Origin of the sequence: Amycolatopsis sp. SB7-3, assembly GCF_041021335.1 — a bacterium.
GTDB lineage: Bacteria > Actinomycetota > Actinomycetes > Mycobacteriales > Pseudonocardiaceae > Amycolatopsis > Amycolatopsis japonica.
Map to the genome: position 1 here is coordinate 285,773 of NZ_JBFPJQ010000004.1, position 55,625 is coordinate 341,397.

At 69.8% G+C, this 55,625-nt stretch carries 56 protein-coding genes (2 of these 56 running past the window's edge); 21 read left to right on the forward strand and 35 right to left on the reverse strand.

The window, feature by feature from the left end:
• From alaS to AB8M46_RS28905, 5 genes are all read right to left on the reverse strand, one after another.
• On the reverse strand, positions 1–267 hold the 5' portion of the coding sequence (gene alaS / locus AB8M46_RS28885) for an alanine--tRNA ligase (protein WP_037343896.1). It extends 2,397 nt beyond the left edge of the window; only the first 267 of its 2,664 coding nucleotides appear in the window; the start codon lies at positions 265–267; its stop codon lies off the left edge, out of view.
• Between the two features lie 100 nt (positions 268–367).
• The gene (locus AB8M46_RS28890; protein WP_037343894.1) at positions 368–676 is read right to left on the reverse strand and encodes a hypothetical protein; all 309 of its coding nucleotides are present in this window, start codon (positions 674–676) and stop codon (positions 368–370) included.
• Positions 673–1,071 carry a DUF948 domain-containing protein gene (locus AB8M46_RS28895; protein WP_037343892.1) on the reverse strand — a complete coding sequence of 133 codons (399 nt, stop codon included), beginning with the start codon at positions 1,069–1,071 and terminating at the stop codon, positions 673–675. The genes AB8M46_RS28890 and AB8M46_RS28895 overlap by 4 nt, the downstream gene beginning before the upstream one ends.
• An 84-nt stretch (positions 1,072–1,155) precedes the next feature.
• Entirely contained in the window at positions 1,156–3,255 is a 2,100-nt protein-coding gene (locus AB8M46_RS28900; RefSeq protein WP_394362273.1) for a bifunctional polysaccharide deacetylase/glycosyltransferase family 2 protein, read from the reverse strand.
• Positions 3,256–3,288: 33 nt separating this feature from the next.
• On the reverse strand, positions 3,289–3,711 hold the full coding sequence (locus tag AB8M46_RS28905; RefSeq protein WP_394362274.1) for a hypothetical protein: 423 nt from the start codon (positions 3,709–3,711) through the stop codon (positions 3,289–3,291).
• A 214-nt stretch (positions 3,712–3,925) separates the two neighbouring features.
• Between AB8M46_RS28905 and AB8M46_RS28910 the strand changes: the two genes are divergently transcribed.
• Positions 3,926–6,004, forward strand: coding sequence for a phosphocholine-specific phospholipase C (locus tag AB8M46_RS28910; RefSeq protein ID WP_394362275.1), 2,079 nt, complete (start codon positions 3,926–3,928; stop codon positions 6,002–6,004).
• A 102-nt stretch (positions 6,005–6,106) separates the two neighbouring features.
• On the forward strand, positions 6,107–6,772 hold the full coding sequence (locus tag AB8M46_RS28915; protein WP_394362276.1) for a VOC family protein: 666 nt from the start codon (positions 6,107–6,109) through the stop codon (positions 6,770–6,772).
• Here AB8M46_RS28915 and AB8M46_RS28920 read toward each other — a convergent pair.
• Positions 6,767–8,014, reverse strand: coding sequence for an MFS transporter (locus tag AB8M46_RS28920; protein WP_394362277.1), 1,248 nt, complete (start codon positions 8,012–8,014; stop codon positions 6,767–6,769). The genes AB8M46_RS28915 and AB8M46_RS28920 overlap by 6 nt on opposite strands.
• A gap of 503 nt (positions 8,015–8,517) precedes the next feature.
• Between AB8M46_RS28920 and AB8M46_RS28925 the strand changes: the two genes are divergently transcribed.
• Positions 8,518–10,896 (forward strand): chitinase C-terminal domain-containing protein, encoded by a 2,379-nt coding sequence (locus AB8M46_RS28925; protein ID WP_394362278.1) that lies wholly within the window; start codon positions 8,518–8,520, stop codon positions 10,894–10,896.
• Positions 10,897–11,041: 145 nt separating this feature from the next.
• Here AB8M46_RS28925 and AB8M46_RS28930 read toward each other — a convergent pair whose 3' ends face one another.
• The 11 genes from AB8M46_RS28930 to AB8M46_RS28980 all read right to left on the reverse strand — a co-directional run bounded on the left by AB8M46_RS28930 (position 11,042) and on the right by AB8M46_RS28980 (position 21,848).
• Positions 11,042–11,620, reverse strand: coding sequence for an acireductone dioxygenase (locus AB8M46_RS28930; protein ID WP_037343885.1), 579 nt, complete (start codon positions 11,618–11,620; stop codon positions 11,042–11,044).
• Positions 11,617–12,249 (reverse strand): methylthioribulose 1-phosphate dehydratase, encoded by a 633-nt coding sequence (gene mtnB / locus AB8M46_RS28935; RefSeq protein WP_394362279.1) that lies wholly within the window; start codon positions 12,247–12,249, stop codon positions 11,617–11,619. The genes AB8M46_RS28930 and mtnB overlap by 4 nt, the downstream gene beginning before the upstream one ends.
• Positions 12,246–12,962: an acireductone synthase gene (gene mtnC / locus AB8M46_RS28940; protein WP_038515647.1), complete on the reverse strand. Its 717-nt coding sequence runs from the start codon at positions 12,960–12,962 to the stop codon at positions 12,246–12,248. Before mtnC ends, mtnB begins: the two co-directional genes overlap by 4 nt.
• Positions 12,959–13,969, reverse strand: coding sequence for a methylthioribose-1-phosphate isomerase (locus AB8M46_RS28945; RefSeq protein WP_378426522.1), 1,011 nt, complete (start codon positions 13,967–13,969; stop codon positions 12,959–12,961). Before AB8M46_RS28945 ends, mtnC begins: the two co-directional genes overlap by 4 nt.
• On the reverse strand, positions 13,969–15,099 hold the full coding sequence (locus AB8M46_RS28950) for an acyl-CoA dehydrogenase family protein (protein ID WP_394362280.1): 1,131 nt from the start codon (positions 15,097–15,099) through the stop codon (positions 13,969–13,971). Before AB8M46_RS28950 ends, AB8M46_RS28945 begins: the two co-directional genes overlap by 1 nt.
• Positions 15,096–15,824: a nucleoside phosphorylase gene (locus AB8M46_RS28955; RefSeq protein WP_394362281.1), complete on the reverse strand. Its 729-nt coding sequence runs from the start codon at positions 15,822–15,824 to the stop codon at positions 15,096–15,098. The genes AB8M46_RS28950 and AB8M46_RS28955 overlap by 4 nt, the downstream gene beginning before the upstream one ends.
• Positions 15,821–16,678 carry an ABC transporter permease gene (locus AB8M46_RS28960; RefSeq protein ID WP_394362282.1) on the reverse strand — a complete coding sequence of 286 codons (858 nt, stop codon included), beginning with the start codon at positions 16,676–16,678 and terminating at the stop codon, positions 15,821–15,823. The genes AB8M46_RS28955 and AB8M46_RS28960 overlap by 4 nt, the downstream gene beginning before the upstream one ends.
• Positions 16,675–17,679, reverse strand: coding sequence for an ABC transporter permease (locus AB8M46_RS28965; RefSeq protein WP_394362283.1), 1,005 nt, complete (start codon positions 17,677–17,679; stop codon positions 16,675–16,677). Before AB8M46_RS28965 ends, AB8M46_RS28960 begins: the two co-directional genes overlap by 4 nt.
• A complete protein-coding gene (locus AB8M46_RS28970) occupies positions 17,676–19,193 on the reverse strand; it encodes an ABC transporter ATP-binding protein (protein ID WP_394362284.1) in 1,518 nt (505 codons plus the stop codon). The genes AB8M46_RS28965 and AB8M46_RS28970 overlap by 4 nt, the downstream gene beginning before the upstream one ends.
• On the reverse strand, positions 19,174–20,211 hold the full coding sequence (locus tag AB8M46_RS28975) for a BMP family ABC transporter substrate-binding protein (protein WP_394362285.1): 1,038 nt from the start codon (positions 20,209–20,211) through the stop codon (positions 19,174–19,176). Before AB8M46_RS28975 ends, AB8M46_RS28970 begins: the two co-directional genes overlap by 20 nt.
• A gap of 68 nt (positions 20,212–20,279) precedes the next feature.
• A complete protein-coding gene (locus AB8M46_RS28980; protein WP_394362286.1) occupies positions 20,280–21,848 on the reverse strand; it encodes a purple acid phosphatase family protein in 1,569 nt (522 codons plus the stop codon).
• Between the two features lie 284 nt (positions 21,849–22,132).
• On the opposite strand from AB8M46_RS28980, the gene AB8M46_RS28985 reads away from it, so the two are divergent.
• On the forward strand, positions 22,133–23,386 hold the full coding sequence (locus AB8M46_RS28985) for a DUF222 domain-containing protein (RefSeq protein WP_394362287.1): 1,254 nt from the start codon (positions 22,133–22,135) through the stop codon (positions 23,384–23,386).
• A gap of 293 nt (positions 23,387–23,679) precedes the next feature.
• Here AB8M46_RS28985 and AB8M46_RS28990 read toward each other — a convergent pair whose 3' ends face one another.
• The 10 genes from AB8M46_RS28990 to AB8M46_RS29035 all read right to left on the reverse strand — a co-directional run bounded on the left by AB8M46_RS28990 (position 23,680) and on the right by AB8M46_RS29035 (position 35,196).
• A complete protein-coding gene (locus AB8M46_RS28990; protein ID WP_394362288.1) occupies positions 23,680–25,047 on the reverse strand; it encodes a replication-associated recombination protein A in 1,368 nt (455 codons plus the stop codon).
• Positions 25,048–25,090: 43 nt separating this feature from the next.
• Entirely contained in the window at positions 25,091–25,939 is an 849-nt protein-coding gene (locus tag AB8M46_RS28995; protein WP_394362289.1) for an SGNH/GDSL hydrolase family protein, read from the reverse strand.
• A gap of 75 nt (positions 25,940–26,014) precedes the next feature.
• Positions 26,015–27,202, reverse strand: a complete 1,188-nt coding sequence (locus tag AB8M46_RS29000; RefSeq protein WP_037343865.1) for a phosphotransferase — start codon at positions 27,200–27,202, stop codon at positions 26,015–26,017.
• A gap of 79 nt (positions 27,203–27,281) precedes the next feature.
• The gene (locus AB8M46_RS29005; protein ID WP_394362290.1) at positions 27,282–28,223 is read right to left on the reverse strand and encodes a DUF389 domain-containing protein; all 942 of its coding nucleotides are present in this window, start codon (positions 28,221–28,223) and stop codon (positions 27,282–27,284) included.
• Positions 28,223–29,995, reverse strand: coding sequence for an aspartate--tRNA ligase (aspS, locus tag AB8M46_RS29010; protein WP_037343862.1), 1,773 nt, complete (start codon positions 29,993–29,995; stop codon positions 28,223–28,225). The genes AB8M46_RS29005 and aspS overlap by 1 nt, the downstream gene beginning before the upstream one ends.
• A 115-nt stretch (positions 29,996–30,110) precedes the next feature.
• Positions 30,111–30,686, reverse strand: a complete 576-nt coding sequence (gene merB, locus AB8M46_RS29015; RefSeq protein WP_125736425.1) for an organomercurial lyase — start codon at positions 30,684–30,686, stop codon at positions 30,111–30,113.
• A 124-nt stretch (positions 30,687–30,810) separates the two neighbouring features.
• Entirely contained in the window at positions 30,811–32,718 is a 1,908-nt protein-coding gene (locus AB8M46_RS29020; RefSeq protein ID WP_394362291.1) for an intein-containing Rv2578c family radical SAM protein, read from the reverse strand.
• Between the two features lie 131 nt (positions 32,719–32,849).
• A complete protein-coding gene (locus tag AB8M46_RS29025; RefSeq protein WP_350593546.1) occupies positions 32,850–33,797 on the reverse strand; it encodes a sucrase ferredoxin in 948 nt (315 codons plus the stop codon).
• 85 nt (positions 33,798–33,882) lie between these two features.
• The gene (locus AB8M46_RS29030) at positions 33,883–35,064 is read right to left on the reverse strand and encodes a cupin domain-containing protein (RefSeq protein ID WP_394362292.1); all 1,182 of its coding nucleotides are present in this window, start codon (positions 35,062–35,064) and stop codon (positions 33,883–33,885) included.
• Positions 35,065–35,196: a hypothetical protein gene (locus AB8M46_RS29035; RefSeq protein WP_005157133.1), complete on the reverse strand. Its 132-nt coding sequence runs from the start codon at positions 35,194–35,196 to the stop codon at positions 35,065–35,067.
• A 172-nt stretch (positions 35,197–35,368) separates the two neighbouring features.
• On the opposite strand from AB8M46_RS29035, the gene crcB (AB8M46_RS29040) reads away from it, so the two are divergent.
• Together crcB (AB8M46_RS29040) and crcB (AB8M46_RS29045) are read left to right on the forward strand one after the other, a co-directional pair.
• Positions 35,369–35,779 carry a fluoride efflux transporter CrcB gene (crcB, locus tag AB8M46_RS29040; RefSeq protein WP_394362293.1) on the forward strand — a complete coding sequence of 137 codons (411 nt, stop codon included), beginning with the start codon at positions 35,369–35,371 and terminating at the stop codon, positions 35,777–35,779.
• Complete coding sequence (crcB, locus tag AB8M46_RS29045) at positions 35,776–36,150, forward strand: fluoride efflux transporter CrcB (protein ID WP_394362294.1); 375 nt, start codon at positions 35,776–35,778, stop codon at positions 36,148–36,150. Before crcB (AB8M46_RS29040) ends, crcB (AB8M46_RS29045) begins: the two co-directional genes overlap by 4 nt.
• 1 nt (position 36,151) lies before the next feature.
• Here the strand turns inward: crcB (AB8M46_RS29045) and AB8M46_RS29050 are convergent, their stop codons facing one another.
• On the reverse strand, positions 36,152–36,577 hold the full coding sequence (locus tag AB8M46_RS29050) for a MarR family winged helix-turn-helix transcriptional regulator (RefSeq protein ID WP_037343853.1): 426 nt from the start codon (positions 36,575–36,577) through the stop codon (positions 36,152–36,154).
• An 86-nt stretch (positions 36,578–36,663) separates the two neighbouring features.
• Here AB8M46_RS29050 and AB8M46_RS29055 point away from each other — a divergent pair, with 86 nt between their 5' ends.
• Entirely contained in the window at positions 36,664–37,740 is a 1,077-nt protein-coding gene (locus AB8M46_RS29055; protein WP_394362295.1) for an NAD(P)/FAD-dependent oxidoreductase, read from the forward strand.
• A 71-nt stretch (positions 37,741–37,811) separates the two neighbouring features.
• On the opposite strand, the gene AB8M46_RS29060 is transcribed toward AB8M46_RS29055, so the two are convergent.
• From AB8M46_RS29060 to AB8M46_RS29070, 3 genes are read right to left on the reverse strand one after another with little or no spacing between them, the layout of a single operon-like run.
• Positions 37,812–38,762: an LLM class F420-dependent oxidoreductase gene (locus tag AB8M46_RS29060; RefSeq protein WP_394362296.1), complete on the reverse strand. Its 951-nt coding sequence runs from the start codon at positions 38,760–38,762 to the stop codon at positions 37,812–37,814.
• Complete coding sequence (locus AB8M46_RS29065) at positions 38,759–40,873, reverse strand: prolyl oligopeptidase family serine peptidase (RefSeq protein WP_394362297.1); 2,115 nt, start codon at positions 40,871–40,873, stop codon at positions 38,759–38,761. The genes AB8M46_RS29060 and AB8M46_RS29065 overlap by 4 nt, the downstream gene beginning before the upstream one ends.
• A gap of 20 nt (positions 40,874–40,893) precedes the next feature.
• The gene (locus AB8M46_RS29070; RefSeq protein ID WP_394362298.1) at positions 40,894–41,748 is read right to left on the reverse strand and encodes a PPK2 family polyphosphate kinase; all 855 of its coding nucleotides are present in this window, start codon (positions 41,746–41,748) and stop codon (positions 40,894–40,896) included.
• Positions 41,749–41,904: 156 nt separating this feature from the next.
• Here AB8M46_RS29070 and rocD point away from each other — a divergent pair, with 156 nt between their 5' ends.
• The gene (gene rocD, locus AB8M46_RS29075; RefSeq protein ID WP_037343845.1) at positions 41,905–43,107 is read left to right on the forward strand and encodes an ornithine--oxo-acid transaminase; all 1,203 of its coding nucleotides are present in this window, start codon (positions 41,905–41,907) and stop codon (positions 43,105–43,107) included.
• A gap of 31 nt (positions 43,108–43,138) precedes the next feature.
• On the forward strand, positions 43,139–44,500 hold the full coding sequence (locus AB8M46_RS29080) for a DUF2252 domain-containing protein (RefSeq protein WP_125736434.1): 1,362 nt from the start codon (positions 43,139–43,141) through the stop codon (positions 44,498–44,500).
• Between the two features lie 166 nt (positions 44,501–44,666).
• Here the strand turns inward: AB8M46_RS29080 and AB8M46_RS29085 are convergent, their stop codons facing one another.
• Positions 44,667–45,542 carry an FAD-dependent oxidoreductase gene (locus AB8M46_RS29085; protein WP_394362299.1) on the reverse strand — a complete coding sequence of 292 codons (876 nt, stop codon included), beginning with the start codon at positions 45,540–45,542 and terminating at the stop codon, positions 44,667–44,669.
• Positions 45,543–45,612: 70 nt separating this feature from the next.
• Here AB8M46_RS29085 and AB8M46_RS29090 point away from each other — a divergent pair, with 70 nt between their 5' ends.
• Entirely contained in the window at positions 45,613–46,221 is a 609-nt protein-coding gene (locus tag AB8M46_RS29090) for a phosphatase PAP2 family protein (RefSeq protein WP_394362300.1), read from the forward strand.
• Here the strand turns inward: AB8M46_RS29090 and zapE are convergent.
• A complete protein-coding gene (gene zapE, locus AB8M46_RS29095; protein WP_378429195.1) occupies positions 46,175–47,209 on the reverse strand; it encodes a cell division protein ZapE in 1,035 nt (344 codons plus the stop codon). The genes AB8M46_RS29090 and zapE overlap by 47 nt on opposite strands.
• Before the next feature lie 98 nt (positions 47,210–47,307).
• Here zapE and AB8M46_RS29100 point away from each other — a divergent pair, with 98 nt between their 5' ends.
• The 10 genes from AB8M46_RS29100 (at position 47,308) to AB8M46_RS29145 (ending at position 54,015) form a co-directional block, all read left to right on the forward strand.
• Entirely contained in the window at positions 47,308–48,054 is a 747-nt protein-coding gene (locus tag AB8M46_RS29100) for a pyrimidine reductase family protein (protein ID WP_394362301.1), read from the forward strand.
• Entirely contained in the window at positions 48,051–48,608 is a 558-nt protein-coding gene (locus tag AB8M46_RS29105; RefSeq protein ID WP_037343839.1) for an RNA polymerase sigma factor, read from the forward strand. The genes AB8M46_RS29100 and AB8M46_RS29105 overlap by 4 nt, the downstream gene beginning before the upstream one ends.
• Positions 48,608–49,033 carry a hypothetical protein gene (locus AB8M46_RS29110; RefSeq protein WP_378429197.1) on the forward strand — a complete coding sequence of 142 codons (426 nt, stop codon included), beginning with the start codon at positions 48,608–48,610 and terminating at the stop codon, positions 49,031–49,033. Before AB8M46_RS29105 ends, AB8M46_RS29110 begins: the two co-directional genes overlap by 1 nt.
• Positions 49,034–49,165: 132 nt before the next feature.
• The gene (locus AB8M46_RS29115) at positions 49,166–49,615 is read left to right on the forward strand and encodes an Asp23/Gls24 family envelope stress response protein (RefSeq protein ID WP_037343835.1); all 450 of its coding nucleotides are present in this window, start codon (positions 49,166–49,168) and stop codon (positions 49,613–49,615) included.
• On the forward strand, positions 49,615–49,791 hold the full coding sequence (locus tag AB8M46_RS29120; protein WP_005157087.1) for a hypothetical protein: 177 nt from the start codon (positions 49,615–49,617) through the stop codon (positions 49,789–49,791). The genes AB8M46_RS29115 and AB8M46_RS29120 overlap by 1 nt, the downstream gene beginning before the upstream one ends.
• Positions 49,788–50,144: an Asp23/Gls24 family envelope stress response protein gene (locus tag AB8M46_RS29125; protein WP_037343833.1), complete on the forward strand. Its 357-nt coding sequence runs from the start codon at positions 49,788–49,790 to the stop codon at positions 50,142–50,144. The genes AB8M46_RS29120 and AB8M46_RS29125 overlap by 4 nt, the downstream gene beginning before the upstream one ends.
• Before the next feature lie 13 nt (positions 50,145–50,157).
• The gene (locus AB8M46_RS29130; RefSeq protein ID WP_125736439.1) at positions 50,158–50,694 is read left to right on the forward strand and encodes a DUF6286 domain-containing protein; all 537 of its coding nucleotides are present in this window, start codon (positions 50,158–50,160) and stop codon (positions 50,692–50,694) included.
• The gene (locus AB8M46_RS29135; RefSeq protein WP_360132913.1) at positions 50,691–51,278 is read left to right on the forward strand and encodes an alkaline shock response membrane anchor protein AmaP; all 588 of its coding nucleotides are present in this window, start codon (positions 50,691–50,693) and stop codon (positions 51,276–51,278) included. Before AB8M46_RS29130 ends, AB8M46_RS29135 begins: the two co-directional genes overlap by 4 nt.
• Positions 51,279–51,306: 28 nt before the next feature.
• On the forward strand, positions 51,307–52,386 hold the full coding sequence (locus tag AB8M46_RS29140) for an ATP-dependent DNA ligase (RefSeq protein ID WP_350593565.1): 1,080 nt from the start codon (positions 51,307–51,309) through the stop codon (positions 52,384–52,386).
• Between the two features lie 72 nt (positions 52,387–52,458).
• A complete protein-coding gene (locus AB8M46_RS29145) occupies positions 52,459–54,015 on the forward strand; it encodes an alpha/beta hydrolase (protein ID WP_394362302.1) in 1,557 nt (518 codons plus the stop codon).
• A 91-nt stretch (positions 54,016–54,106) separates the two neighbouring features.
• Here the strand turns inward: AB8M46_RS29145 and AB8M46_RS29150 are convergent, their stop codons facing one another.
• Positions 54,107–54,349: a DUF2630 family protein gene (locus AB8M46_RS29150; RefSeq protein WP_037343824.1), complete on the reverse strand. Its 243-nt coding sequence runs from the start codon at positions 54,347–54,349 to the stop codon at positions 54,107–54,109.
• A 90-nt stretch (positions 54,350–54,439) separates the two neighbouring features.
• Between AB8M46_RS29150 and AB8M46_RS29155 the strand changes: the two genes are divergently transcribed.
• Entirely contained in the window at positions 54,440–54,796 is a 357-nt protein-coding gene (locus AB8M46_RS29155; protein WP_038515702.1) for a co-chaperone YbbN, read from the forward strand.
• An 87-nt stretch (positions 54,797–54,883) separates the two neighbouring features.
• On the opposite strand, the gene AB8M46_RS29160 is transcribed toward AB8M46_RS29155, so the two are convergent.
• Positions 54,884–55,625, reverse strand: partial view of a proline dehydrogenase family protein gene (locus AB8M46_RS29160; protein WP_072027892.1) — the 3' portion only. Its footprint extends 188 nt past the window's final position; the window shows 742 of its 930 coding nt (coding positions 189–930); the start codon falls outside the window, past its right edge; its stop codon occupies positions 54,884–54,886.

The following is a 55,625-nucleotide window of genomic DNA, read 5'->3' on the forward strand; positions in this document are numbered from 1 at the left end:
GTTCCCGGCCATCTGGAAGAAGGTGTTGTGCCGGGTCGTCTTACCGACCTCGTCGATGTCCGGCGTGCGGACGCATTTCTGGACGCTGGTCGCGCGCGGGTACGGCGGCGGGGCCTCGCCGAGGAAGTACGGCTTGAACTGGACCATGCCTGCGTTGACGAACAGCAGGTTCGGGTCGTCGAGGATCAGCGGCGCGCTCGGGACGCGCGTATGTCCCTTGTTCTCGAAATGGCTCAGAAAACGCTTGGTGATTTCGTGTGTTTCCACGGGATCGTCCTTGTATACGGGCTCGCGCGAAGGCGCTGGGAATGCGGACAGGCGGGAACGGCGAAGGGCTGGGGATCTTCCGGTCGCGGACGCGACCCGATCAGCCCTCCGCCCGGCGAGCTCGCCGGACCGGGCGCCGCGACTGCGCCGCGTGCCTGCCCTCGGTCACGGGGGCCGTGCTCAAGCCGGTCCGTTCGGACACCATGTCGTGCAACTCCTGTTCCCGCTCGCTCATCCCGGCGCGGACCTCCGCGCCGAACGAACCGACGGCGCCCGCGAGTTCCCGCACGGCGTCGCCCAGGTTCGAGGCTAACCCCGCGGGCGTGGCCTGGCGAGCGGTTTCCGTCGCTTTGCGTGACAGGGCGACGCCGGCGACCACGCCGACGCCGAGCCAGAACAGGCGCTTCATTTGCGGCCCCGCTTCCTCGCCGGACGGGAGGCTTTCGCTTCCGCCTTCTTCCGGCGGGCCTTGATGGCCTTGCTGAGGCCGTAGGACAGCGCGGCCGTCTTCACCAGCGGACCGCCGAGCGTCGCGGTGAACACCGACGACAGCGCGGACACGTTGCCGGAGACGGCCTGCGCGTTGGCCGTGATGCCGTCGACCCGCTCCAGCTGCGTGTTGACGTGCGTGATCGTCTCATTCGCGCCGATCAGCAGCGGGTCGGTGTTCTCGTGCGCCTTGCGGATGGCGATCGTGGCCTCGTCCAGGGTCCGGCCGAGCTTGAACAGCACGATCGCCAGCAGCACGACGAGTACGACGAATGCTCCTGCGGCGATCAGCGCGGCGATCTGCCCTGCCGACACGGGCCCTCCTCAAGGGTCTGCGGTCTTGGTGCTCGTGAGGTTACCGCGCAGGCGGCCTTCCGGCGGTGCCACCCCGCCGGACGGTCACTCAGCGTCCACAAGTGACCTCGGTGGAGCGCTCTGGCCGAGGCGATCGAGTTTGTGCCAGGGCAGCCGGGCGCCCGCCAGCGCCGTCATCACCGACTGGATGACCACGAGGTACATCAGCTGGCGGTAGACGAACTGTTGCAGCGGAAGGAAAAGCAGCGGGCGCAGCGATTCCCGGTCGAGCCGGAAGGCGATCACGCCCGGGACGAGCTGCAGCAGCAGGAACACCGACCAGTACAGCAAGGCCGTCTTCCAGTCCCCGGTCAGCACGCCGAAAAGGGCGGCCACGTCGACGAACGGCGCGAGCACGGGTAGCGCCACCTGGAACAGCAGCAGATACGGGATGCCACGGCGGCCGAGCCTGCCCGCCGCGCCCTTGGCGACTACCGCGCCCCGGTGCTTCCAGATCGCCTGCAGCGTGCCGTAGCACCAGCGGTAGCGCTGTTTCCACAGCTGCCCCAGCGTCGCGGGCGCCTCGGTCCAGGCGCGGGCCTCCTGTTCGTAGACCACGCGCCAGCCGTCGCGTTCCAGCGCCATCGTGAGGTCGGTGTCCTCGGCGAGGGTGTCCTCGGGGACACCGCCGAGCGCGAGCACCGCCGACCGGCGGAAGGCCCCGACCGCGCCGGGCACCGTCGGCATGCACTCGCCGACGTCGTACATCCGCCGGTCGAGGTTGAAACCGATGACGTATTCGATGTGCTGCCAGCGGCCGAGCAGGCCGCCGCGGTTGGCGACCTTGGCGTTGCCGGAGACCGCGCCGACGGAAGGGTCCGCGAACGGCTGGATCACCGCGCCCACGGTGCCGGGTTCGAGCACGGTGTCGCCGTCGACCATGACCACCAGTTCGGTGCGGGCGGCGGCGAGACCGGTGTTGAGCGCGGCCGGTTTGCCCGCGTTTTGTTGCCGGATCAGCGTGACCCGGCGCAGGGCGAGCCGCTCGACGACGTCGGCGGTGCCGTCGGTGGACCCGTCGTCGACCACGATCACCCAGGTCGGATGGTGGTCGGAGGCGAGGATCGAGCGGATGGTCGCCTCGATCCCGGCCTCCTCGTTGTAGGCGGGGACGATCACGGTCACCGGCTCCCGCACCGGCGGGCGCGAGGGCTCGGCCCTGCCCCGTCTGACGTGGATCGCCGTGGTGAGAAGGACCAGGACGGTGCGCAGGAGGGCGAGCGCACTCGCCGCGACGAGCAGCCAGCCCAGCGCCGTCGAGAGGGCTTCGCCAGTCTGGACGGCGGCGATCAGGAGCCAGCCGCCGAAACGGGTCAGCCCGTCCACTCCGGCCGTGGTCCCGGTGAGCCCGGCGGCCCCGCTGACGGTGTCGAACCGCCAGCCCTTGGCCTTGAGCTCGGGGATCACGCGGTCGAGCGCGGCGAGGGTCTCCGAACGGTCGCCGCCCGCGTCGTGCAGGAGGACGACGGCGCCGTCGTCCGTCCGAGGGGTGATCGCGGCGGCGACGGCGTCGACGCCGGGCCGCCGCCAGTCCTGGGAGTCGAGTTCGGACAGCACGACCAGCCTGCCCTCGCCGCCGAGGCGGGTCGCCGCGCGCCAGCCCGCGTCGTCCACCGCGTCGGCGGTCGAGGAATACGGCGGCCGGACCAGTGAGGTCCCCGTCCCGGCGGCACCGGCGATGGCGAGGTCGGTGGCCCGGAGTTCGATCTGCGCCCGGACGTCGCCCGCCGCGCCGAGGTCGGTGTGGGTGGCGGTGTGGTTCCCGAGTTCGTGACCACGGTGGACGATGTCCGCCGTCAGCCCGGGATGACGCGTCACCTGCCCGCCCGTCACGAAGAACGTGGCGTGGATCCCGTGCCGCGCGAGGACGTCGAGGACCCGCGGCGTCCATTCCGGATCGGGGCCGTCGTCGAAGGTGAGCGCCACGGTCTTGGGCTGAAGCCGGGAGGTGACGGGCTCGGCCCCGCGCGGGTCGATGATCGGGCCGCCGTCGCGTACCGCGGCCGGGACCTGCGTCGCGGCCACGGTCCTGGGTGTCCCGTCGACGGCGAACCCGCCGCCGACCAGGGCGGTCAATCCCAGCAGGACGGTGACGGCGAACAGCAGGGTCGCCAGCAGCGCCCAATGCGCCTTGGGCGGCGGCAATCGCCGATGGTGGGACAAGTGGGTTCCTCGGGGTCAGTGCCCGTTGCCGGGAGGCGCGGTCTTCGTCTGTCCCGGCGGGACGTCGGGCGCGCGGCTGTTGCGGCGGTCGATCACCGGCGAGGAAGTGCTCGTGAGCCCCGGCGGCGTCGTCCTGGATGCGGCCGCCGGCGGGGTCCGGCCGGCGCTCGTGTCCACCGGCGCGCGCCCGGTGGCGGGCGAATCGGTCGATCCGGTCCGTGAAGATGTGGGCCTGGGGGCGGACGAAGTCGTCTCGGACGGCGCACCAGTGGTCGCCGAGGGCGCGGGAGGCGGAGCGGGGATCAACGCGGAAGGCAGGGTCGGCGCCCCGAAAAGCGCCGCCGTGAGGAGGATCCCATAGCCGACGACGACCGCGCAGGCACCGATCGCGATCCGCCGGACGACGGTGCGGCGGCGGCCGCTGGGGTCGACGAACACCGGTCTGGCGGGGTCTCCCCCACTCTCGTTTTCGTTGTGATGATCAGGAAACACGGCCATCCAGGGGTTCGTACGGGCGGCATACTCTAAACACAGTGACGGCCAGGGACCAAGCCCGGAACGGCGGATCGACGCGGTGTCACCGCCCGGCTACGACGCCGAGTCGACCTGTTCGGTTCTTGTGACGTTCATGTTCCTGGGACAAGGTTCCGGCATGCCTGAACTGTCACGCCGTACGTTGCTGGGCGCCACCGGCGCCGCGGCCGCCACCACGCTTCTCCCGCCGTCCGTGCACGCCGCCATGGCCGAACCCATGCGGCGGGGCGGACTCGACGCCATCGAGCACGTGATCGTGCTCATGCAGGAGAACCGGTCGTTCGATCACTACTACGGCAGCCTGCGCGGTGTCCGTGGTTTCTCCGATCCGCGCCCGCTCGAACTGCCGTCGGGCAGATCGGTGTTCGAGCAGCCGAATCCCGCCGGTGGCACGGTGCTGCCGTTCTCGGTGCGCAAGGCGGCCGAGCTCGCCGGCCGGAACGCGGACGACATCCAGTACCTCGGCGACCTCGACCACAGCTGGAACGGCAGCGGCAAGGCGTGGGCGCGCGGCTGGAACAACGGCTGGATCGCGGCGAAGACGCCCGCCACCATGACCTACTACGAGCGCCGCGACATCGCGCTGCAGTACGAACTCGCGGACACGTTCACCATCTGCGACGCCTACCACTGCTCGATCTTCGGCTCCACGAACCCGAACCGGAACTTCCTGTGGACCGGCACGACGGGATTCGAACCGGGCAGCACGACGAACCGCGCGGTCACGAACGCGGCGTACTCCTACGACCACAAGGGCTACGACTGGACGACGTACCCGGAGCGTCTCGAAGCCGCCGGGGTGCCGTGGCAGATCTACCAGGAGTGGGACAACTTCACCGACAACGCGGTCGAGTACTTCGTGCCGTTCAAGAAGGTCGGCACGAAGATCCTCGCCTCGGTCGACGAGAAGTTCCGCACCACCGAGGAGTTCTACGACGCGCTGCCCAAGAAGACCGCCGAGGAGCGCGCGAAACTGCTGGCGCAGTTCGACGCCGGGGTCGCCAAGCTGACGCCCGCCGAGCGGAATCTGTTCGAGAAGGCCATGTACCGCAGCGAGCCGGAGACGCTTGTGACCCGGCTCAAGGCGGACATCCAGGCGCGGCGCCTGCCCGCGGTGAGCTGGCTGGTGCCGTCCGCGAAGGACTCCGAACACCCCGGCGCGTCCACTCCGGTCGGCAGCGCGAACCTGATCTACCGCGTGCTCGACGCGCTGGCGTCCGACCGCGAGACGTGGTCGAAAACGGTGCTGCTGATCAACTTCGACGAGAACGACGGGTATTTCGACCACGTCCCGCCACCGATGCCGCCCGGGAACGCGGCGAACGACGCGGACCACTTCAACGGCCAGCCGCTCGGCTTCGGCCCGCGTGTGCCGATGACGGTCGTCTCGCCGTGGTCGATCGGCGGCCACGTCGATTCCACCGTGTACGACCACACCTCGGTGCTGCGGTTCCTCGAGCGCTGGACCGGGATCGCCGAGCCGAACATCAGCAAGTGGCGGCGGACCGTCGCGGGCGACCTCACCGGCGCCTTCGACTTCTCGCGCGCCGGACGTCAGCCGCGGGTGAACCGGCCCGGCCCGGTGCCCGCGCCGATCAGCCGCTGGCGGCCGTCCGCCCCGGCGGAGCAGAGCCTGCCCGTGGCCGAACCCGGCAACCGGCCGTCCCGTCCGCTGCCGTACCAGGTTTCGGTGTCGGGCGCGGTGGACAAGTCGGGGAATCTGGCGCTCTCGCTGGCGAACAGCGGCTCGTCATCGGCGCATTTCGCGCTGTACCCGTACAAGGGCGAGTTCGCCGAGCCCGCACACCGCGACGTCCGCGGCGAGGCGCCGGAACTCGTGAAGCTGGCCGGTGACGAGTACCGCGTCGTCGTCCAGGGACCGAACCGGTCGTGGTGGGAACTGCGCGGGAGCCGGTCCGGGGCCGCCGCCGGCGTCGATGTCCGGACGCGCTTCCTGACGTGGCGTTCGGGTGTCGAGTTCAAGCTGTCCAACTCGGGCACTTCGGCGCTGACGCTGCGGTTGTCTTCCTCGCGCTTCACACGGGTCGTGCGGGTCGGGGCCGGACGTTCGGTCACGGTCGACTGGCCGGTTTCCGGCGGCTGGTACGACGTTCGCGTGACGGCGGACGGAGATCCGTCGTTCCTGCGGACGCTGACCGCGCGGGTGGAGAACGGGCGGCCCGGCGTCTCCTGCTGACCGTTCCGTGAAGGCCTCCTTCCCTACCCTGAGAGTAGGGAAGGAGGCCTTCACGGACCTAAATCGGTTGCGTGCCGGTCGTCGTCGCTCTTAGCGTCGCTTATGGCCGCCACCCTGCACGCGCTCCGGATCGCCGCGCACGATCCGCACGCCCTCGAACGGTTCTGGACCGGACTGCTCGGCCGGGCGATCGAGGACACCGGTTTCCGGCTGAGTTTCGTACGCAGCGACGAACCGAAGACCCGCCAGAACCAGATGCATTTCGACCTGACGAGCGAGTCGCTGGACGACCAGCGCAGGACGGTCGCGAGGGCGCTCGAACTCGGCGGACGGCACATCGACGTCGGCCAGCTTCCCGAAGAGGAGCACGTCGTGCTCGCCGACCCCGAGGGCAACGAGTTCTGCGTCATCGAGCCGGGCAACGACTTTCTCGCCGAATGCGGTTTCGTCGGCGCCATCGCGAGCGACGGTTCGCAGGAGGTCGGGCACTTCTGGAGCAAGGCACTCGGCTGGCCGCTGGTGTGGGACCAGGATCAGGAGACCGCGATCCGCTCGCCGCACGGTGGCCCGAAGATCACCTGGGGCGGTCCGCCGTTCACCCCGAAGACCGGACCGAACCGGCTGCGTTTCGTTTTGACCGGACCGCTTTCCGAAGTGGAGCGGCTGGTTTCGCTCGGCGCAGCCCGGCTCGGTACCGGGGATGACGGGCAGGTGGAGATGGCGGATCCCGACGGGAACGAGTTTTCCGTCGTGGTGCTCGGCTCATAGTGCAGTGGCGCCGGTCGCGGCGAGATTTCGGACAGAGTGCAGGGTCAGTGGCAGGAGCGCGATCACGAAGTAGGTGATCCCGCCCAGTATCGCGACCTGTGGCATGCCTGCTGCTGACGCGATGGGTACTACTGCCAGTTGCCCGACCGGTATGGCCACGTAGGAGCCGAAGTCGTCGTATGAGGTCACTCTCGAGATCATGGTGTTCGGGATGTTCCGTTGGCGCACTGTGTCCCAGACGATGCCGAAGAGCGCGGAACCCAGCCCGGAGACGAAGGTCGCGGTGGCCAGCAGGATGAGGTTCGAGCCGGTGCCGAGCAGTACGAGCGGGATCGCCGTCGCCGACATGGCGATCAGGCCGATCAGGAGGGGTCGCCGCACCGCGATTTTGATCATCGCCAAGCTGGCGATGACCAGCCCTGCTGCCTTGACGCTGGCCACCAGACCCCAGCCTGTCGCGCCGATTGTCGTCGAGGCTATGGAGGGGCCGAGTACCTGCCAGACGCCCATCTGAATCGCGTTCAGAAACATAAAAGCGAGGGTGATCGACCAGATCCACGGCGTTGAGCTGAAATAGGTCCATCCTTCGCGGAGGTCTCGCAGCAGGTTGGCGGAGGTCGACTTCGCCTTCGCTGGCAAGACAACGCAGGTCAGGCACGCCGCGGCGATGAGAAACGACGCGGCGTCCAGCGCGATCGCCCACCCGCCGCCCGCGACCGCGACGAGAACACCGGCCGCTGAAGGGCCCAGGATGCGGGCCGCGTTCCGGGAAGCGCTGAGCATCGAGTTCGCTTTCTGAATGTTCGCGCTGTCGACAAGCTGCGGAACGATGCCCTGCATCGCCGGGCTGATGAAGGCCTGCAGCGTGCCGTTGACCGGTGCCAGGAGTATGAGGAACAGCGGATCCTGTTTCGTAAGCACGCAGAACGCGACACAAGCCTGGGAAAGCCCGGCCCCGGCGTTGGTGATCCGCAGCAATACGTCACGTCGCCAACGGTCGGCCACGCTGCCACCGATGATGACGAATACGATCTCAGGCACCATCGCGGCGGCCAGGACGAAGCCGAGATACTCCGGACTGGATGTTGTTTCCAGTACGGCGAAGGCAAGTGCTACGGGCGTCATGGAACTTCCAAGCACCGACACGATCCGGCCGGCGAAGAACCACCGGAACGGACGTGCACTCAGCGGCCCATCGACCTGGTTTCGGAACCCTGGATCAGTGCCGGAGTTGTTCGCCATCGCCGCCCCTTCTTCGATACCACCTTTCGGAGCCCCGTCTTGACTTCCAGAACTGAGGTCCAACAAGGTGAATACCATGATCATGGCTGCGGGGATGACCTGGCCGACGGCACAATAGGCAGTTTGTTCGTAAATGCGCTACACGCACGATATTTCGACGAGATCAGCGCACTCACGCGGAGTCCAGCCGCATTGGCCAAGCGGATCAGCTCCGGCCCGCTTCCAGTCAACACCGACTTGAAGGCGGAAATCGGGCACGGGGTCATAGCATCCACCAGATGTGGTCAGCAGTATGGCCATCCGGGAATCCTGTTGCGGGGCCTGACTTACACCCCGCCACCGGACCGGCTCACGCTCCTCGACGAGGACCGGACCTGACGAACCACAGGTACGCTCCGCCGTACGGCACAGGATGGAAATTGGTCTACACCTATTGACGCGCGCCAGGTCGGCGGCTCAAGCTGCTGTGACCGAGGGCCATCTTCCACTGTCGGAGGTTCGGCGTGCCAAGGAGAACCAGGAAACTACTCCCCCTGCTGGCGTCGCTCATCACGCTGGCCGGACTCATGATCGTCGTCATCACCCCGTCCACGTCGAGCGCGGCAGGCCATGAGGACTGCCGTCCCGACGGGCTGTACCGGACACCCGGCGTCGACACCCCCTACTGCACCGTCTACGACACGAACGGCCGGGAATCCCTGGGAGAAGGGCATTCCCGCCGGGTGATCGGCTACTTCACCAGCTGGCGCACCGGGAAGAACGGCGCGCCCGCGTATCTGGCGAACAACATCCCGTGGACCAAGGTCACTCACCTCAACTACGCGTTCGCGCATGTCGACGCGCAGAACAAGGTGTCGGTCGGCGCCCCGGGCCCGAACAACGAGTCCATCGGCATGGAATGGCCGGGCGTACCCGGCGCCGAGATGGATCCCTCGTTGCCCTACAAGGGACATTTCAATCTGCTGAACAAGTACAAGAAGCAGTACCCGAACGTGAAGACGCTCGTTTCGATCGGCGGCTGGGCCGAGACCGGCGGCTTCCTGAACCCGGACGGCACGCGTAACGCGTCGGGCGGGTTCTACAAGATGACGCAAAGCCAGGCGAGCATCGACACCTTCGCGGATTCCGTCGTGAAGTTCTTGCGCGACTACGGATTCAACGGCGCGGACATCGACTACGAGTACGCGACGTCGGCGAACTACGCCGGCAACCCGGACGACTACTGGATCGCGCAGGCCAACCGGGGCACCCTCTGGGCGGGCTACGAGAACCTGATGCGCACGTTGCGCCAGAAGATCGACCAGGCAGGCGCCGCCGACGGCAAGCACTACCTGCTGACCGCGGCCGTCCCCGCGTCCGGCTGGCTGCTGCGCGGCCAGGAGGTCTACGGCGTCACGCAGTATCTCGACTACGCCAACATGATGAGCTACGACCTGCACGGCGCGTGGAACCAGTTCGCCGGGCCGAACGCCGCGCTCTACGACAACGGCAAGGACGCGGAACTCGCGCACTGGCAGGTGTACACGACCCCGCAGTACGACGGGCAGGGCTACCTCAACACCGACTGGGCGTATCACTACTTCCGCGGCGCCATGCAGGCCGGCCGGATCAACATCGGCGTCGGGTTCTACACCCGCGGCTGGCAAGGCGTTTCGGGCGGGACGAACGGTTTGTGGGGCACCGCTCCACTGCCGGACCAGAAGCAGTGCCCACCGGGAACCGGATCCCAGGTCGGCTCGACGGTGCCGTGCGGCAACGGCGCGATCGGCATCGACAACCTCTGGCACGACATGAGCCTGACGGGCGCCGAGGTACCGGCGGGCGCGAACCCCATGTGGCACGCGAAGAACCTCGAGAACGAGATCACCCCGGACTATCTGGAGAAGTACGGGCTGGACCCGAAGAACAACCCGAAGGACCGGCTCTCCGGCTCCTACAACAGGTTCTACGACAACACGATGGTGACGCCGTGGCTGTGGAACAACGACAAGAAGGTGTTCCTGTCCACTGAGGACGAAGAGTCGCTCGCCACGAAGGCCAAGTACGTGGCCGACAAGGGCATCGGCGGCATCATGATCTGGGAGCTGGCGGGCGACTACGCCTTCGACAGCGCCAAGGGTCAGTACTTCATGGGCGACACGCTGATCACGAAGATCAACGACGGCCTGCGTGGCGCCGCCCCGTACGGCAACGCCAAGTCGCCGCGTCCCGCGCCTTCGTCGGTGCTGAACGCGCACATCAACCTGACCGGTTTCGCGCTGGGCGACGCGAACTACCCGATCACCCCGCGGATGCGCATCACCAACAATTCGACCACCACCATCCCCGGTGGGACGAAGATCGAGTTCGACTACGGCACGAGCGCGCCCGGCAGCATGTCCGACCAGTCCGGCTTCGGCCTGACGGTCACGAGCAAGGGCCACAGCGGGCCCAACGTCGGCGGAATGAAGGGAGACTTCCAGCACGTCGCGGTGACCGTGCCCAGCTGGCAGACCATCGCCCCGGGCGCCACGATCGAGATCCGGCTGAACTACTACATGCCGATCGCGTCGCCGTCGAACTTCACCTTCACCTTCGGCGGGACGACGTACGCGATCGCGTCGGACAACCCGCGTGGTGGCGGCACCCCGCCGACGACCACGACCACACCGACGACGGGAACCACGACCACGACGACCAGCCCGACCACCACGACCCGGACGACCACCACCACGCCGACGACGACCACGTCGGTGCCGTCGGACGCCTGGAAGCCGGGTGTCGACTACGCCACCGGCGCCAGGGTGACCTACAACGGCACGGCGTACGTGTGCCGTCAGGGCCACCGGTCGCTGGCCGGCTGGGAGCCGCCGAACGTGCCCGCGCTCTGGGCACCCGCCTGATCGACCCCGGCGGCGCGCGCTAGGAACGGTCCTTTCCTTGCGAAATTTGCCAGGAAAGGACCGTTCCTGGCATCCGGATATGTCAGGAAAGGGCCATTCAGGACAGGAAACGTCCTGAACGGCCCTTTCATGACACCCGAGATCCTCAGTAACGCCCGGCGGTCAGCTCGTCGAACCCCGGGAAGTCCCCCGCCAGCGTCGCGCCGGTGAAGTCGCCGACCCACCCGCCGTCGTCGTGGAAGAACCGGATGGACACGTAGTCGGGCCGCGTCCCCATGTCGAACCAGTGCGTGGTGTTCGCGGGCACGCTCAGCAGATCCCCCGCCTCGCACAGCACCGCGTACACCTTGCCCCCGACGTGCAGATAGAACACGCCGGACCCCCGCGCGAAGAAGCGGTCTTCGTCGTCGCCGTGGGTGTGTTCGGCGAGGAACTTCTGCCGGGCTTCGGCGGCCGTGGCCGCCCAGCCGGGTTCGTCGGACGGGGTCATGCGGACGGCGTCCACGAACGTGTAGCCTTCGGCCGCCGAGACCTTGGCGATCGGCTCCTCGTAGGCGGCCAGCACCTGCTCGGGCGTCACTTCGCGCGGCAGGTCCTCGACGAGGTCCCACCGTTCGAACCGGACGCCGAGCCGCCCCAGTTCCCCGGTGATCACGGCCGGATCCTCGGTCCTGAGCGCGATCTCGCCGGGCCGGTCGTCCGGCCATACGGTCAGCAGGGTCATCGCACTCCCCTTTCCTCTCCCACGAGTCTTGTCTCTACCCGGAACCGGAGCAACCACTCCAAACATTCCAGGCGATGACGCGCGTGGCGCAGGTCATCGCCCCACACGTAGATCCCGTGCCGCGCGACGATCACCGCCGGCGTGTCCGCCCGGAACCCGGCCTCGAACGCGTCGCCGAGGACACGCATGTCCTGGCCGTTGGCGATCACCGGGATGGTCACCAGATCGTCGTGCGCGGCGCGGCCGAAACCCTTGAGCATCTCCAGGTCGCGCAGTTCGACGCCGTCCGGCCAGTGTTCGGCGGCCACCACCGGCGCGAGCGCGTGCACGTGGATCACCGCGCCCGCCCCCGCCACCGCCGCGATCCGGGCGTGCAGTCCCGCCTCGGCCGAGGGCACCTTGTCCGGATGCGGCTGGTCCGCGACGGCCTGCCCGTCCTCGCCGACCACCACGACGTCGTCGCTGGTCAGCTCGCCTTTGTCCCGGCCGCTGACGGTGACCGCGACCCGCAGCGGGTCACGGCCGAGCACCACCGAGAGGTTGCCGGACGTGCCCCGCATCCAGCCCAGCCCGGCGAACCGGGCAGACTCCTCGGCGAGCGCGCGTCCGGCCAGTTCGAGGACGCTCATCGAGGGACGACCTTGATCTCGTCGAACGTCCGGATCGTCCGGTGTGTTCCGAAATCCGCGTCGCCGAACGGTTCACCCTCGCGGGCGAGCCCGACGGTCTGCCAGCCGTCGGCCGCCGCGCCGTCGAGCTCGGCCGGGACGTCGGAGAAGAACACGATGTCACCCGGCTCGGCCTCCAGCGCGGAGGCGATCGCGCGGTACGACGGCGCCTCGCGTTTCGGCCCGGCGTTGACGGTGTCGAAATGCCGCTCGAACAGGCCGGTGACGTCACCGTCGGTGGTCCGCGAGAACGACGCGATCTGCCCCGCGACCGAACCGGACGAGAACACCGCGAGCCGCAGCCCGGACTCGTGCCACGACCGCAGGGCCGGGGCGACGTCGCCGAAGAACTCCGTCGTGAGGTCGCCCTCGGCGTACCCGCGCTGCCAGATGAGACCCTGCAACGTCTTCAGCGGCGCGATCTTCCGGTCCGCGTCCATCCAGCCGTGCAGCACCCGCACGACGTCCACAGTGGACGCGTCCGCCGGGAGCCCGCCGAGTTCTTTGATCTCGGCGACGGCGGCGGCGACCTCCGGATCCTCCGGGTGCTCGTCGATCCACGGGCCCAGCCGCGGCCGCGCGTAGTCGTAGAGGGTCACGTGCACGTAGCTGGTGGCGGTCAGCGTGCCCTCGATGTCGAGGACCACCCATCGGGCGGTCAGCGTTGCGGTCACTGGTTCGCTTCCCCTTCTGCGTAGTACTCGCGGAGCCGTCCCGGTTCGAAGGCCCCGCGGTCGGTCACCACCGTGGTCACGAAACGTGGTGGTGTCACGTCGAAAGCCGGATAGTGCCCCCGGGCGCGTTCACCGGCGACGCGGTGGCCGAGCGCGCTCAGCACCTCGTCGCCGTCGCGGTATTCGATCGGCACGTCGGCGCCGGTCGGCGCGGCCTGGTCGGGTGCCTGGACCATCGCGTGGAACGGCACGCCGAACGCCTCCGCCGCCACCGCGAGCCCCAGGGTGCCGATCTTGTTGACGACGTGACCGTCCATCGTGACGCGGTCGGCCGCGGTCACCAGCGCACCGACTTCGCCCGACGCCAGCACCGCGGCCCCCATGCCGTCGGTGATCAGCCGGGTGTCGGCGCCCATCTCGGCGAGCGTCTCGGCGGTCAGCCGCGCGCCCTGCAGGTACGGCCGGGTTTCCGTGCAGAAGAAGGAGAACTCCTTGCTCTGCCGTCGCGCGGCGAGCACGAATTCGACGAGGTACAGGTCCGCCCAGCAATGGGTCAGCACGGTCGCCCCGTCCGGCACCAACGCGGCGGTGTGTTCGCCGAGCGCGCGGCTGCGCGACCGGTACAACTCGTCCCCCGCCCGCGCCCCGGCTGTCGCGGCATCGACGAGGTCACCCGTCGCTTTGTCCACTTCGGACAGTACGGCGGCCACGGCCTTGCGCAGATGGTTGTTGGTCTTGCGGGTAGCGACGATCCGCTCCCCCGCCCGCCGCAGGTACGACCGGGGGTCCGGGAGCCCGGACGCCTCGCGCGCGGCGAGCACCATCGCGCCCAGCGCGGCGAAATACGGCCCGGACGACTGCGTGACCATGTCTTCGATGGCGACCGCGACCTCTTCCGAGGTCCGGCAGAGCACCCATTCCCGCTCGAACGGGAACACCCGGCGGTCGAGGATGTGCACGCCTTCGTCGTCGAGGCGGACGCTGTCGGCGAGGATCGGCAGCGTCATCAGCTGTACCCCGAGAGACACGGCGGGATGCCGTTGAGGAAGTGGTCGCCGACCTCGCGTGCCTTGTACGTCACGGGATCGTGCAGGGTCAGCGTGCGGGCGTTGCGCCAGAAGCGGTCGAAGCCGTACTTCGTCGCCGTGGCCCGCGCGCCGGTGAACTCGAAGACCTTGCTCGTGGTTTCGACGGCCACCCGGCTCGCCACGACCTTCGCCGACGAGATGGCGATCGCCGCTTCGGCCCGCTCCGCCGGGGTCAGGTCGAAGCCGCGTTCGTCGGCATCGCCGAGCGCGGAAACCGCCGCGTCGACGGCGAATCCGGCCGCTCGCGCCGTCGCGACCAGCTCGCCGTAGCCCGCCAGCGTGTACGGATCCTGCGTCGCTTTGTCCACATCGGACAGTGTCCACGGCCGGGCGCTCTCCCGCGTGTAGACGGCCGCCGCGTCGAGCGCGCCGAACGCGAGGCCGACGTACACCTGCGCCAGCATGAGCTGGAACCCGATCGCGGCCAGGGAGATCCGGGGCACCTTCGGATCGGACTGGTCCTCCGGCTGGGCGCCGAGCACGTCGTCGTGCGCGACGCGGACGGCTTCGAATCGCACCGCACCGCTCGCGGTGAGCCGCTGGCCGATGTTGTCCCAGTCACCGGGGAAGGTGATCCCTTCGGCCCGCGCGTCGACGACGAAGGTCAGCTTCTCGCCGTTGTCGGTCCTGGTCGCGCTGACCACGAGGCGGTCGGCGACGGCCGCGCCGGTCGCGAAGGTCTTGGTGCCCTCGACGGTGAACCCGCCGTCGGCCGGGGTCAGGAGCAGGGCGGCGTCGAGCGGATTGCTCACGCCCGCCCAGAACCAGCCGGGCTCGCTCGCCGCGCGCGGCCCGAACAGGCCGGTGCGCCACAGCTGCAGGTAGTGGTAGCCGAGCAGATGGCCGACCGACGCGTCCGCGGCGGAGACGATCCGGGTGGCCTCGTTCGCGGCCGCCCAGCCGGCGGTGTCGAGCAAGGACAGCAGCCCGGACTCGCGCAGCAGACCGACCTCGTGGACGGGGAGGTGTCCGGCCAGATCACGCTCGGCAGCGTCCGCCGCCAGCGTGCTCGCCAGCTCGTGAGCCGCCTTGCGCCACACTTCGGTCATTCCGCCCCTTCCACATCGATGAGCGCGTCGAGCGCCACGCGCGTGGCCCTCGCCACTCCCTCGGCCACGACGTCGCGGTGCGGGTCGTAGGCCGACGGGTCGGGGTGGTCGGGCCGCGCGTCGCCGTCGATCACGAGCACACCACCGGCCCGCAGGCCGCGCAATGCCGCGAACACCAGCAACGTGGAGAGTTCCATCTCAATGGCGATCACCCGCGCGGCCAGGTATTCGGCCATCGGGAGGGTGAGCACCAGCGGGCTGAACGCGGCCCGCGTCCACACCACGCCCCGGTGCGCCTCGGGTGCCACGCGGCTCAGCGCCACGACGAGCTCCGGAGTGGCGAACGCCGGGTACTCCGGATGGATGAGCTGCTGGGTGACGCCGTCGTCGCGGACCGCCGCCTCGGCGATGACGAGGTCGCCGTCGGTGATGCCGTCGGCCAGCGAACCGGCGGTGCCGAGCCGCAGGAACGTGCGGACGCCCGCGTCGGCGAGCTCGCCGAACTGGCACAACGCGCCGGGCCCGCCGACGCCGTGCGACGACACGACGACCGGAACGCCCTTCCAGGTGCCGGTGTAGCTGCGGTACTCGCGGTTCTGCCCGACGAGGACGGCGTCCGTCAGCGACCCGGCCACCGCGGTCGCGCGGTCGGGATCGCCCACGACAAGGGCACGCGGCGGCAGTCCGTGCCGGGGGATCTTGGTGATGGGCAGGACGTCGCTCACGCGGGCTGTCCCTTCTTGCGCTTGAAATTGGACAGGAACAACGCCACGAGCGTGACGACATAGGGGGCGGCGTCGGTGGCCTGCTGCGGCAATCCGATGCCCTGGAGCCGGAAGCCGAACGCCTCGGCCAGGCCGAACAACAGCGCCGCGAGCAGCACGCCGAGCGGATGCGCGCGGCCCAGCATCACGGCCACGACGGCGATCCAGCCGCGGCCGGCGGTCATGTTCTCGGCGAAGAGCGTCACCGAACCCAGCGCCAGTTGCGCGCCGCCCAGACCACATAGCGCTCCTCCGGCGAGGATCACCCCGTAGCGGTATTTGGTCACGTTGACACCGAGGCTGGACGCGGCCTCCGGACGCTCCCCGACCCCGCGCAGCCGCAACCCCCACGGATGCCGGTAGAGCAGCACCGCGAGTGCGGGCACGGCCAGCCAGGACAGGTAGACCAGCAGCGACTGTCCCGGAATCGGGCCGAACTGGCCCAGCCCTCGCAGCGACGGGTCGCTGAAGGAGCCTTCGGTGCCGAAGACGGTGCGGATCAGGAAGCTCGTCAGGCCGACCGCCAATAGGTTGCTCGCGACACCCAGCACGATCGGATCGCCGTCGAAGGTGATCGAGCCGATCGCGAGGATCAGCGAATACGCCGTCGCCGCGAGCACCGCCACGACGACGCCGATCCACGCGCTGCCGGTGTACCAGCTACCCGCGACCGCGCCGAAGCAGCCGACCAGCAGCGAGCCTTCGAGGGAGATGTTGAAGACCCCGGCCCGCTGGCACAACGCGCCCGCGAGCGCGGCGAACAGGATCGGCGTCAACGCGGTGAGCGCCGACGAGAACAGGCTCGCGTCGATCATGCGCGCTTCGCCTTCCGCTTGAAGACGCCCGACGTCGCCGCCAGGAAGATGATCAGCACCGCCTGCAGGACCGCGGTGAGTTCGCGCGGGACCTGGGTGGCGCGTTCCATCGCGAACCCGCCGCTGGTCAGCGCCGCGAAGAAGACCGCCGCGAGCAGCGTCCCGAGTGGGCTGGCCCCGGCGAGCAGCGCCGCGAGCAGGCCGATCCAGGTGTACTGCGGCGTGATCAGCGCGCCGTCGATGAACCGGTACGGGAAACCGAGGACGGCGATCGCGCCGACCAATCCCGCCGTCCCGCCCGAGGCGGCCAGCAGCCGCAGCGTGAGTTTCGGCCGGTCGATCCCGGCGTAGGCGGCGAACCGCGGTGCCCAGCCGGTCACCTTGGTCTCGAAACCGGCGGGAGTGCGGGCGTCGATCACCGTGTAGACCGCGATCACCGCCACCACCAGGAAGATCCCGGTCGTCACGCCGTCGATTTCGGGCAACCGCGCGCCTTCGGTCAGTTGCGGGCTCTGCGGCAGGCTGGAACCGGCGTCCTTCAACGGGAACCGCACCAGATACCCGGCGAGCGACATCGCCGGATAGCTCAGCAGCAGCGTGCTGATCAGCAACGGGACACCGAGCCTGTTCTCGCAGACCGCGGCCAGTGCGGCGTACGCGGCTCCGGCGATCACTCCCGCGAGCAGCGCGAGGATCACCTTCACCGGTCCAGGGCCGGGCACGTACAGGCCGACGGCGAGCGCGCTGATCGCGCCGAGCACCAGCTGGCCCTCCCCGCCGAGGTTCACCATGCCCGCGCGCAGCGGGATCGCGAGCGCCGTGGCCATCCCCGCGACGGGGACGGCGTAGGCGAGGGTGTCGCCGATACCGTCGGGCCCGAAGGCGCCGGAGACGATCGCGCCGTAGGCCGCCAGCGGGTCGGTTCCGGTGGCGAGCAACAGGATCGCGCCGAGGACGAGCGCCGCGGCGACCGGGACGGCGATGAGACGGACGCGGTTCATCCGGCGCCTCCCGCCATCGCGAGCCCCACCGTGTGCTGATCGGCCTCGTCCTTGGTGAACTCCGCGACGATCCGGCCTTCGAACAGCACCAGCACCCGGTCCGACAACGCGAGGATCTCGCTGAGCTCGGCGGAGATCAGCAGGACGGCGTGCCCGGCGTCGCGATGGGCGACGAGTCTCGCGTGGATGTTCTCGATCGCGCCGACGTCGACGCCGCGCGTGGGCTGTTCGACCAGCAGGAACGGCGCGTCGTGGGTGAGTTCACGGCCGAAGATCGCTTTCTGCTGGTTACCGCCGGACAAGGTGCCCATCGCGGCGGAAGGGCCGGACGCGCGGACGTCGTAGTCCTCGATGATCGCCGACGCGTGGTCGTCGATCGCCTTGCGGCGCAGGAATCCCTTGCGCACCAACGGTCGTTCGCGGTGGAAGCCGACAGCCAGGTTCTCCCGGAGCCCCGCTGTGGGCGCCGAGCCGACCTCGGCGCGGTCTTCCGGGACGTGAGCGAGTCCGACATCCCTTCGCGCACGTACTGACAGTCCATCGAGCTTCTGTCCATTGAGGACGATGGTGCCGCCGGTCTTCAGGAGGCCGGCGATGGCGCCGGAGAGCTCGGCCTGCCCGTTGCCCGCGACCCCGGCGACGCCGACGATCTCCCCGGCGCGCACGGTCAGGGACACGTTCTCCAGCAACGGTTTTCCTTCCACGCCGGGAACGGTCAGGGAACGGGCTTCGAGGACGGTGTCGCCCGGCGTCCCGGCCGGGTGGACGCGATCGAGGTCGACCTCGCGTCCGGTCATCGCCGCGGCGAGCCCGGCGGCGGTCTGGTCCGCCGTGCGCCCGCGGGCGCTGACCCGGCCGTCGCGCAGCACCGTGACATGGTCGCTGACGGCGAGGACCTCCTGGAGTTTGTGCGACACCAGCAGGATCGTGCGGTCCTCGGCGGCGAGGGCGCGCAACACGCCGAAGAGCCGCTCGGTCTCGGGCGGGGTCAGCACGGCGGTGGGTTCGTCGAGGATCAGCACACCGGCGTCGCGGTACAGCAGCTTGAGGATCTCGACGCGCTGCCGGAGCCCGACCGGCAGGTCACGGACCCGGTCACCGGGCCGCAGCCGCAGTTCGTGCCGTTCGATCAGTTCGGTGACGCGGGCCGTCGCCGCCTTGCGATCCAGCAGGCCCCGGCGGGTCGGTTCGCTGCCGAACACGACGTTCTCGGTTACGGTGAGTTCGCCGAACAACGCGAATCCCTGCTGCACCATGCCGACACCGGCGTCGATGGCCTGCGCGGGCGAACCGAAGGACACTTCCTTGCCGTGCAAGGAGATCGTGCCCTCGTCGGGCCGGTGCAGCCCGTAGAGCACGGACATGAGCGTCGACTTGCCCGCGCCGTTCTCCCCCATCAGGGCGTGGATTTCGCCTCTGCCGACGTCGAGGTCGACATGGTCGTTCGCGAGCACTCCGGGGAACCGCTTGACGATCCCCCGGAGTGAGACGGCGTCAGGATTTGGCGGGGTCATCGACGACGATCGCGCCCGAGATGATCTGGTCCCGCAGTTCGCCGACCTTGGCCAGCACGTCGGGATGGCTCGCGACGACGCACTGCGACGTCGCGGCGTCCGGCTCCAGCCCGGTCAGGGAGATGCCCTTCTCCTTGACACCGTAGGACTTCGTCTCGCCGGTCTTGCCGCCGAGGATCGCGTCGACACCGTCGCCGATGACGACGTTGGTGCGTTTGATGACGTTGTCCACGACCTGACCGGGGCTGGCCGGGCATTGGTTGGCGTCGACGCCGAACGCGAAGAAACCGCCCTGTTTGGCCGCCTCGAACACGCCGAGGTTGCCCGCCGCGGAGGCCGCGCCCATGACGTGGTCGACGCCCTGACCGGCGAGCGTGGTGGCCAGCGCCTTCGCGCGGGCCGGGTCGTTGAACGGGTTCGCGCCGCCGATGAACAGCGGGGCGAGCGTGGTGCCGGGCTTGGCCTTTCCGGCGCCCTGCCCGAACGGGATCGAGTACCGGCGGAACTGGGGCGCGTCGAGGACGACGACCGCGCCGACCTTGCCGCTCTTGCTCAGCAGCCCGGCTTCGGCGCCGGCGAGGTAGCTGCCCTCGTGCTCGCGGAACACCGCGCAGGTGACGTTCGGGAACGGTTTGGTCGTGCAGGAGTCCACGAACAGGAACTTCTGCCCGGGATTGCGTTCGGCCTCGGCCGCGATCGCGTCGGCGAAGTTGAAGCCGACGGCGACGATCACGGCGGGCTTCTCCCGCACCGCGGCCGCGAGGTTCTGCTGGATCGAGGCCGGATCGGTGCTCTGGTAGACCTTCTGCGTCCCGTTGTGCTTCTTGGCCGAGTCCTCGATGCCCTGGACGGCGAGCTTGAGGAAGTCGTTGACGCCGACCGAGCTCGGCGTGATCAGGACCAGCGCGGGTCCGGCGGCGTTCTGCGCGGCCGGGTCCTTGGCCGAGGCGTTGCACGCGGCGAGGAGCGTGACGGCGGAAACGGCCATGACGGCCCGCAGGAGGGTTCTCGGCGACATGTCCCGGACTGTATGTCTCCGGTCCACGATATGGCACCGAGTCCCACCATGCGGAACCGTGTAGGACGTTATACATCTCCCCGATCAGCGCCGAGAACGGCGTGCCGCGACCGATGGAGACCGGCGGTGCGACGCAGGGTGAACCGGTCGATCTCGGCGCCGTCGTTGCGGAGGGTCCGCACCGTCAGCGTCGTCCGGCGGCCGGGCCAGGCGGGCTCGACGTCGATCGCGAGGAACGAGTACCCGGTGTAGCGCACGCGGGACCACGAGACGGTTTCGGTCACCTTCTCGCCGCCCTTGACCCAGTGATACGACTGGAACTCGCCCGCGAACGTGTCGGGTACCGGGAAGCTGTAGAGACTCTTCCCGCCGCCGCCACAGGTCGCGTACACGGTTCCGTCGCGATCCGGCTCGACGGTGTCGCCGATCTCGACCTCGCGGGTCACCTTGCCGCCGCGCAGGGCGTCGGTGCGTTCGTAGATGTGGTTGTGCCCGTTGATCACGAGGTCGACCCGGTACTCGTCGAACAACGGGACCCACTGCTCGCGGACGCCACCCTCCGACGCGTGCTGATTGGTCGTCGAATAGGCGCAATGGTGGAAGAAGACCATGATGAAGTCGACGTCCGGCTGCGACCGCAGGTAGCGGAGGCGGCGCTTGAGCCACGCCGTCTGGGAGCCGTGCGAATAGCCGAGGTTCGCGGGGATCTCGTAGGAGACGTCGTTGGCGTCGAGCGAGATCACGCCGACGTTGCCGTAGATGAAGGAGTAGACGCTGGGGCAGTCGTGCGGGCCGGTGCCGGGGAAATCCCAGCGTTTGACCTGGCCGCCGTAGCCGTCGGGCGAGTAGAGGGCCTCCATGTCGTGGTTGCCGGTGGTGACCATCCACGGCACCGAGGCCGCGACGCCCTCGATCTGGCGGTAATAGGCGTCCCAGACCTTGGGGTCGAAGAGATCGTGGTCCGCGTCGGGCTTCGACCCGGGCGGTTTGCCCGCGCCGCTCGGGTCGGCGTACGCGATGTCGCCCGCCAGCAGATGGAAACGCGGATTCTGACGCGCGACGGCACCGTCCTGCGCGAGCGCAGTCGTCGAGACGCCTTGGTCACCGAACGCGGTGAAAGTGAACTTGCCCGCCGGGATCCCTCGCGCGGGCGCGGTGGTGAACGTCGAGATCGCCGCGGGCCCGCCGTCCCCCGAAGCCGGGTCGAAACCCTCGTGCCCGACGGCGTACCGGTAAGTGTGGCCGGGCCAGAGATGGTCGGCCTCGGCGTGGAGGTAATACTGGTCGTACGGCGCGATGACCCCGGCGACCTCGGAATGCAGCGCGCGGACCTCGGCCGGAATGCGGTGACTCCAGCCGCCGTGGCCGTCGGCGATACGCAGGAACGGCTTGCGCACCGGCGCCGGCACCTGCCACGCGACCCGCATCGACGTCCGCGGATTCCGGCCGAACGCGAGATGCCGCCCCGCCGGGACGACCTTGTCGCCGTCGGCGTACGCGGTGCCCTGCAGGAGAAGCGGACCGGCCGCGAGGACGGCGCCCTTCAGAATCGTGCGGCGGCTGAGGAATTCGTGCTGTTCGGCCATCGTGAGACGCGAGGCCAGCGCGTCGGGAACACCGACCCTGGGGATTTCCATGCGCGGATACTCGCCGACGGACATGTTCGGCTCGCGACGTCGAGACCAACGGAAGTGGTCCAGCTGCCCAGGGTGGGATCAAGAGGCTTTCAAGCGAGCTTTACCTTTGCCCCGCATTTAGTCGACTAACCGCGTGGACCTCTTCGCACTTAGTCGACTAAATGCGAGTCGCTCAGGGTGATTCGGCGTTGGCGGCTGTTTCACCCTTCAGCGTTGTTCGCGCGGTTTCGCTTGTTGCTTAAAATTACGAACACGTGTTCGATTTCTTCGGGTATTATGGAGTCGTGCCCGAGACCTTCCTCCCCGAGTTGCCGCAGGAACTGTGGCGCGCCGGCAAGCTGGAGCTTGCTCATGGTGTGCAGCAGTCGTTGCAGGTGATCCGGTTGGCGACCGCGTGTCTGGGGCGGTTTCTGGCGGAGATCGAGGATCGCGGCGTCAAAGACTTGTACGGGCACGGCAGCACGACCAGCTGGTTCGCGGATCTGGCCGGGCTGTCGCGCGGCGAAGCGGGCGCGGTGGTGAAGCGGGCCATCGCGTTGAACCCCACCCGCGCCTTGGATGGCACGGAGGTTCCGCCGGTCGCACCGGCGACTGCCGCGGTCGCGGCTCAGGGATTGGTCGGGGATGAGCGGATCGATCAGATCCTGGAGATCTTGAAGAACCTCCCTGCCGATACTTCTGTCGAGGATCGGGAGAGTGCGGAGAAGATCCTGGCCGAGCTTGCTCCGAACGCCGGTCCTCGCCAGCTCGCCAAGGCTGAAGCGAAACTGCAGGGCTGGCTCAACCCTGACGGCAACGAACCCAAAGACCCCGAACCCAAAGAGCCACGCCGCGAGATCACCCTGGAACGCCGTAAGGACGGGTTCTGGAAACTCACCGGCCTCCTCGACGATGAGACCGGTGCCCGTACCGCCGCCGCGTTGGAGGCGCACGCCCAGCCACGGCCGGTGGACGAGTTCGGGCAGGCGGATCTGCGGATGAAATGCGAACGCCTGGGAGACGCCTGGGCCGAACTCCTCGACCTGGCCATCGCCTGCCCCGACCAACCCGGCACCAGCGGCTACCGGACCCTCGTCCACGTCACCATCGGACTCGAAGAACTCAAATCCGGCCTCGGGGCCGCATGCCTCGACTTCGTCGGGACCATGACCGCCCGCGAAGCCCGGCTCGCCTCCTGCGACTGCCTCATGCTGCCGGTCGTGATGGGCGCCTCGGGTGAACCTCTGGATATGGGACGCCTCCGAAGATTCGTCACCCCAGGCCAACGACGCGCACTCAACATCCGCGACGGGGGCTGCGCCTTCCCCGGCTGCCACCGCAAACCCAAGAACTGCCACGCCCACCACATTCACCACTGGGCAGACGGAGGACCCACCGACCTCCGGAATCTCGTGTTGCTCTGTGGTTTCCATCATCGGCTGATTCACCACGGCGACTGGGAAGTCCGCATCGCGGCCGACGGGCTACCGGAGTTCATCCCACCCCAATACCGAGACCCACTCCGAAAACCCCGACGCAACACCCTGCACCACGTCTGAACCCCGAAGAGCCCGTCGGCCACACCGGCGACGGGCCCCTCGGCATGCCCAACGCCGATGACCGTGTGGATTTCGGGACATCTGACGTCCCAAAACCCACACAGTCCATCGCGACCGAAGCACTCCCTAGCGGACGACCATCGTGACCGGTCCGATCACGCACGACTGTGTGGATTTCGGGTCATCCAACGCCCCAAAACCCACACAGCCCATCGTCACCGGACCGATCACCACCGCTCCCAGCGCATACCCTGGCCCACGGCACTCCCGCTGACAACCCCGCCGAACGCGAGCTAACGCTCCCCCCGAATGGTCCTCCGCAGCTTCGGCACCCGCTCGTACAGCGTCCGCTCCGCCCCGCGCTGCGTCGGCTCGTAGTAGTCCCGCCCCACCAGCTCGTCCGGCGGATACTGTTGCGCCAGAACACCTTCCGGCACGTTGTGCGGATACCGGTAGCCCTTCGCGTTGCCGAGTTTCTCCGCGCCCGCGTAATGCCCGTCGCGCAGATGCGGCGGCACCGTCCCGATCCGCCCGGACCGGACGTCGCTCAGCGCGGCGTCGATGCCGGTGATGACGGCGTTCGACTTCGGCGCCGTCGCCAGGTGCACGGTCGCCTGCGCCAGCGCGAGACGGCCTTCCGGCATGCCGATGAACTGCACGGCGTGCGCCGCCGCGACGGCCGATTGCAGTGCCGTCGGGTCCGCCATGCCGATGTCCTCGCTCGCGTGCACGACCAGACGCCGGGCCAGGAACCGCGGGTCCTCCCCCGCCTCGATCATCCGCGCCAGGTAATGCAGCGCGGCGTCCACGTCCGACCCTCGGATCGATTTGATGAACGCGCTGATGACGTCGTAGTGCTGGTCGCCGTCGCGGTCGTAACGTACCGCCGCCTTGTCCACTGTGGACTCGACGATGGCGAGATCGATCGTCTTGGCCTCGGTCGCGCTCGCCGCGTCGGCGGCCGCTTCCAGCGCGGTGAGCGCGCGCCGCGCGTCGCCGGAGGCCAGCCGCACCAAATGGTCCCGCGCGTCCTCGGTCAGGGTGAGTTCGCCGCCGAGACCGCGTTCGTCGGCGAGCGCACGCTCGATCAGCGCGACGATGTCGGCGTCGGTCAGCGGCCGCAGCTGCAGCACCAGCGACCGCGACAGCAGCGGCGAGACCACCGAGAACGACGGGTTCTCCGTGGTGGCGGCCACCAGCAGCACCGTCCGGTCCTCCACCGCGCCGAGCAGGGCGTCCTGCTGGGTCTTGGAGAACCGGTGGACCTCGTCGATGAACAGCACCGTGTTCTCGGCGTTGTAGTTCCGGCGGCGGCGTGCTTCCTCGATGACGCCGCGCACCTCTTTCACCCCGGCCGACAGCGCCGACATCGCCACGAACCGGCGGCCGGTCGCCGCGGAGACGAGGTTCGCCAGCGTGGTCTTGCCGGTGCCAGGCGGGCCGTAGAGCAGCACGGAAGCGGGGGCCGCGCCTTCGACGAGCCGCCGCAGCGGCGCTCCCTCGCGCAACAGGTGCTGCTGGCCGACGACCTCGTCGAGCGACCGCGGCCGCATCCGCACCGCCAGCGGCGAGCCCGCGGGTACGGTGATCTCCCTCGGCTCGGCCGGCTCCGGCGGCGGACCGAGGTCGGGGTTCACGGTGAAGAGTTCGTCCTGTGCCACGGTGTCGACGGTAGCCGTACCCACCGACGGTTCCGGCCACAGGTCAGCGCAGCCGCTCCCGGAACGCCTGCCACATGATCACGGCCGCGTACGGCACGAACTCACGCCCCCGCCGCCACACCCACGGGATGCCCTTGAGCACCAGCCAGCCGACGTGCCCGGCGGTACTCGGCTCCACGCCTCCCGAGCAGGTCAGGCTCACCGGCCGCGGCACCGCGAACCCGGCCTCGGCGAGCCGTTCGGTGAACCCGGTCGCCAGCATCCGGTGCCCGAGTTCCGACGGGTGCAGCCGGTCGACGCTCCACGCGGTGAGGTCGTAGGCGCCGGGCAGCAGTTCGAGATCTAGACACGGCACGCCCTCACGTTCGACGACCCCGTCGATGGCGGCGTTCAGCTCGGCCACCCGCTCGCTCAACGCGCGCCGCAGCGACTGCGGGAGCCGGAACACCTTCCCGTGGTCGTGGTAGCGCACCGGGACCACGACGGTGCCGACGGCGGCCAGCGAACGGATCACCTCGGTGAGGTCCGCGGCGATCTTCTCGGCGCTGAAATCGGGGCGCAGCGTGTCGTTCATACCCGCCACCACCAGCGCGACGTCCGGCCGATGCGCCACGGCTTCCGGCAGCTGCTTGGTCAGCACGCAGCCCATGCGCGCCCCGGTGAACGACGGGTTCAGGTAGCCGTCCGGCTCGACACCGAGCGCGTCGGCGACGAGCGGGCCGACCCCGCGCCAGCCACCTCGACCCGGCAGCGGGTCACCCAGGCCCACGGCCGTCGAATCGCCGAGCACGACCAGTCTGCGAGCGGACCGCGGGACCGCCGGTGCGGGAGGAAGAAGGGGTTCGGGACTCGGAGTGACTTCGACACTGATCACGGTCACGGTAGCCACCATCGGCCACGCAGACTCACCCGTGGTGATGCCTGGGTAACGCGGCGAGGACGGTCGAGCGAAAAGTCCGTGCGGCGGTCACCGGAACGCGGGATAGAACGCGAGATCGGCGTGCGGCCCGAGCCGGGCGCCGAGGGCCGCGGCGACCCTGGTGGCGTGCTCGGAGATATGCGTCAGCCGCGCGCGCAACGAGTGTTTGGCCAGCTCCCGCCACCAGGTGACCAGCGCGGCCTCCCGGCTGATCGGCGTCGCGTGCCGGTCCAGGTCCAGCTCCGGGAGGATCTCCCAGGTGAGGACCCACAGCAGGAGCAGCTGGCCGTCCATCAGATGCTCGGCCAGCGCGTCCTCGTCCGCGAGTCCGGGCCAGACCGAGACGACCTCGGACCGCCAGGCCGCGATCATCGCCTCGCTCATACCCGGCGGCAGGGCCAGCGCGTCCGCGCTCGACGCGAACGGGAGCCGCAGGTACGCCACGTCCATCAGGGTGCTGCGCACCCGGCCGCGTTCGAAGTCGAGGAACCGCACTCCGCCGCTGGTCACGAGGTTGTTGTCCGGGCTGAGATCGACGGGGCTGAACGCGCGGTACGACGGCGCGCCCGCCCGCTCGGCGACCTCCATGACCCGCTGTTGCACCGGCTCCGGCGTCTCGACGTCGAGCAGTTCCTCCAGCAGGCCCGGCAGTTGCGCGCAGACCGCTGGCAGCGGCGCGTCCTCGTTCTTGACCGGGCCGCCCAGACGGCGCAGCAGCGCGTTGAAATCGGGCTCACGGCTCGCGGTGGTCGCGTGCAGCCTGCCCAGCGACCGCGCCCAGGACAGCAAGGCGCGTTCGGCACCGCGGGCGTCACGGGCGTGGAGCTTGTCGTGCAACGTCGGGACGCCGCCGAGGTCTTCGATCACCAGGACCCGGTCCCGGCCGTCGTGCGCCAGCAGTTCCGGGCACATCCGGTCCTCCGGCGCGAGCGCGGTGAACAGCTGGTAGCTGACCGCCTCCTGCGCGAACGGATCGGGCCGTCCCGGTTCGGGTGGATCGGGGTAGTGCTTGATGACCAGCGTGCGCGGCAGCGCGAACGGCGACGACGCCACCCGCGCCCGCACGACCGTGGCCGGGCCACTGCCGGCGAGGTCTTCGGGGGCGACGAGGGTGATCGCGCTGCCGAATCGGCGCGTGAGGACCGACTCGCCGGCGGCGACCGCGGCCGCCACGGCGAGGGTTTCGGCTCCAGCTCCGACGGTCGAATCGTCGGCAGAGGAGGTATCGACTGTCATTGCCACCGACCCTACTCGTGACTGAGCAACCATGACCACTGAGATCCGGGCAACCACGCGCACTGGCGCGATCGAGGACTCATCCGCGTGAAAGCGGACGTTCCGTCACCCTCGATCGTTGCCCACGACGGCGCAATGTCAGCACAATGGCCGCAGCTGCAACGATTCCGATGAGATTGACCAGCAGCTGGCCCGCCGAATAGAGGCACCGTTCCCACTGACCGGCAACGGCCGCGACCACCGCGTAACCGGCGGCGGGCACCGTCGTCACCGAGATGAAGACGCCCACGAGCGCGGCGGATTTGGCCGACGTCATGGAAAGCATGCCCGCGGCGCCGGCGAGGAGCGCGACGATCAACGACGCGATTCCCACCTGGTAAACGAAATCGACCTCGTGGTTGTCCGCGAGCTTGCTGACCTCGAGCACCCCGGTGGCGTTGCCGGCCAGCACCACGCCGAGGGTGATCACCATGGCGATCGGGAAACCGCCGAGCAACGCGACACCGCCCTGCTTCACGAGATCTCCCCGCCGGAGCACCAACCCGACGGCGATGGCCGCCAGCGGCCCGAATTCCGGCCCCACGACCATGGCGCCGACGATGGTGACGGCCGAGTTCGTGACGACGCCGACCGACGCCAGCAGGCACGCGATGGTCAGGAATGCCTGAAATGTCCAGGTGAGCCGGGACTCCTCGCCGGAGCGCCCGACGAGTTCCTGCCACACCACCGCGTCGGCGCCTTCGCCCGGCGCGGCTTCCTCGGCCTTGTCGGCGGCGTCGGACACCGCGGTGTCCAGCGCTTCCAACGTGATGCCGCCGGTGTGGTCGAGGTCGAGCCCGCACAGCGACTCGATGATCTCGTCGGCCGCTTCACGGGCGATGTCCGCTTCGATCAGGTCGCCCTCGGGCGCGACCGCCACCTTGCGATGCACGACGAGGTGCGCGGTCCCGGTGTGCGCCCGCAGGATCCGGATCGCTTCGTCGGTCCGGTCCGGCGGGCACACGGCCCTGAGGTGGAGCATCAGTTCTTGACGGGCGGCGCGGGCTTGGCGTCGATGCCCGCCTCCTTGCGCTGCTCCGCGGTGATCGGCGCGGGAGCGGCGGTCAGCGGGTCGAACCCGCCACCGGTCTTCGGGAACGCGATCACGTCACGCAGCGACTCGGCCTTGGCCAGCAGCATGACGATCCGGTCCCAGCCGAACGCGATCCCGCCGTGCGGCGGCGGGCCGAAGGCGAAGGCGTCGAGCAGGAAACCGAACTTCTCCTGCGCCTCCTCTTCGGACAGGCCCATCAGCTCGAAGACCTGCTTCTGCAGCTCCTGCTGGTGGATACGGATCGAGCCGCCGCCGATCTCGTTGCCGTTGCAGACGATGTCGTAGGCGTAGGCCAGCGCGTTGCCGGGGTCGTCGGCGAGTTTGCCGATCCACTCCGGGGTCGGCGAGGTGAAGGCGTGGTGCAATGCCTTCCACTTGCCGCCGCCGACGGCGACGTCGTCGGACTCCTCGGCCGAGATGAACATCGGGAAGTCCACGACCCAGACGAACGACCAGGCGTTCTCGTCGATCAGGCCGAGACGGCTGCCGATCTCCAGCCGGGTGGCGCCCAGCAGCGCACGCGCGTCGGCGGGCTTGCCGGCGGCGAAGAAGACGCAGTCGCCGGGCTTGGCGCCGACGGCCTCGGCGACCGTCTCGCGCTCCTTCTCCGACAGGTTCTTCGCGACCGGCCCGCCGAGCGTGCCGTCCTCGTTGACCAGGATGTAGGCGAGCCCGCGGTGGCCGCGCTGCTTGGCGAAGTCCTGCCAGGCGTCGAGGGTCCGGCGCGGCTGGTCGGCCCCGCCCGCCATCACGACGGCGCCGACGTACGGCGCCTGGAACACGCGGAACGGGGTGTCGGCGAAGAACGCCGTCATATCGGTGAGTTCGAGGTCGAAGCGCAGGTCCGGCTTGTCCGAACCGTACTTCTCCATCGCCTCGGCGTAGGTGATGCGGCGGAAGGGCTTCGGGATCTCGGCGCCGATCAGCTTCCACAGCGCCGTCACGATGTCCTCGCCGAGCGCGATGACGTCGTCCTGCTCGACGAAGCTCATCTCGATGTCGAGCTGGGTGAACTCCGGCTGCCGGTCGGCGCGGAAGTCCTCGTCCCGGTAGCAGCGCGCGATCTGGTAGTACCGCTCGAGGCCGCCGACCATGAGCAGCTGCTTGAACAGCTGCGGCGACTGCGGGAGCGCGTACCAGGAGCCGGGCTTGAGGCGGGCCGGGACGACGAAGTCGCGGGCGCCCTCGGGGGTGGAGCGGGTCATGGTCGGGGTCTCGACCTCGACGAACTCCTGGGCGTGCAGCACCTCGCGGGCGGCGCGGTTGACCTCGCTGCGCAGGCGCATCGCGGCCGCGGGGCCGCTGCGGCGCAGGTCGAGGTAGCGGTGCTTGAGGCGCACCTCTTCGCCGACGTCGACGCGGTCGTCGATCGGGAACGGCAGCACGGCGGCCTCGGACAGCACCTCGAGCTCGGTGACCAGCACCTCGATCTCGCCGGTGGGGATCTCGGCGTTGGCGTTGCCCTCCGGGCGCTTCGAGACCTCGCCGACGATGCGGACGCAGTACTCGGAGCGCAGCTGGTGGGCGCGCTCGGCCATCTCGCCCTCGCGGAAGACGACCTGGCTCACGCCGCTGGCGTCGCGCAGATCGATGAAGATGACGCCGCCGTGATCGCGCCGCCGGGCCACCCATCCGGTGAGGGTGACCGTCTGACCGGCGTGCTCGGCACGCAAGGTGCCGGCTTTGTGGGTGCGAAGCACTGCGGGTGCTCTCCTTCGGCATCACGATTCTGCGATTCGACGGCGCTGCGGTTCGACTTCCGCGCCGACGTCAAAGGCTAACGAATCGCCCGTGATGCCTCGCGACCAGGTGTTCTCAGATCGTCGGCCAGGCCTCCAGCGCGGCGACCATCCGCCGCGTATGCGCCAGATAGTCCGGCACGGACAGGACCCGGCCGTCGATGTTCTCCAGCAGCCAGCCCGAGGCCGCCTCCTTCGACGCGAAGAACTCCGTGCAGACCAGCGCCTCGACGTAGTCCTGGCCGAGGGCGAGGTCGATCCCGGACAGTCGTGACGCGGCGACGACGGCGTGCGGCGGGTCGACGCTCAAGACCCTCTCGCGGGTGAAGTGGACACGGACACGTGCCCCGGTCGCCGGGCAGACCGCGTCCGCGTGCACGGGTTCACCGGTGGCGACGGCCAGGAGGAACAGGTCGACCCGGTACCGGTCAGAGCCCGCCCGTCCGGCCGGGCGCGAGCCTCGGTCCATCACGACCAGCCCGTCGCGGATGACGAAGCCCATCAGGTCCATCAAACGGTGGGCTTCGGCCGGGTCCATGCCGACGGTGGCGGCGAGTCTTCCGATGGCGATGGGGTGTCTGCCCGCTCTGGTCAGCTTGGTCGCGGCCCAGGCGATGCGGACAGCGGCGGTGCGATCCGTACGGGTGGTCAACAGGCACCTCCTCGCCTTCGTCCCCTTGAGATTAGGCACGAAAAGGTTTTCCGCCAAGCCACTGCGCCGAACGGCCGAACCCGTTGTGCGGTAAGACTTTCGGACACTCGAGGCGAAAGTGCGCCTACAGCAGTTTCAGTTGCTCCGCCGCCGGTACCACCGCCTCCCCGGAACGCTGCACGGGCATCGTCACCTGCATCCGTTCCCCGTCGTCCGCACGGGAACCGAAACCGTGGCGGCGCGACAACGGGCCGACCCTGGCGCCGAGCCGCTCCCGATAGGACTTCGGGAGATACGCGCCGCGCGAGTACAGCTCGCGGTATTTCGGCACCAGCTCCGGATGTTCCCGGCCGAGCCAGCGCGCGAACCATTCCCGCGCGCCCGGCCGCAGATGCAACGGAAGGACGGTGACCCGCGTGGCGCCCGCCTCGGCCAGCCGCGAGAACAGGGCGTCGAGCGCGGCCACCGAGTCGGTCAGGTACGGGAGCACGGGGGCGACCAGCACCGAACACGGCAGCCCGGCGTCGCGTGCCTTGCGGATCAGGTCGAGCCTCGCCCGCGGGCTCGGCGTTCCCGGCTCCAGACGGTGCTGGAGCTCCTCGTCCAGCAGCGCGAGCGAGATCGCCAGCCCGGCGGGCACGTCCTTCGACACCGATTCCAGCAACGGGAGATCCCTCGCCAGCACGGTCCCCTTGGTCAGGATCGACAGCGGCGTTCCCGAATCGGCCAGCGCGGTGATGATGCGCGGCATCAGCTTGTACCGGCCTTCGGCGCGTTGGTAGGGATCGGTGTTCGTGCCCATCGCGACGTGCTCGCGTGTCCAGCTCGGCCGCCGCAGCTGCGCGGCCAGCACCTCGGGCGCGTTGACCTTCACGATCACCTGCGTGTCGAAATCGCGTCCGGCGTCGAAGTCGAGGTACGTGTGGGTGTTCCTGGCGAAACAGTTGTGCGTGACCATGCCGTCGGCGATGAAGTCGCCGGTGCCGGTGGTGATGTCGAACAACGGCAGCTCGATGCCCAGCGGCTCGATGGACGTCACCTTCCGTCTCGTCCGGCCGATCGGCAGGCCGTCGAGCGATCGTTTCCAGCCGACGGCGGGGTCGGCGAGATGGAAGAACCGGACCTCCTCCGAGGGCCCGCCGAGGATCTGCACCGTCCACAGCGGACGGAATTTGGCGTTTTCGCTTCTGACGTAACGGAAGCCGAAGTTCCCCAGCGCGGAACAGAAGGTCGAGACGATGTCCTGTTCGTCATGGGTGACGCGCAACGCGCCGTGCCGGTAGCTCCCGGCGAGGTCGAACAACCCGGCCAGGAATCCGCGCAGCCAATGGGAATCCGGCGACGGCGGCACCTGCACGAAACCGACCGACGCACCGAAATCCGGCAGGTAGCGAAGCGCGCGGTCCGCGGCGTCCTTCTCGGCGGAAAACCCGCCGGAGCGCAACATCCCGCACAGGTATCCGGCGCGGTAGCCGAGGGTGTCGTCCGGGGTGCGCGCGAGCCGCCCGACGCCGACGAGTTCGGTGCCGCCGACCAGATGCGGCCGCTGGGCCGCGCCGAACCGGGTGCCGGTGACGTGTTTCCAGCCGCGACCGGTCAGGAACCGGTGATCACCACTGGCCACGATGGACGTTCCGTCGTCGAGGGACAGGCGGTACGCCGGTTTCAGCGTCGACCAGTGCGCGAGGACCTTCGTCGGCACCAGACGGCGCCCCGCGCCCCGCCCGCGCGTCCCGTAGATCGCGTCGCCGGGCGCCAGTTCCGCGAGCGGCTTCGCGCGGCCGTCGGCCATCAGGACCGGCGTGCCGCCCTCGAGGCAGTACGTACACGCGTGAGAACAACCGCGGTACGGGTTCACCGTCCATCCGAACGGGACACCCGAGCCCTCGGGCACCTTGTTCAGCACGGATTTGGCGTGCACCTCGTGAAAGGTGACGCCGTCGAACTCGGGCGTGCGCACCGAACGCAGCAGCCCGTCCAATCCGGGCAGTACCGGCTCGCCGCCGTCCGCCCGCTGTCGATCCCATCGCACCCGGCCAGTCGAACACATGTTCTAGACAGGTGTCAAACGTATGTTCGAACGAGGGTGATCTTCGCAGCATTTAGTCCTCTGGATGCGGTAGTTGCGCGTGCAAGGACCGCATCCAGAGGACTAAACGCGAGCTAGAGCTTCGTGATCTCGTCCGCCACGTACCCGGCGGGCTGGATCAGCCCCGCGCACCGGCTCTCCCCGCGCGGAGCCGCCGAACGCCGCCGCACCGTCACCGAGTAGAAGTCCTCGCCGCCGCGCACGGTGACGACCCGCGCGTCGGATTCGAGCAGCGGCTCCTCCTGGACGGCGAGCACGTCGTCCAGGCCGGGGAGGTCCAGCCGCCGCCGGAGCGCGATCTCCGCGAACTGCGCCCACGCCGTCCGGGCGGACGTCCGGCCGCGAAGCTGCTCCGGCTCGACCTGGCCGCGCAGGGCGGCCTTGGCGACCAGCGCCGCCTCGGCCGGGTTCAGCTGGCCGTGCAGGAAACCGTCCGGGACCACCAGCAGATTGCCCGCCCAGCGATCGCCGCCGACGTGGCTGACCTCCCAGGACCGGCCGGGATGGTTGGTGTTGAGCGCCGAGGCCAGCGGGCGGCCGAGCACCGCGCAGCACATGTCCTTGGTGCCGTGGGTGCAGACCAGGAACAGCGGCCCGTCCACGCGGGTGCCGAGCCCACCGGCACCTTCCGCGACGGCTTCGAGGTCCAGCGTGGCCAGCTCACCCAGGTCGTGGATTTCGAGGCGTTCCAGCCAGCGGTTGCCCGGCTCGCCTCCGCCCACGTACACGGAACGAGGGCGATCCGGGTCGCGCTGGTGTTTGCCGGGACGGCGGATGAGCAGCGGGCGCAGCCCGTGCGACCGTCTCAAGTTTTCGAGCAGCTCACGGCGCTCGGCGGGGAATGCCTCGTCGAGGACGTTTTCCAACGCGTCCGCTGGCCAGGGGCCCGGCTGCTCGATGAGCAGCCAGCACCGCATGTCCGCCGCGGTGCCGGCGGGGCTCGCCCCGAGCATGCGCGCGACGGTGGCGCAGCCCGGCAACGCGGCGGGCGGCGCTTGCGTGTCCGAGAGCTGAGCGGTCATCGGCCGACCCCTCCGGACCTCACCTTAGGCATGCCTTAGCTTACCCCGTCCGGGCTCCCTTCACACTTCTCGCCTCCTGTGACTTTCAACCGATCGAGAGCAGTCCCTGCGTGGTGAGCTCACCGAGGAAGGCCCGCACCGTCCCTCGATCGAGTTCGGACAGCTCGGCGAGTCGCTTGACCGCCTGCGGCGAGCCGTCGAGCAGCGCCTTCAGCAGCGGGGTCGCGGCACTCGCGAAGACGAACCGTTTCCCGTCCGCGAGCAGGCTCACCCGGCCGTCCCCTTCTTCGAGCACCGCCCTCGGGACGAGGAACCGGACCTCGGTCTCGTCGCCGTCCGGCAGCAGGCCGGGGGTCGCCGCCCAGGGCAGGCCGACGCGCGGATGCGCCGGGGCCGCCGCGTCGCGTTCGGCGAGGAACCTGTCGACGACGTCGGTGGTCAGCGTGGCTTCGAGCTCCGCGCGCAGGGCCGCGGCGCGGGCCGCGCGCTCCTCGGCCGTCCCGAACCGCGGGAGGTCCTGCCGGAACACGGTGCTCGCCCGCAGTTTGTCCGCGAGCCAGGAGACGAGGTCGATCCCCGTCGCCGGGCTGAAGCCGAGCGTGAGATGCAGCGACATCTCCCCCACGGCGGTGACGTCGTGCCAGTGCCCGCGGGGGACGTAGAGGACGTCGCCGTCTTCGAGGACGAAGTCGTCGATCGGCTCCCAGGGCCGCTCGGGCTGTTCGACGTCGCGATGCAGCGGGGCGGGCCTGGTCGGGCCGTGCATCCGCCAGCGTTTGCGGCCGGCGACCTGGATGATGAACGCGTCGTGGTCGTCCCAGTGCACGTCGAAACCGTGGGTCACACCCCAGCCCGCGTACAGGTTGACCTGGACGCTCTCGCGGAGGTCGTGTTCGAGACTCCTGGCGAGATCGCCGATCGGGTCGCTGAGTTCCTGGATGGCGTCGAGCACCATCGTCGCGCCGCCGCGGAGATGCTCCGTGAACGGAGCGGCCTGCAGGCGGGGGACGGTGCCACTGCGGCGGGTGGGGACGAGATCGGTGTAGCTCTCCATGGGCACCGGGGTGCCATCGAGCGCGAGGCGCAGCCGCGGGAACTCCAGGCGATGCTGCCGGAGGATCGCGTTCAGCGCCGGCCACGGCAGCAGGTCGGCGAACCGGCCCGCGCGGCCTTCGAAACGGCGGTAGGTCTCGCCCTGGACGTCTTGGAAGAACTGGCTGACCCCGAGCGGAGCCACGAGGTCAGCCAGCGTCGGCGTTTCGGGCACTCAGCCGTCGTTGCCGTCGTTGTCGGCGGCCGCGCCGTTGGCCTTCCCGCGGTCGACCGCGGTCGGGATCTTCTCGACCTCCAGCAGCAAACCGCTGTCGGGAGCCTGCGTACCTGACTGTTCCTGTGCCATCCTGCCACCTTTTTCTCAGACGAGCGGACGGACCGAAAATCGGCCTGGAGCGCCGCCAAGCCTACGACACGTTTCGAGAAAATTCACTGCCCAGCAGGGAAAAACGGCCTTGTGAGCGATCTTCGACACCGTGGCGCCGGTTCACCCGGACAGCGGTTCTAAGCTGCCATCCATGGCTGAACCGGCATCCGTCCCCCGCCCGCGATGGGACGCGTTCGCGGCCATCGGAGCGGGTGGCGCGCTGGGCAGTCTCGCCCGCTACGGTCTCTCCGTCGCGATCCCCCACTCCCCCGGCCGGTTCCCGCTTTCCACCTTTGCCACCAACGTTTCCGGCTGTCTGCTGATCGGTGTCCTGATGGCGCTGCTGACCGCGGCGGAGAAACCGCACAGACTGCTACGGCCGTTCCTCGGGGTCGGGATCCTGGGCGGCTACACCACGTTTTCGACCTATGCGACGGACACACTCGATCTTGTGACGGCGGGGCGTCCGTTCACCGGGTTGGCGTACGCGTTCGCCACGGTGGCCGCCGCACTGGTAGCCGTCTACGCCGGGCACGAGATCACCCGCGCGGTGCGGAGATGACCGTTCTGTTCGTCGCGCTCGGCGGCGGCCTCGGCGCGATCCTGCGATTCCTGACCGACCGGCGCGTCCAGGCCTGGCGGAAATCCGGGTTCCCGTGGGGCACCCTCACGGTCAACGTCGTCGGCTCGGCGATCCTCGGCGTGCTGACCGGCTGGGCCCTGCACGGCGGGCAGCCGGACGCGGTCCGAGCACTGCTGGCCGTCGGTTTCTGCGGCGGGCTCACGACGTTCTCGACGTTCGGGTACGAAACCCTGCTGCTGTTCACCGGAAAGCGGCGAGCACGCGCAGCGCTGTACGTCGGCGTCACGATGGCCGCCGGGATCGGCGCCGCGGCGATCGGGCTCCTGATCGCGTCCGCGATCTGGCGCTGACTCAGTCTTCGGGTGCCATCCGCCACGCGGCCGCGGCGATCGCCTCGCGCTGCTCGGCCGGAAGGCCTGCCGCCATCTCCTCCAGCTTCTCGACAACGCCTTCGTGGGCGGCGTTCGCGAGCCGGAGCCCTTCTTCGGTCAGCGTGATCTTCAGCGCGCGGCGGTCACAGGAATCCGCGACCCGCTCGACGAGCGCGCGCCGCTGCACGCGGTCCACCAGGCCGGTGACGCTGGACTTCTCGAGGTTCAGCATCTTGCCGAGGTCGGTCATCCCGACACCCGTCTCCCCCTGTGCCAGTACGCAGAGCAGCTGCGCCTGCTGTGGCGTGAGGTCGTACGACCGGCCGACGTCGATGAAAGCCCGCTGCACGAGATGCGAAAGCCGCACCAGCGCGGTCGCGAATCCGAGGTCTTCGGCCGTGGTCATGACCGAAGTCTACTTGACGATCGTTCGGAGTACGAACTACTGTAGTTCGTAGTACCAACATTACGCACTACGAACTAGGGGATCTCATGACCACGACCGTGGCCGTCATCGGCGGGGGATACGGCGGCACGACCGTCGCCAAGGAGCTGGACTCGTTCGCCGACGTCGTGCTCGTCGAGCCGCGCGAGGACTTCGTCCACCACGTCGCCGCGTTGCGCGGACTCGTCGATCCCGAGTGGACGGATCGGCTCTTCTACCCGTACTCCGGGCTTCTCGAACGGGGACGGGTGCTGCGCGACCGCGCGGTGAGCGTGGACCAGGGCGGCGTCACGCTCGCGTCGGGTGAGCGGCTCGCGCCGGACTACGTCGTGCTGGCGACCGGTTCGGCGTACCCGTTCCCGGCGAAGATCGATTTCCACGACAGCGCTTCGGCGAAGGCGAAGATCCGCGCCACCCGGGAGGAACTCGCGGGAGCGGGGAAGGTGCTGCTGCTCGGCGCGGGCCCGGTGGGCCTCGAACTGGCGGGCGAGATCAAGGCGGTGTGGCCGGAGAAGACCGTGACGATCGTCGACCCGGCGAAGGAGATCCTGGCCGGTTTCCCGGACGAGTTCCGCGCCGAGATCCGCCGTCAGCTCGACGACCTGGGCGTCGAACTCCTGCTCGGCACTTCACTGGCCGAGACGCCCGTCTCGGAACCGGGGCAGGCCAAGACGTTCACCTCGGGGCTCACCGGCGGCGGCGAGGTGACCGCCGACCTGTGGTTCCAGTGCTACGGCGGCGCTCCGCACACCGCGTACCTCGACGGTGAACTGGCCGCCGCGCGGCAGGCGAACGGGCGGGTCGAGGTGACGCCCGAACTGCGTCTGCCGGGGCAGCCGCGCGTGTTCGCGCTCGGCGACATCACGGCGCTGCCGGAGGGGAAGCTGGCGAAGGTGGCCGGTGACCACGCGGAGGTCGTCGTGGCCAACATCCGGGCGCTGATCGAAGGCGGCGAGCTGCGCACGCACACGCCGGGCGGGCCGATGATCTCGTTGCCGCTCGGGCCTTCCGGGGGCGCGACCTACGCCGAGGAGGTCGGCGTCCTGGACGCGGCGACGACGTCGGAGATCAAGGGATCGCACATGATGGCGTCGCGGTACGACGAGCTGTTCAACGTCGCCTGAGCCGCCCCCGGATGTCATGAAAGGGCCGTTCAGGACGAAAGATGTCCTGAACGGCCCTTTCATGACACGCGTCAGCGGGGAGCGAGGCCCCGCACGTGCGCGAAGGGGTCCTCCCCCGTTGGCAACAACGCGATGATCGGCGTCGTCAGCCCGTTGTCCACATAGGACTGCACCTGCTCGCGGCAGGATTCGAGGCTGCCGTGGACGATCAGGTCGTCGACGACCTCGTCCGGGATGACCTGGTTCGCCTTCTGCCGGTCGCCCGCCGCCCACGCCTCGTGCATCGGCGCGAGCGCCTCACCGCGGCCGAGCCATTCGTGGAACGCCGCGTACACCGGCACGGTCAGGTAGCTCGAGATGAGCATCCGGCCGAGCCCCCGCGCGGCGTTCTTGTCCTCGGTGGGGCAAACGAAGATCCGCGCCGCCAGTTCGACGTCCGGCCCGATCTCCGCGCGCACCTTCGGCACGTCGGAGGCGGCGAGCCAGTTGGTGATGGCGCCGTCGGCCTCCTTCGCCGCCAGCCGCAGCATGCCCGGCCGCAGCGCGGCGAGCATGATCGACGGCGGCGGGTCGGCGGGCCGCTCCAGCCGGAACTTGCTGACGGAGAACGACTCGTACTCCTCGGTGACCTTCTCCCCCGCCAGCGCGGAACGCAGGAACCGCAGGGTGTCCCGCGAGCGCTTGAACGGCGCCTCGAACTCGGCGGCGTTCCAGTTCTTCACGATCACCGGCGACGACGCGCCGATGCCGAGCACGAACCGGCCGGGCGCCAGTTCCGCGACGGTCGCCGCGCTCATCGCCAGCAGCCCGGGCCCGCGCGTGTACACCGGCACGATCGCGGTACCCAGCCGCAATTGCGGCGCCCATTGCGAAGCCAGCACCAGCGGCGTGAAGGCGTCGTGGCCCGCCGTCTCGGCCGACCACGCGTCGGTGTAGCCGAGATCCGGCAGTTCCCGCACCATCTCCTCGTGCGCCGCGAGCGGCACCCCGGTCAGCGGAATGGTGATGCCCCACCGTTTCATGCGTTCTCCTCGCTCTTGACCGCGGCACCGGACAGCTCACGCACGATCCAGTCCACCTGCGTGCGCATCAGGTTCTCCGCGACCTCTTCGGCCTGCGGCGTCATATGTGTCGCGCCGGCCAGCGGCAGGAACACGTGCGCGCGTCCCTTGGCCAGCAAGGCCGACGACAGGCGCAACGAGTGGGCGACGAAAACGTTGTCGTCGGCCAGTCCGTGCACGATCAGCAGCGCCCGCGAGAGGTCACCGGCGCCGGCGATCAGCGAGTTGTGCTCGTACGAAGCCGTTTCTTCCTGCGGCAGCCCGAGATAACGCTCGGTGTAGTGCGTGTCGTATAGCGACCAGTCGGTCACCGGGGCACCCGCGACACCGGCGTGGAAGACGTCGGGACGCCGCAGCACGGCCAGCGCGGACAGGTAGCCGCCGTAGGACCAGCCGCGGATGGCGACCCGTTCCAGATCCAGTTCCGGATGGAGCGCGGCCGCCGCGTGCAGCGCGTCGACCTGGTCGGCGAGGGTGACATCGGCGAGTTTGCCCGCGATCTCCTTCTCCCAGGCCGAACCCCGGCCGGGTGTCCCGCGCCCGTCGGCGACCAGCACCGCGAAACCCTGGTCCGCCAGCCACTGCGGGGTCAGGAACGCGTTCCGGGTCTGCAGGACACGCTGGGCGTGCGGGCCGCCGTACGGGTCGAGCAGCACCGGGAGCTTGCCCTCGCTCTCCTCGTACCCGGTCGGCAGCACCAGCGCGGCACGCAGGCCCCGCTCCCCCAGCGTCAGCCAGGTCAGGTTCGGCACGACGTCGGGGTCGACGGTGTAGGAACCGATACGCGCCAACGTCTTCTCGCCGGACACGACGGTCACCACCGGACCGCTGCGCTCCAGGCTCCACGACGAGAGCACGGTCAGCGAAGCGTTCCCGGAGCCGACGTGCACACCGTCCTCAGTGGACAGACGACGGAGCTCGCCGCCCTCGGTGCGGAAGACGTGGATCTGCGTCGGGTCGGCCTCCGAGGCGCTGAACAGCACCTCGTCGCCGACGTGCAGGATCGAGCGCACCTGCAGTCCCGGCGGGGTGACGGCCACGCCGTCGACGACCAGCCGGTGGTCGCCGTCGGCGGCGCTCTCGCGCACCAGACGGCCGTCGGCGGTCCACGCCGGGACACCCGCGGCGAGCTCGACCCAGTGCTCGTCGGTCTCGGTGTGCAGCACCTCGACCGCACCGGTCGCCGGGTCGACCGCCTGGATCTCCAGCTTCCGCTGGTCACGCGACTGGACCGACAGCAGCGGCTTGCCCGCGGCGGACCAGTGCACCGCGGCCAGGTACTCCCAGCCGGTCTTCGTGACGTCGACGCGGGAGCCGTCGAGGCCGAGGATCGCCAGCGTCACGTCCGCGTTCGTGGTGCCCGCGGCGGGATACGCGACGACGTTGGCGGCCGACTGCGGGTTGGCCGGGTCGGCGATCGTCCAGCGCGGCACGGCCGCCCGATCGGACCGCTCGACGAGCAGGCTCTTGCCGTCCGGCGACCACCAGTAGCCGCGGGTGCGGCCCATCTCCTCGGCCGCGATGAACTCCGCGAGCCCCCAGGCGATGTCGTCGCCCGCCTCCTCCACGAGCACGCGGTCCTCGCCGGTCGCCCGGTCGATCACCCGCAGGCGCCGGTCGCGGACGTAGGCGACGTGCGTGCCGTCCGGGCTGGGCCGCGGGTCGACGACCGAACCGTCGACCAGCACCGCGACCTCGCCGGTGGTCAGGTCGAGGGTGTGGAGTTTGCCCGAGAGCGAGAACGCGGCGACGGTGAAGGCGTCGTCGACCGCGTAGCCGACCACGCCGCCGCCGGTCTCCCGGCTGCGCTCGCGGCGGGCACGCTCCTCCGGCGGCAGGTCCTCTTCACCGGGCAGCAGCTCGGCCGCGTCGACCAGCTTCGTCTCCTCGCCCGACGCGACGTCGAACGACCACAGGCTGTGCCGCGGGTCGGTCCCGGATTCGGACCGCAGGAACAGGATGCGGGAGCCGTCCGGGGAGACCTTGAACTCTTTGGGTGCGCCGAGGGTGAAGCGCTGGGTGCGGGCCTGACGGCGGAGGAACGGGAGATCTTCGAGGCTGTTGTCGGTCACGACCGCACTCTCTCAGACGATCAACCGGGGACGCCAACGCCTTCCAGCTTCTTCAGCTCGGTCTCGGGGTCGAAGTCGGCGGGCGGGAACTTCGGGTCCATCTCCTCGATCGTTTCGATCAGCAGCCGCGCGACCAGCCAGTTGCGGTACCACTTGCGGTCGGCGGGGACGGCGTACCAGGGCGCGGCCGCCGTGGACGTCTTGGCGAAGATGTCGGAGTAGGCCTTCTGGTAGTCGTTCCACTGGGCACGCGCGTCGAGATCGGCCGGGTTGTACTTCCACCACTTCGCCGGGGTCTCCAGCCTCGCCTTGAGCCGCTTCAGCTGCTCCTCCGGCGAGATGTCGAGGAAGACCTTCACGATGGTCGTGCCCGCCTCGGTCAGCTCCTTCTCGAACGCGTTGATCTCGGCGTAGCGCTTGCGCCATTCCGCCGCGGGGACGAGCTTCTGGACACGCGGCACCAGGATGTCCTCGTAGTGCGAACGGTCGAAGACGCCGACCTGCCCCGGCACGGGGAGCTGCTTGCGGATCCGCCACAGGTAGTGGTGGCGGGCCTCGGCCGCGGTCGGCTTCTTGAACCCGGCGTACCGCACGCCCATCGGGTTGACGAGGCCGAGGACGTGGCCGACGGTGCCGCCCTTGCCGGAGGTGTCCATCCCCTGCAGGACCAGCAGGAGGCTGCGGTGCCCGCCGCCGACGCCCTCCGCGTACAACGCCTCCTGCAGCTCGGCGAGCCTGCTCCCAGCTTCCGCGAGGTCTTTGAGCCCCTTGGGCTTCTTGGTCGGCCCGATCGGGAACGAGCCCGGATGGTGCCGCTCGCCGCCCTTGCCGATCCTCAGCGTGTCCCGGACGGAGACGGTGTCCTTTTTCGCCATCCGGCGACGATAACCGCGGTCCGGGTCCCGCGCCTCCGGTGATCGAGTACGCCTCTGCACGATTTCGCCACTCGATGGAGTCGATACGCAACGAACAACGGGTCAAAGCAACGTTTCCCGGATGAAAGCAGCCGGATGGGCATCTAACCTGAACGCATGACGACCGCCGACTTCATCGCGCTCGACGAGCAGTGGAGCACGCACAACTACCACCCCCTGCCCGTGGTGATCGCCACCGCCGAAGGCGCCTCGGTCACCGACGTCGAGGGCAAGACCTACCTCGACTTCCTCTCCGGCTACTCGGCGCTGAACTTCGGGCACCGCCACCCCGGCCTCATCGCCGCCGCGGTCGAGCAGTTCGGCCGGGTGACGCTGACGTCGCGCGCCTTCCACCACGACCAGCTCGGGCTGTTCTGCCGGGAGCTCGCCGAGCTGACCGGCACCGAGATGACCCTGCCGATGAACTCCGGCGCCGAAGCGGTCGAATCCGCGGTGAAGATCGCCCGGAAATGGGCGTACCGGGTCAAGGGCGTCCCCGACGGGACCGCGGAGATCGTCGTCGCGGGTTCCAACTTCCACGGCCGCACGACGACCATCGTGTCCTTCTCCACCGACGAGACCGCGCGCGCCGACTTCGGCCCGTTCACGCCGGGCTTCGTCACGGTGAAGTACGGCGACGCCGAAGCGCTCCGCGACGCCATCACCGAGCGCACCGCCGCGGTCCTGCTGGAGCCGGTGCAGGGCGAGGCGGGCGTGATCGTGCCGCCCGCCGGCTACTTCGCCGAGGCGCGGCGGCTGTGCGACGAACACAACGTCCTGCTGATCGCCGACGAGATCCAGTCCGGTCTCGCCCGCACCGGCACCGTCCTCGCGCTCGACCACGAGGGCGTCCGTGCCGACGTCTACACGCTGGGCAAGGCGCTCGGCGGCGGCATCATGCCGGTCTCGGCCGTCGTCGGGAGCAAGGACGTGCTCGGCGTGCTGCGGCCGGGTGAGCACGGCTCCACCTTCGGCGGGAACCCGGTCGCGTGCGCGATCGGCCGCGCCGTGGTCGGTCTGCTGAAGACCGGCGAGTTCCAGGAGCGCTCGCGGGAACTGGGCGCCCACCTGCACTCGCGGCTCGGCGAACTGGTCGGGAACGGGCTCGCCGAGGTCCGCGGGCGCGGGCTCTGGGCGGGCATCGACATCGCGCCCGGCGGGCCGACCGGCCGCGAGGCGTCGACGGCGCTCGCCGAACGCGGCGTGCTGTGCAAGGAGACGCACGACCACACGCTGCGGATCGCGCCGCCGCTGGTGATTTCCCGCGAGGAACTCGACCGCGGTATCGACGCGATCACGGAGGTCGTCAAGACGCGGTGAACCTTTCGGACGGGTTGTACGTTGCCTGTCCATGGGAGCAGAGCGGGAGTGGGTGGAGCGGCCGCTGGTCGGCACCGAGACGGTGTCGCCGGAGGACTGGTCCGCGAGGGGTAAGGCGCTGCGGGCCGAGGCGCCGACGTCCGCGCACGATCACGCGGCGGCGGGCGAAGGACGGCCGAGTGTGGCGGAGTTCTTCGCACGGAGCAACGAAGGCCGCCTGCCGGAGCTGGTGGAACTGCGGCGCGAGCGCATGCTCGCGTCGCCGTTCACCTTCTACCGCGGGGCGGCCGGGCTGATGGCCGCCGATCTGGCGGGTTCGCCGGCGTCCGGGCTGACGGCGCAGCTCTGCGGCGACGCGCACGCCGCGAACTTCGGGCTGTACGGCACGCCCGAAGGCCAGATCGTCATGGACATCAACGACTTCGACGAATCGGTGCCGGGCCCGTGGGAGTGGGATCTCAAACGGCTCGCCGCGAGTCTCGTCCTGGCCGGTCGCGAGGGCGGCATCGGCGAATCGGGCTGTCGTGAAGCCGCCGAAGACGCGGTGAAGTCGTACCGGCGCACCATCCGGGGGCTGGCGGAGCTGCCGTTCCTGCGGTCGTGGAACGCGTTGCCGGACGCGTCGGTGCTGAGCAAGGTGCGCGCGCACGACCTGATCGACGACTTCGAGGAAGCGGCCGAGAAGGCGCGGAAGAACACCAGCGCCAAGGTCACCGCGAAGTGGACCAGGCGGATCGACGACCACGAGACCGGACTCGAACGGCACCGCTTCGTCGAAGACCCGCCGGTGCTCACGCACGTCGACGACGCGACCGCCGAAGCCGTCGTGACCGGTCTGGTGTCCTATGTGGACACGCTGCGCGAGTCGCGGCGGACGCTGATCTCGCGGTACCGGGTGTCCGATGTGGCCTTCCGGGTGGTCGGCACCGGCAGTGTCGGATTGCGCAGCTACGTCGCGCTGCTGCACGGGAACTCCGGCGAAGACCTTGTCCTGCAGGTGAAACAGGCCAACCCGTCGGCGCTCGCGCCGTTCCTCGGCCTGCCCGCCCCGGAGCACGAAGGCCGCCGGATCGTCGAAGGCGCGCGGCTCGTGCAGGCCGAAACGGACATCCTGCTCGGCTGGACGACCATCGACGGCGTGCCGTACATCGTGCGGCAGTTCCGGAACCTCAAAGGCGACATCGATCCGGCAGAGCTGAAGAAGGACCACCTCGACGACTACGGCCGTCTGGCCGGCGCGTTGCTGGCGCGGGCGCACGCGCGGTCGCTGCATCCGCGGATGCTGGCGGGCTACTTCGAGGACGACGAAGACCTCGATGAGGCCATCGGTGCCTACGCCATGCGGTACGCGGATCAGACCGAAGCGGACTTCGAGACCTTCCGCGCCCTCTGACCCCCTGCCCGCATTTAGTCCTCTAAATGCGGGCAGGGGCAACCGATCCGGCGCCTTCGCGCAGCCCCTCGCGGTGGTCGTGAGTGGCGTTTCGGGTTAGAACCCGAAACGCCACTCACGACCCCTGTACCGATCGTCCACCGCATTCAGAGGACTAAATGCGGGTTCAGACCAGGGCCAGGACGTCGTCGGCGCAGCCCCAGGCGACGGTGATCCCCGCACCGCCGTGTCCGTAGCAGTGCACGACGCGGCCGTCCCGCTCCAGCCGCACCTCGGGCCGGAACGGACGCAAGCCGACCTTCGCGCCCAGCACGGGCGCGTCGGCCAGCGCGGGCACGAGTTCCCGGCACCGGCGCACGATGTCGGCGGTCACGCCGGGGTCCGGCTCGACCGAATCGCGGCCGGGCTCCTGCGTGCCACCGCAGACGACGTGGCGGCCGTGCGGGATCACGTGCCGCAGCACCGGCGTCGAGCCGTCCACGATCCATTCGGTCAGCCCCGGATCGGCGAGGTGGACGACCTGGCCGCCGACCGGCACCACCGTGCCGTCGCCCGCCAGCCGTCCCCCGCCGAGCCCGGCGGCGTTCACCACGAGATCCGCGTCGAGGTCGTCCAGGCGCGAGACGGTGCGGTACTCGGTCCGCACGCCCAGCGCGGCGACCTCACCGGCGAGCCAGTCGAGGTACACCGGGGTGTCGACGAGCGCGGTGGTGAAGGTGAGCCGTCCGGGTTCGTGATCGAGGCCGGGCATGGACAGCGCCCACGACGGCAGCGCCGCCTCACGCGGGACGACGTACGTCCCCCGGAGCATGCGGACGCCGGGGGCGCCGAGGGTGCGGTACTCCTCGACGCTCGTCGTGGTCCAGCGGTCGACCCGGTCGGAGTTCGCCGCCAGCGGCGGGAACAGCACGCCACCCGCGACCGCCGACGTCGTCTCCCCCGGACCGGCGTCGGTGACCACCGTGACGTCGTGCCCGGCCCCCGCCAGCCGGTGCGCGCAGCTCAGCCCGATCACCCCGCCGCCGACCACACTGATCCGCATCGAAAGCCCCCTTCGTCTTCGCGAGCCGTCCTTGCATGGTGACTGATCGCCCGTCACGTAATCTCGCCGGATGAGCGGAAGAGCGCCGTACGGGCTGGTCGCGGTGACGTGCGCCGTGATCATGGTCGTGCTCGGGGTGCTGGTCTCCGGCGGAGGTGTCGCCGGTCCGGACGAACTCGCCGCGCGCTGGGTGGAGCGCGCCTTCGGCCCCGACACCGACCTGCTGCGGCTACTGGTGCTGCCGACCGAGGCCTACGTGCTGATCCCGGTCGCGGTGCTCGCCGCCGTCCTGTGCCTGGTCGGCGGGCGCAGGCTCGAAGCGGTGCTGACCATCGTGGGCCCGCTCGTCGCGATCCTCGCGAACACCTGGGTGCTCAAACCGCTTTTCGACCGCTGGAAGTACACCTATCTCGCCTACCCCAGCGGGCATACCGTCGCGCTGGTCGCGGTGCTGACCGTGCTCGTCCTGCTCGCCCGTCCCGGCGTCGCCAGGGCGGTCATCGCGACGGTGGGCGCGGTGGTGCTGTGCGGCGTGACAATCGGCATGATCGGCCTCGGCTACCACTACCTGACCGACGTCGTGGGCGGCACGCTGTTCGCCGTCGCGACCGTGTGCGCGACGTGGGTCCTGCTCACCTGGGCTGCACGGCGTCGCGCGCCAGTGCCGTCAGACGGCTGACGGCGCGCAGGTACTTCTTGCGGTAGCCGCCGTTCACCATCTCCTCGGTGAACAGCTCCGGCACCGGCTCGCCCGAGACCACCAGCGGGATCGCGCGGTCGTAGAGCCGGTCGGCGAAGGCGACCAGCCGCAGTCCGACGTTCTGGTCGGGCACCGGGTGGATGTCGCGCAGGTGCACCCGGGTCACGCCGTCGAGAAGCCTTCCGTAGCGCGAAGGGTGCAGGCTGCCGAGGTGGTCGCACAGCGCGTCGAAATCGTCCACTGTGGACTCGGGATGCGCGGCGGCGGAGGCTTCCAGCTCCTCGGCGCTCGCGGGCGGCGGCGCGTCCGGGAGCCCGCGGTGGCGGTAGTCGGGGCCGTCCACGCGGCAGACGCCGAACCGGGCGGACAGCGACTGGATCTCACGCAGGAAGTCCGCGGCGGCGAACCGGCCCTCGCCGAGTTTGTCCGGCAGTGTGTTGGAGGTCGCCGCGACGAACACCCCGGCCGAGATCAGTTCCTGCAGCAGCCGCGTGACGAGCATGGTGTCGCCGGGGTCGTCGAGTTCGAACTCGTCGATCGCCAGGAACCGGTGCTCCGACAGCCGCCGCACGGCCTCGGCGAACCCCAGCGCGCCGACGAGGTGGGTCAGCTCCACGAACGTCCCGTACGCCTTGGGCGACGGCGTCTCGTGCCACGTCGAGGCGAGCAGGTGCGTCTTGCCGACGCCGAACCCGCCGTCGAGGTAGAGCCCCATCGGCCCGGACGGCGCCTCGTCCCCGCCGCCGAACAACGCGCGCAGCTTCGACTTCGGCTTCCGGTTCGAGGCCTCCGCCACGCGCTTCGCGAACGCGCCGCAGTCGACGACGGCCTGTGCCTGGCTCGGCTCGTCCGGATTGGGCACGTAGGTGGAGAACCGGACCGCGTCGAACCTCGGCGGCGGGACGAGCGCGGTGATCAGCTCGTCGGCGGACAGCTCCGGACGGCGATCGATCAGGCGGGCGGGCATTCGCCGAGGGTAACGGCACCGTCGTCGCGGGTTCACTCTCCCTGACCGGGCGTATCCCCCGCTCAGCGGTGCCGTAGGGCGCGTGTTGGGATGGCGGTGTGCAGCTTTTGTGGCCAACGACACCGGCGGAACCCGTCTCCGACGGCGACCTCGAACGGCTCTACGGGTATCCGGAAGACCTGGCCCGCCCCTGGGTCCAGGTCAACTTCGTCAGCTCCGCGGACGGCGCGGTGGCGGTCGACGAGCTGTCCGAGGGGCTCTCCTCCCCCGCCGACAAGCGGATCTTCCTGATGGGACGGCTGCTTTCCGACGTCATCCTGGTCGGCGCCGGCACCGCGCGCGCCGAGGGCTACCGCGGCGCGCGGATCACTCCCGGACGCGCCGCCCGCCGCGTCGCGCTCGGGCTGTCCGAGGTGCCGCCGATCGCCGTGGTGACCCGTTCGGGTGAGCTCGACCCCGTAGGCCCGTTGTTCACCGACACGAAGGTCCCGCCGATCGTCATCACCACCGAGAAGGCGCCCCGGACCGCGCTGGAACGCGCGGGCGCCGAGGTGCTCGTCGCGGGGACCGAAGACGTCGACCTGCACCGCGCGCTCGCGCTGCTGGACGACCGCGGGCTGCGCCGGATCGACTGCGAGGGCGGGCCGGCGCTGTTCGCCGACCTGATCGCGGCCGACCTCGTCGACCAGCTGTGCCTGACCGTCGCCCCGCTGCTGGCGGGCGCGGGCGAACGCCGGATCGCCGACGGCCGCCCGTCCCCGGAACCACGGCGGATGGACCTCGCGTCCGTGCTCTTCGAAGACGGTTTCACCATGTTGCGTTATCGCCGCCGGGAGAGCGGGTGAGCGAGGCCGCGCCGGTTCCGGACGAGGAACTGGCGGCCCGGGCCGCCGCCGGGGACCACGGTGCCTTCGACATCCTGGTCCGGCGGCACACGGCCAGGATGTACCGGGTGGCGCTGCGGATCACCGGCAGTTCGTCGGAGGCCGAGGACGTCGTCCAGGAGGCCTGGCTCTCCGCCTGGCGCGCCTTGCCCGGCTTCCGGTTCGAATCCGCGGTGTCGACCTGGCTCTACCGGGTGACGACGAACGGCGCGCTCGGCGTGGTCCGCCGACGGAAACCGACGGTGCCGCTCGACGAGGGCGACGCGGGCGTCGTGCCTGGTCCGGAGGGGTACGTGGTGAGCGCCGAACAGGTCGGAAGGGTGCTGCGCGCGATCGCCGAACTCGACGTCGGCCAGCGGATCCCGCTGATTCTGCGAGAATTCGAAGGGTTGACCTACGACGAGGTGGCCGAGGTGCTGGAAGTCAGCGTGCCCGCTCTGCGCGCCCGCCTGCACCGCGCGCGGGTGGCGCTGCTGGCGAAACTCGGCGACAACTTCCGACCCGGGGAACGGTGATGAGCGAGGATCCGCGCGACGACCCCCGGTGGCAGCAGGTGCGCGCCGCCGCGAGCCGTCCGGTACCGACACCGCCGGGACTCGTCGAACGGGTGCTCCGCTCGGTCGGCGGCGTCCGCGGCGGGCACACCACCGCGCCGCTCGATCTGCCGTCGTCGGGCGGCAGGACCCAGGTGTCGGAACGGGCGCTGGTGCTGATGACCAGAAGCCTCGCCGCCGAGATCGGCCGCGAGCTCGGCGGGGTCCACGTCTCGGCCGTCGCGCTCGAAGAGGACGTGCTCCAGGTGCTGGTGACGATCCGGTTCGGCGTCGAGGCAGGCGTCGCGGAACTGTTGCGGCACCGGCTCGGCGCGGCGCTGTCCGGCCAGCTCGGTTCGGCCCCGCCCACGATCAACGTCCACGTCGTCGACGTCCACCCGGACTGAACCGCAACTGATTACCCCATCCGGGGGACATCGCGTGACGGCTCGGCGTGCGCGTGTGTCCAGGTCGGTGAGAGCGTAGGGATCGCCGCGCGCGCAGGTCGCGCGGCACCGGTGCGAGAAGGAGCGAACTTCATGGCGCAGCCGAGCGCGAGCAAGCCCGACACCCCGGTCGCGGGGTCGTCGCTCAACGAGGAAGGAGCCGCCGGCAAGACCACGATCTCGTCGGTGGTGGTGCAGAAGGTGGCCGGTCTCGCCACCCGCGAGGTGACCGGGATCCACGCCCTGGGCGGCGGTGTCTCGCGGGCCTTCGGCGCGATCCGCGAGCGCATCCCCGGCTCCGGCACCGTCACCACGTCCGGTGTCTCGGTCGAGGTCGGCGAGAAGCAGGCCGCGATCGACCTCGACGTGGTCGTCGAATACGGCGCGCGCATCGTCGACGTCGCGCGCGCGGTGCGCCGCAACGTGATCGGCCAGGTCGAGCAGATCACCGGCCTCGAGGTGATCGAGGTCAACATCGCGGTCAACGACATCCACCTGCCCGACGAGAACGGCGGCGAGACCGAGACCTCGCGGGTGGAGTGATGAACGGGACCCAGACCGGCCTGCTCGCCGGCCTCATCCTCGGCCTCGCCGCGACCCAGGGCTTCACCGCGTTCCTGGTGACGCTGGCCGTCGGCGTCATCGGCCTCGTCCTCGGCCGCGTGCTCGACGGCGAACTCGACCTCGGCGACCTGTTCGGCCGGGGCCGCGACAAATGACCCTCCCGGCCGAACCGGAGGACCGCGGCACCCTCACCATCGCGCCGTCCGTGGTCCGCAAGATCGCGCAGCACGCCGCGGACCAGGTCGACGGGACCACGCGCGCCGAGCGGCGGATCGCCGGGCTCGGGCTGGGGACACACGGCGCGAGCGCGAAGGTCGGCGGCGAGGGCAACGACGTCGATCTCGTGCTCGACGTCGCGCTGAACTACCCGGCGCCGGTGCGGCGGATCGTCGGCGACCTGCGCTCCAGGGTCACCGAGGAGGTCGAACGGATCACCTCGTACCAGGTCCGGGACATCTCGGTGACGGTCTCCGCGCTCCTGCCCGACATCGCGCCCCGCGTCCGCTAGAAGGAGCACCCGCATGCGTTTGTTCGTCCGCCTGCTGTCGGCCCTGCTCGGGCTGGCGCTGGCCGCCGCCGGGGTCCTGCTGGCGCTGGAGGTCGGCTGGGGCTGGTGGCGGCCGGGACGCGGGCCGCTGTTCGTCCCCTGGGACGACTGGCGCGACAGGCTCGCGGAGCTGTCCTGGAACACCGCCGAAGTCCGATACCTGGCGATCGCCGTCGCGGTCGTCGGGCTGCTGCTGATCCTGGCGGCCGCCTCGGCCGGGCGGCGCGCCATCCGGCTGACCGATCCGGCGAACGAGGTCAGCGTGACCACGTCGCCGCGTTCGCTGGCGAGGCTGGTCGGGGTGACGGTGCGCGCGCAGGACAACGTCGTGGGCGCGAAGGTCACGGCCACCGCCAAGAAGATCCGCGTCCGCGCGACGAGCAGGCTGGAAACCGAAGGCGCGCTGCGGCCGCGGCTGCTGGAGACGGTCTCCGGTCTGCTCGACGACGTCCCGTTGGTGCGACGGCCGAAGGTGTCGGTTGTCGTCGACTCCCCGAAGGACCGCCGATGACCCGTTCGGTCTCCGCCAAGGCACTCGGCCGGTCCACCGGCACGGAACGGACGCTGACCGTCCTCATCGGACTCCTCGCGCTGCTCGGCGGGGCCGCGGCGCTGGTGGTCGGGGCGGGCTGGCTCGGCACGTACCGCGCCGACCGGCCGCTCGTGGACCCGATCGCCCTCGACTGGCTGTCGCGGCACGCACTCGCGGGCCGCGTCGGCGCGATCGTGCTCGGCGTCCTCCTGCTGTGGCTGGGCCTGTGGTGGTTCTTCCGGTCGCTGCGCCCGGAGGGCCGCCCGGACCTCGAACTCGACGACGACCTCGTGGTCACCTCCTCGGCCATCTCCGAGGCCGTCCGCCTCGACGCCGAGACGGTCGACGGGGTCGGGCGCGCCCGGGTCCGCGCGGTCGGCGACAAGGAGAACCCGGCGCTGCGCATCACGCTCTGGCTCGTCGAGGGCACCGACCTGAAACGGGTCTGGGAGCAGCTCGACCACACCGTGCTGGCCCGCGCGCGGGAATCGCTCGGGGTGGACGTCCTGCCGACCGCCGTCCGGATCGAACTCGACACGACGGCACCGCAACGGGTGCGCTGACCGCGCCGGTGCGGCAAGAATGGCCGTCATGTCGCTTCCCTTGACGCCGCCGGTCAAACCGATGCTCGCCAAACCGGCGAAGGCGATCCCCGATTCCGGCGGGCTGCTGTTCGAGCCCAAATGGGACGGCTACCGCTGCCTGGTGTTCCGCGACGGCGACGAGCTGACCCTGCAGTCGCGCTCGGAGAAGCCGCTGAACCGGTACTTCCCCGAGGTCGTCGAGCGGTTGAAGGCGGCGCTGCCCGAACGCATCGTGCTGGACGGCGAACTGGTGGTCGCCCGGGGCGGGAAGCTCGACTTCGACGCGCTCACCGACCGGGTCCACCCCGCCGAGAGCCGCATCAAGCTGCTGGCGGAGCAGACCCCGGCCGAGTTCATCGCGTTCGACCTGCTGGCGCTCGGCGACGAGTCCTTTCTGGACGAACCGACGTCGAAACGGCGGGAACGGCTGGAGAAGCTGGCCTCCGACGGCATCCATCTCACCCCGGCCACCGCGGATCCCGCGGTCGCGCGGCACTGGTTCGAGCTGTTCGAGGGCGCCGGGCTCGACGGCGTGATCGGCAAACCGCTCGACGAGCCGTACACGCCGGGTAAACGCGTGTTGCTGAAGTACAAGCACTCACGCACCGCCGACTGCGTTCTCGCGGGGCTGCGCTGGCACGTCGACGGCGAACCGGGTGAGCTGGTCGGTTCGTTCCTGCTCGGGCTCTACGACGAGAACGGCGTGCTGCACCATCCCGGTGTCGTCGGCTCGTTCCCGGTCACCCGGCGGCGTGAACTGGCCGAGGAGCTGGCGCCGCTGATCACCGACGGGGCGGATCACCCCTGGCTGGGCGACAACGTGCGGGAGCACCAGCGGATCCCCGGCGGGATCACCCGATGGAAGGCCAAAGAAGCCCCGTGGGTGCCGCTGAAGCTGGAGAAGGTGGTCGAGGTCGGCTACGAACACACGGAAGGTGGATATCCGTCGCGGTTCCGCCACACCGCGCAGTTCAAACGCTGGCGCCCCGACCGCGAACCGGACTCCTGCACCTACGCCCAGCTCGACGAGGTCGCCCGCTACGACCTGGACGCCGTGTTCCGCGGCGAGGTGAAACGCACCCGCTAACCGTGTCCTGACATCCGACCTGCGAAGCTCTGTTCCGAGCTTTTGTCATGCCTTGGAAGTGAGGACCAGCCCGTGAGCACCGCCCGCCGCACGCCACGGCTGATCCTGACGACCACCGTGGTGGCGGCCGTGCTCGCGGGCTGCACCGCCGGGCCGTCGGTCCGGCCCGCGGTGATCGACAACGACGGCAAGCCGGCTCCCGGCGGCCAGACGACGGCGCAGCAGGTGCCGCTGCCGCCGCTCGCGGAACCCCGGTCGCCGTCGATCAAATGGGAGGACTGCGACGAGGCGACCCGGCAGCGGCTGGGTCAGCCGTCCGTGCCGGACACGCTGAAGTTCTCCTGCGCCAGGGTGCCCACCACGCTCGACGCGCCGGACCTGCCCGGACGCGGGCTCTCGCGGCTGTCGGTGGTCAAGACCGGCGGCGGGCCCATCCCGCTCGTCGTGGTCAACGACGTCGACGGCGAGCCGGGGTCGCTGTACGCCGCGCGGCTGGCCGCCACGCTGCCGCCCGAGTTCCTGCAGAAGTTCTCCCTGATCGGGGTGGACCGGCGCGGGACCGGGGCGTCCGCGCCGGTGCAGTGCATCCCCGCGGAGATCCGCACCGATCTGCTGGGCGGTGATCCGACGGCCGCCGACCTCGAAGGCGTCGTCGACGCGGCGCGCAAGGCGGGTCAGCAGTGCGCCATCGAACTGGACGACTCGCAGGTCGCGATGGACAGCTGGCGGGCCGCGGGCGACCTCGAAGAACTCCGTGAGCAACTCGGCATGGACAAGCTGCACGCGCTCGGACGCGGTGACGGTTCGAAGGTCCTCGCCGAATACGCCGTGCGGTTCCCGGCGCAGGTCGGCCGGGTGATGCTCGACGGGCTGCCCGACCCCGCCCCCGACGCGGCGGCCGTGCAGGAGTCGGTCGCCGCGAGCGCGCAGGCGACCCTCGACGCTTTCGGCGCCGACTGCATCGCGAGGGGCTGCCCGATCGGCGACGCCCGCTCGGCCGTGTCCGCCGTCGCGGACCGGCTCCGCTCCGCTTCCGCGACGACCACCGACGGCGCGGAGATCACGCCGGGGATCGCGCTGTACGCCATCTACTCCGGGCTCGCGCAGCGCTCGCGCTGGGTGGAACTCGCCGAGGCGCTCAAGACCGCGCAGAGCGGCGACGTCACCCCGCTGGCCGCGTTCGCCGAACCGGTGCTGAAGGACTCCCGGGCACGGCCTTCGCGGCTGGACGGCACGCTCGCGACCAAGTGCAACGACAGCGCGACCCGGCTCTCGGCCGAGGAACTCACGCGCGTGACCACGACCCTGCGCGACAAGTACCCGCAGTTCGGCGTCTTCGCCGCGCAGCAACTGGCCTGGTGCAGCCCCTGGCCCGTGCGCCGCGAGCCGCTCCCGCCGGCGGGTGCGCCCGGTGCGCCGCCGATGCTCGTCGCGGGCACCGCGACCGATCCGGTCACCCCGGAACAGGGCACCGGCCGGGCCGCCGATCAGATGCCGAGCGCGGTCACGATCACCTGGCAGGGTGCCGGGCACGGCGCGCTGAGCCTCTCGCCGTGCGTGGCGGACGCGACGCGGGGGTTCCTGATCGACGGGAAGGTGCCCGTCGACGGGACCCTCTGCCCGGCCTGAGTCCCTACCCGCCTCGCCGCCTGAAGTGTCATGAAAGGGCCGTTCAGGACGTTTTTCGTCCTGAACGGCCCTTTCATGACATCGGCCTGAGCTACTGCCGGTAGGACTCCACCTCGGACACCGGCCGCGCCGAAGCCTGATCCGGGTCCTCGTCGAACTCGACCCGCGCCCGCCGCTGCCGCAGCAGGTCCCAGCACTGGTCCAGCTGCTGCTCGACGCTCGCGAGGCGGGACCGGTCGTCCGAGCTGAGCCCGGTGCCGATCGCCCGCGAACGGAGTTCGTGCTCCTCGCTGACCAGTTCGTCGATCCGGCTGAGGATGTCCCCGTCGGCCATACGCACCTCCCGCGAAACGTGGGTTGCTCCATCCGAGACGCTACGCGCAATCCCGGGAATGCGCGTCCCGCCCGATTCGTTACGCGGGGCATGAGCACTGTGGAGCTGACCGCCGCCAACTTCGACCAGGTCGTGTCCGACAACGACTTCGTCATCATCGACTTCTGGGCGGGATGGTGCATGCCGTGCCGTCAGTTCGCGCCGACCTACGAGAAGGTGTCGGAGAACCACGACGACATCGTGTTCGCGAGCGTCGACACCGAGGCCGAGCAGCAGCTGGCCGCAGCCTTCGACGTGCGCTCGATCCCCACCCTCGCGGTCATCCGCGACAAGACGGTGATCTACGCCCAGCCGGGCGCGCTGCCGGAGAAGACGCTCGAAGACCTCATCCAGCAGGCGCGCGACATCGACATGGACAAGCTCAAGGAAGAGGCCCAGGAGGCCTGACGAGCACGAAGAAGGGGCCTTGCCCGGCGGGTTTCGCCGGGCAAGGCCCCTTTCTACTTCAGCGGAACAGTGCCACCCGGGACCGGGTCAGCCCTTGGTGGCGAGTCCGCGCAGGAAGAACGCCAGGTTCGCCGGGCGTTCCGCCAGCCTGCGCATGAAATAGCCGTACCATTCGTCGCCGTAGGGGACGTAGACGCGCATCGTCTTGCCGTCGCCCGCGATCCGGCGCTGCTCCTCGGGACGGATCCCGTACAGCATCTGGAATTCGTGGTCGTCCGCCTTGCGGCCCGCGTCCGCCGCGAGCTTCTCGGCGATCGCGATCATCCTCGGGTCGTGCGAGGCGACCATCGGATAACCCTTGCCCTGCATGAGGATCTTCAGGCAGCGAACGTAGGACTTGTCCACTTCGGACTTGTCCTGGAACGCGACCTCCTCGGGTTCGGCGTACGCGCCCTTGCACAGCCGGACACGGGATCCTTCGACAGCCAGGTCCCGGCAGTCCTGCTCGGTGCGCCGCAGGTAGGCCTGCAGCACCGCGCCGACCCACGGGTACTCGGTGCGCAGTTCCTTGAGGATGCCCAGCGTCGAGTCGGTGGTGGTGTGGTCCTCCATGTCGAGGGTCACCGTGGCACCGACCGCTTCGGCCGCCGCGCAGATCTTGCGGGCGTTCTCCAGCGCGACCTTCTCGCCGTCGGCGGGCAGGAACTGGCCCACCGCGGACAGCTTCACCGACACGTCCGCGCCGAACGCGAGGCCGTCGGCCGCCAGCGCGGTCAGCAGTTCCTCGTAGGCGCGGACGGTCGTCGCGGCCTGCTCGGCGTCGGTGGTG

Excerpts from the sequence above, each read along its gene's own strand:
- AB8M46_RS29025 (WP_350593546.1), bottom strand. The coding sequence starts at position 33,797 with ATGACCGCTCAGCTCTCGGACACGCAAGCGCCGCCCGCCGCGTTGCCG.
- zapE (WP_378429195.1), bottom strand. The coding sequence starts at position 47,209 with ATGCCCGCCCGCCTGATCGATCGCCGTCCGGAGCTGTCCGCCGACGAG.
- crcB (WP_394362294.1), top strand. The coding sequence starts at position 35,776 with ATGACCGTTCTGTTCGTCGCGCTCGGCGGCGGCCTCGGCGCGATCCTG.
- AB8M46_RS28910 (WP_394362275.1), top strand. The coding sequence starts at position 3,926 with ATGCCTGAACTGTCACGCCGTACGTTGCTGGGCGCCACCGGCGCCGCG.
- AB8M46_RS28970 (WP_394362284.1), bottom strand. The coding sequence starts at position 19,193 with ATGACCCCGCCAAATCCTGACGCCGTCTCACTCCGGGGGATCGTCAAG.
- AB8M46_RS29050 (WP_037343853.1), bottom strand. The coding sequence starts at position 36,577 with ATGACCACGGCCGAAGACCTCGGATTCGCGACCGCGCTGGTGCGGCTT.
- AB8M46_RS28915 (WP_394362276.1), top strand. The coding sequence starts at position 6,107 with ATGGCCGCCACCCTGCACGCGCTCCGGATCGCCGCGCACGATCCGCAC.
- AB8M46_RS29110 (WP_378429197.1), top strand. The coding sequence starts at position 48,608 with ATGAGCGAGGATCCGCGCGACGACCCCCGGTGGCAGCAGGTGCGCGCC.
- AB8M46_RS29070 (WP_394362298.1), bottom strand. The coding sequence starts at position 41,748 with ATGGCGAAAAAGGACACCGTCTCCGTCCGGGACACGCTGAGGATCGGC.
- rocD (WP_037343845.1), top strand. The coding sequence starts at position 41,905 with ATGACGACCGCCGACTTCATCGCGCTCGACGAGCAGTGGAGCACGCAC.
- AB8M46_RS28965 (WP_394362283.1), bottom strand. The coding sequence starts at position 17,679 with ATGAACCGCGTCCGTCTCATCGCCGTCCCGGTCGCCGCGGCGCTCGTC.
- crcB (WP_394362293.1), top strand. The coding sequence starts at position 35,369 with ATGGCTGAACCGGCATCCGTCCCCCGCCCGCGATGGGACGCGTTCGCG.
- AB8M46_RS28980 (WP_394362286.1), bottom strand. The coding sequence starts at position 21,848 with ATGGAAATCCCCAGGGTCGGTGTTCCCGACGCGCTGGCCTCGCGTCTC.
- AB8M46_RS28975 (WP_394362285.1), bottom strand. The coding sequence starts at position 20,211 with ATGTCGCCGAGAACCCTCCTGCGGGCCGTCATGGCCGTTTCCGCCGTC.
- mtnB (WP_394362279.1), bottom strand. The coding sequence starts at position 12,249 with ATGAGCGTCCTCGAACTGGCCGGACGCGCGCTCGCCGAGGAGTCTGCC.
- AB8M46_RS28950 (WP_394362280.1), bottom strand. The coding sequence starts at position 15,099 with ATGACCGAAGTGTGGCGCAAGGCGGCTCACGAGCTGGCGAGCACGCTG.
- AB8M46_RS29085 (WP_394362299.1), bottom strand. The coding sequence starts at position 45,542 with ATGCGGATCAGTGTGGTCGGCGGCGGGGTGATCGGGCTGAGCTGCGCG.
- AB8M46_RS29090 (WP_394362300.1), top strand. The coding sequence starts at position 45,613 with ATGAGCGGAAGAGCGCCGTACGGGCTGGTCGCGGTGACGTGCGCCGTG.
- AB8M46_RS28920 (WP_394362277.1), bottom strand. The coding sequence starts at position 8,014 with ATGGCGAACAACTCCGGCACTGATCCAGGGTTCCGAAACCAGGTCGAT.
- AB8M46_RS29120 (WP_005157087.1), top strand. The coding sequence starts at position 49,615 with ATGAACGGGACCCAGACCGGCCTGCTCGCCGGCCTCATCCTCGGCCTC.
- AB8M46_RS28930 (WP_037343885.1), bottom strand. The coding sequence starts at position 11,620 with ATGACCCTGCTGACCGTATGGCCGGACGACCGGCCCGGCGAGATCGCG.
- AB8M46_RS28890 (WP_037343894.1), bottom strand. The coding sequence starts at position 676 with ATGAAGCGCCTGTTCTGGCTCGGCGTCGGCGTGGTCGCCGGCGTCGCC.
- AB8M46_RS28995 (WP_394362289.1), bottom strand. The coding sequence starts at position 25,939 with ATGGTGGCTACCGTGACCGTGATCAGTGTCGAAGTCACTCCGAGTCCC.
- AB8M46_RS29155 (WP_038515702.1), top strand. The coding sequence starts at position 54,440 with ATGAGCACTGTGGAGCTGACCGCCGCCAACTTCGACCAGGTCGTGTCC.
- AB8M46_RS29140 (WP_350593565.1), top strand. The coding sequence starts at position 51,307 with ATGTCGCTTCCCTTGACGCCGCCGGTCAAACCGATGCTCGCCAAACCG.
- AB8M46_RS29150 (WP_037343824.1), bottom strand. The coding sequence starts at position 54,349 with ATGGCCGACGGGGACATCCTCAGCCGGATCGACGAACTGGTCAGCGAG.
- AB8M46_RS29135 (WP_360132913.1), top strand. The coding sequence starts at position 50,691 with ATGACCCGTTCGGTCTCCGCCAAGGCACTCGGCCGGTCCACCGGCACG.
- AB8M46_RS28960 (WP_394362282.1), bottom strand. The coding sequence starts at position 16,678 with ATGATCGACGCGAGCCTGTTCTCGTCGGCGCTCACCGCGTTGACGCCG.
- AB8M46_RS29005 (WP_394362290.1), bottom strand. The coding sequence starts at position 28,223 with ATGCTCCACCTCAGGGCCGTGTGCCCGCCGGACCGGACCGACGAAGCG.
- AB8M46_RS29035 (WP_005157133.1), bottom strand. The coding sequence starts at position 35,196 with ATGGCACAGGAACAGTCAGGTACGCAGGCTCCCGACAGCGGTTTGCTG.
- AB8M46_RS29000 (WP_037343865.1), bottom strand. The coding sequence starts at position 27,202 with ATGACAGTCGATACCTCCTCTGCCGACGATTCGACCGTCGGAGCTGGA.
- AB8M46_RS29060 (WP_394362296.1), bottom strand. The coding sequence starts at position 38,762 with ATGAAACGGTGGGGCATCACCATTCCGCTGACCGGGGTGCCGCTCGCG.
- AB8M46_RS29130 (WP_125736439.1), top strand. The coding sequence starts at position 50,158 with ATGCGTTTGTTCGTCCGCCTGCTGTCGGCCCTGCTCGGGCTGGCGCTG.
- AB8M46_RS29115 (WP_037343835.1), top strand. The coding sequence starts at position 49,166 with ATGGCGCAGCCGAGCGCGAGCAAGCCCGACACCCCGGTCGCGGGGTCG.
- AB8M46_RS28945 (WP_378426522.1), bottom strand. The coding sequence starts at position 13,969 with ATGACGCTGCCGATCCTCGCCGACAGCGTCCGCCTCGACGACGAAGGC.
- AB8M46_RS29080 (WP_125736434.1), top strand. The coding sequence starts at position 43,139 with ATGGGAGCAGAGCGGGAGTGGGTGGAGCGGCCGCTGGTCGGCACCGAG.
- AB8M46_RS29055 (WP_394362295.1), top strand. The coding sequence starts at position 36,664 with ATGACCACGACCGTGGCCGTCATCGGCGGGGGATACGGCGGCACGACC.
- AB8M46_RS29125 (WP_037343833.1), top strand. The coding sequence starts at position 49,788 with ATGACCCTCCCGGCCGAACCGGAGGACCGCGGCACCCTCACCATCGCG.